The 56802-nt window shown below is 60.7% G+C and carries 55 protein-coding genes, 1 tRNA gene and 1 pseudogene (2 of these 57 running past the window's edge); 33 read left to right on the forward strand and 24 right to left on the reverse strand.

Annotation, left to right across the window (positions count from 1 at the left end; all coding sequences use genetic code 11):
- Window positions 1–1240 carry the 3' portion of an Orn/Lys/Arg decarboxylase N-terminal domain-containing protein gene (locus OO258_RS20245; protein ID WP_266032235.1) on the forward strand. 1010 nt of this gene lie to the left of the window's left edge, so 1240 of the gene's 2250 nt are visible here — the last part of the coding sequence; the start codon falls outside the window, past its left edge; it ends in the stop codon at window positions 1238–1240.
- Here the strand turns inward: OO258_RS20245 and OO258_RS20250 are convergent.
- Entirely contained in the window at window positions 1224–1442 is a 219-nt protein-coding gene (locus tag OO258_RS20250; protein WP_010954911.1) for a hypothetical protein, read from the reverse strand. The genes OO258_RS20245 and OO258_RS20250 overlap by 17 nt on opposite strands.
- A gap of 157 nt (window positions 1443–1599) precedes the next feature.
- Between OO258_RS20250 and chrR the strand changes: the two genes are divergently transcribed.
- Window positions 1600–2160 (forward strand): class I chromate reductase ChrR, encoded by a 561-nt coding sequence (chrR, locus tag OO258_RS20255; protein ID WP_266032190.1) that lies wholly within the window; start codon window positions 1600–1602, stop codon window positions 2158–2160.
- A gap of 41 nt (window positions 2161–2201) precedes the next feature.
- Here the strand turns inward: chrR and OO258_RS20260 are convergent, their stop codons facing one another.
- Entirely contained in the window at window positions 2202–4274 is a 2073-nt protein-coding gene (locus OO258_RS20260) for a TonB-dependent receptor family protein (protein WP_266032191.1), read from the reverse strand.
- Between the two features lie 220 nt (window positions 4275–4494).
- Here OO258_RS20260 and OO258_RS20265 point away from each other — a divergent pair, with 220 nt between their 5' ends.
- The 3 genes from OO258_RS20265 to OO258_RS20275 are packed head-to-tail and all read left to right on the forward strand — an operon-like array spanning window position 4495 to window position 5457.
- Window positions 4495–4743, forward strand: a complete 249-nt coding sequence (locus OO258_RS20265; RefSeq protein ID WP_110744717.1) for a helix-turn-helix domain-containing protein — start codon at window positions 4495–4497, stop codon at window positions 4741–4743.
- An 11-nt stretch (window positions 4744–4754) separates the two neighbouring features.
- Window positions 4755–5102 (forward strand): head completion/stabilization protein, encoded by a 348-nt coding sequence (locus tag OO258_RS20270; RefSeq protein WP_266032192.1) that lies wholly within the window; start codon window positions 4755–4757, stop codon window positions 5100–5102.
- Window positions 5095–5457: a hypothetical protein gene (locus OO258_RS20275; RefSeq protein WP_266032193.1), complete on the forward strand. Its 363-nt coding sequence runs from the start codon at window positions 5095–5097 to the stop codon at window positions 5455–5457. Before OO258_RS20270 ends, OO258_RS20275 begins: the two co-directional genes overlap by 8 nt.
- Here the strand turns inward: OO258_RS20275 and OO258_RS20280 are convergent.
- Window positions 5454–5822 (reverse strand): helix-turn-helix domain-containing protein, encoded by a 369-nt coding sequence (locus OO258_RS20280; protein WP_266032194.1) that lies wholly within the window; start codon window positions 5820–5822, stop codon window positions 5454–5456. The genes OO258_RS20275 and OO258_RS20280 overlap by 4 nt on opposite strands.
- Before the next feature lie 44 nt (window positions 5823–5866).
- Window positions 5867–6175, reverse strand: a complete 309-nt coding sequence (locus OO258_RS20285; protein ID WP_266032241.1) for a hypothetical protein — start codon at window positions 6173–6175, stop codon at window positions 5867–5869.
- Between OO258_RS20285 and OO258_RS20290 the strand changes: the two genes are divergently transcribed.
- On the forward strand, window positions 6101–6286 hold the full coding sequence (locus tag OO258_RS20290; RefSeq protein ID WP_266032236.1) for a transcriptional regulator: 186 nt from the start codon (window positions 6101–6103) through the stop codon (window positions 6284–6286). The genes OO258_RS20285 and OO258_RS20290 overlap by 75 nt on opposite strands.
- Before the next feature lie 63 nt (window positions 6287–6349).
- On the opposite strand, the gene nuoN is transcribed toward OO258_RS20290, so the two are convergent.
- The 15 genes from nuoN to OO258_RS20365 form a co-directional block, all read right to left on the reverse strand.
- Entirely contained in the window at window positions 6350–7819 is a 1470-nt protein-coding gene (gene nuoN, locus OO258_RS20295; protein ID WP_110744712.1) for an NADH-quinone oxidoreductase subunit NuoN, read from the reverse strand.
- Between the two features lie 7 nt (window positions 7820–7826).
- Window positions 7827–9359 carry an NADH-quinone oxidoreductase subunit M gene (gene nuoM / locus OO258_RS20300; protein WP_110744711.1) on the reverse strand — a complete coding sequence of 511 codons (1533 nt, stop codon included), beginning with the start codon at window positions 9357–9359 and terminating at the stop codon, window positions 7827–7829.
- Window positions 9360–9399: 40 nt separating this feature from the next.
- Window positions 9400–11253 carry an NADH-quinone oxidoreductase subunit L gene (gene nuoL, locus OO258_RS20305; protein ID WP_266032195.1) on the reverse strand — a complete coding sequence of 618 codons (1854 nt, stop codon included), beginning with the start codon at window positions 11251–11253 and terminating at the stop codon, window positions 9400–9402.
- Window positions 11250–11558, reverse strand: a complete 309-nt coding sequence (gene nuoK / locus OO258_RS20310) for an NADH-quinone oxidoreductase subunit NuoK (protein ID WP_003251446.1) — start codon at window positions 11556–11558, stop codon at window positions 11250–11252. The genes nuoL and nuoK overlap by 4 nt, the downstream gene beginning before the upstream one ends.
- Window positions 11559–11561: 3 nt before the next feature.
- Entirely contained in the window at window positions 11562–12062 is a 501-nt protein-coding gene (gene nuoJ, locus OO258_RS20315) for an NADH-quinone oxidoreductase subunit J (protein ID WP_085625351.1), read from the reverse strand.
- Between the two features lie 10 nt (window positions 12063–12072).
- On the reverse strand, window positions 12073–12621 hold the full coding sequence (gene nuoI / locus OO258_RS20320; protein ID WP_003251442.1) for an NADH-quinone oxidoreductase subunit NuoI: 549 nt from the start codon (window positions 12619–12621) through the stop codon (window positions 12073–12075).
- Between the two features lie 11 nt (window positions 12622–12632).
- Window positions 12633–13640 carry an NADH-quinone oxidoreductase subunit NuoH gene (gene nuoH / locus OO258_RS20325; protein WP_029886631.1) on the reverse strand — a complete coding sequence of 336 codons (1008 nt, stop codon included), beginning with the start codon at window positions 13638–13640 and terminating at the stop codon, window positions 12633–12635.
- Window positions 13637–16351, reverse strand: a complete 2715-nt coding sequence (nuoG, locus tag OO258_RS20330; protein ID WP_110744709.1) for an NADH-quinone oxidoreductase subunit NuoG — start codon at window positions 16349–16351, stop codon at window positions 13637–13639. Before nuoG ends, nuoH begins: the two co-directional genes overlap by 4 nt.
- A gap of 132 nt (window positions 16352–16483) precedes the next feature.
- Window positions 16484–17845, reverse strand: coding sequence for an NADH-quinone oxidoreductase subunit NuoF (gene nuoF / locus OO258_RS20335; RefSeq protein WP_110744708.1), 1362 nt, complete (start codon window positions 17843–17845; stop codon window positions 16484–16486).
- Window positions 17842–18339: an NADH-quinone oxidoreductase subunit NuoE gene (gene nuoE, locus OO258_RS20340; protein ID WP_003251433.1), complete on the reverse strand. Its 498-nt coding sequence runs from the start codon at window positions 18337–18339 to the stop codon at window positions 17842–17844. The genes nuoF and nuoE overlap by 4 nt, the downstream gene beginning before the upstream one ends.
- A 2-nt stretch (window positions 18340–18341) precedes the next feature.
- Window positions 18342–20123: an NADH-quinone oxidoreductase subunit C/D gene (gene nuoC / locus OO258_RS20345; protein ID WP_110744707.1), complete on the reverse strand. Its 1782-nt coding sequence runs from the start codon at window positions 20121–20123 to the stop codon at window positions 18342–18344.
- A 79-nt stretch (window positions 20124–20202) separates the two neighbouring features.
- Window positions 20203–20880 carry a NuoB/complex I 20 kDa subunit family protein gene (locus OO258_RS20350; RefSeq protein WP_003251429.1) on the reverse strand — a complete coding sequence of 226 codons (678 nt, stop codon included), beginning with the start codon at window positions 20878–20880 and terminating at the stop codon, window positions 20203–20205.
- Between the two features lie 9 nt (window positions 20881–20889).
- On the reverse strand, window positions 20890–21303 hold the full coding sequence (locus tag OO258_RS20355) for an NADH-quinone oxidoreductase subunit A (protein WP_003251427.1): 414 nt from the start codon (window positions 21301–21303) through the stop codon (window positions 20890–20892).
- 896 nt (window positions 21304–22199) lie between these two features.
- Entirely contained in the window at window positions 22200–23525 is a 1326-nt protein-coding gene (gene aceA, locus OO258_RS20360; protein ID WP_110744706.1) for an isocitrate lyase, read from the reverse strand.
- Window positions 23526–24015: 490 nt separating this feature from the next.
- Window positions 24016–24780: a secretin N-terminal domain-containing protein gene (locus tag OO258_RS20365; protein WP_266032237.1), complete on the reverse strand. Its 765-nt coding sequence runs from the start codon at window positions 24778–24780 to the stop codon at window positions 24016–24018.
- Window positions 24781–24904: 124 nt separating this feature from the next.
- Between OO258_RS20365 and OO258_RS20370 the strand changes: the two genes are divergently transcribed.
- From OO258_RS20370 to OO258_RS20380, 3 genes are all read left to right on the forward strand, one after another.
- On the forward strand, window positions 24905–26080 hold the full coding sequence (locus OO258_RS20370) for a hypothetical protein (protein WP_266032196.1): 1176 nt from the start codon (window positions 24905–24907) through the stop codon (window positions 26078–26080).
- Window positions 26081–26133: 53 nt separating this feature from the next.
- A complete protein-coding gene (locus tag OO258_RS20375; RefSeq protein WP_266032197.1) occupies window positions 26134–27843 on the forward strand; it encodes a S8/S53 family peptidase in 1710 nt (569 codons plus the stop codon).
- Window positions 27844–27927: 84 nt separating this feature from the next.
- The gene (locus OO258_RS20380) at window positions 27928–29370 is read left to right on the forward strand and encodes a SulP family inorganic anion transporter (protein ID WP_110744703.1); all 1443 of its coding nucleotides are present in this window, start codon (window positions 27928–27930) and stop codon (window positions 29368–29370) included.
- A gap of 111 nt (window positions 29371–29481) precedes the next feature.
- Here OO258_RS20380 and fusA read toward each other — a convergent pair whose 3' ends face one another.
- Window positions 29482–31593, reverse strand: a complete 2112-nt coding sequence (gene fusA / locus OO258_RS20385; protein ID WP_266032198.1) for an elongation factor G — start codon at window positions 31591–31593, stop codon at window positions 29482–29484.
- 73 nt (window positions 31594–31666) lie between these two features.
- Window positions 31667–32092, reverse strand: coding sequence for a hypothetical protein (locus tag OO258_RS20390; protein ID WP_110744701.1), 426 nt, complete (start codon window positions 32090–32092; stop codon window positions 31667–31669).
- Window positions 32093–32255: 163 nt separating this feature from the next.
- Here OO258_RS20390 and OO258_RS20395 point away from each other — a divergent pair, with 163 nt between their 5' ends.
- Window positions 32256–32558, forward strand: a complete 303-nt coding sequence (locus OO258_RS20395; RefSeq protein ID WP_266032199.1) for a hypothetical protein — start codon at window positions 32256–32258, stop codon at window positions 32556–32558.
- 3 nt (window positions 32559–32561) lie between these two features.
- On the opposite strand, the gene OO258_RS20400 is transcribed toward OO258_RS20395, so the two are convergent.
- Together OO258_RS20400 and gcvA are read right to left on the reverse strand one after the other, a co-directional pair.
- Window positions 32562–33812, reverse strand: coding sequence for an aspartate aminotransferase family protein (locus tag OO258_RS20400; RefSeq protein ID WP_266032200.1), 1251 nt, complete (start codon window positions 33810–33812; stop codon window positions 32562–32564).
- A gap of 121 nt (window positions 33813–33933) precedes the next feature.
- Complete coding sequence (gcvA, locus tag OO258_RS20405) at window positions 33934–34830, reverse strand: transcriptional regulator GcvA (protein ID WP_110744698.1); 897 nt, start codon at window positions 34828–34830, stop codon at window positions 33934–33936.
- A gap of 255 nt (window positions 34831–35085) precedes the next feature.
- Here gcvA and OO258_RS20410 point away from each other — a divergent pair, with 255 nt between their 5' ends.
- The 3 genes from OO258_RS20410 to OO258_RS20420 all read left to right on the forward strand — a co-directional run bounded on the left by OO258_RS20410 (window position 35086) and on the right by OO258_RS20420 (window position 37806).
- Window positions 35086–36468, forward strand: a complete 1383-nt coding sequence (locus tag OO258_RS20410; protein WP_110744697.1) for an amino acid permease — start codon at window positions 35086–35088, stop codon at window positions 36466–36468.
- A 57-nt stretch (window positions 36469–36525) separates the two neighbouring features.
- On the forward strand, window positions 36526–37023 hold the full coding sequence (locus tag OO258_RS20415) for a PaaI family thioesterase (RefSeq protein WP_266032201.1): 498 nt from the start codon (window positions 36526–36528) through the stop codon (window positions 37021–37023).
- Window positions 37024–37110: 87 nt separating this feature from the next.
- The gene (locus OO258_RS20420) at window positions 37111–37806 is read left to right on the forward strand and encodes a glutathione S-transferase N-terminal domain-containing protein (protein WP_110744695.1); all 696 of its coding nucleotides are present in this window, start codon (window positions 37111–37113) and stop codon (window positions 37804–37806) included.
- Between the two features lie 18 nt (window positions 37807–37824).
- Here OO258_RS20420 and OO258_RS20425 read toward each other — a convergent pair whose 3' ends face one another.
- Window positions 37825–39441 (reverse strand): inorganic phosphate transporter, encoded by a 1617-nt coding sequence (locus OO258_RS20425; RefSeq protein ID WP_266032202.1) that lies wholly within the window; start codon window positions 39439–39441, stop codon window positions 37825–37827.
- A 127-nt stretch (window positions 39442–39568) separates the two neighbouring features.
- On the opposite strand from OO258_RS20425, the pseudogene OO258_RS20430 reads away from it, so the two are divergent.
- The 20 genes and pseudogenes from OO258_RS20430 to OO258_RS27755 all read left to right on the forward strand — a co-directional run.
- Window positions 39569–39711 (forward strand): annotated as a pseudogene (locus OO258_RS20430) (DUF488 family protein); the annotation flags it as partial.
- A gap of 26 nt (window positions 39712–39737) precedes the next feature.
- Window positions 39738–40175 carry a GNAT family N-acetyltransferase gene (locus OO258_RS20435; protein WP_266032203.1) on the forward strand — a complete coding sequence of 146 codons (438 nt, stop codon included), beginning with the start codon at window positions 39738–39740 and terminating at the stop codon, window positions 40173–40175.
- Window positions 40176–40286: 111 nt separating this feature from the next.
- Entirely contained in the window at window positions 40287–40676 is a 390-nt protein-coding gene (locus OO258_RS20440; protein WP_266032204.1) for a helix-turn-helix domain-containing protein, read from the forward strand.
- Window positions 40677–40739: 63 nt separating this feature from the next.
- Window positions 40740–41378 carry a UvrY/SirA/GacA family response regulator transcription factor gene (gene uvrY / locus OO258_RS20445; protein ID WP_003251380.1) on the forward strand — a complete coding sequence of 213 codons (639 nt, stop codon included), beginning with the start codon at window positions 40740–40742 and terminating at the stop codon, window positions 41376–41378.
- Window positions 41379–41384: 6 nt separating this feature from the next.
- Window positions 41385–43208 (forward strand): excinuclease ABC subunit UvrC, encoded by a 1824-nt coding sequence (gene uvrC / locus OO258_RS20450; RefSeq protein ID WP_266032205.1) that lies wholly within the window; start codon window positions 41385–41387, stop codon window positions 43206–43208.
- Window positions 43209–43241: 33 nt separating this feature from the next.
- Window positions 43242–43802 carry a CDP-diacylglycerol--glycerol-3-phosphate 3-phosphatidyltransferase gene (gene pgsA / locus OO258_RS20455; protein WP_016488197.1) on the forward strand — a complete coding sequence of 187 codons (561 nt, stop codon included), beginning with the start codon at window positions 43242–43244 and terminating at the stop codon, window positions 43800–43802.
- Between the two features lie 63 nt (window positions 43803–43865).
- Window positions 43866–43941: transfer RNA gene (locus OO258_RS20460), tRNA-Gly, on the forward strand.
- A 229-nt stretch (window positions 43942–44170) separates the two neighbouring features.
- A complete protein-coding gene (locus OO258_RS20465) occupies window positions 44171–44707 on the forward strand; it encodes an Arm DNA-binding domain-containing protein (protein ID WP_266032206.1) in 537 nt (178 codons plus the stop codon).
- Between the two features lie 184 nt (window positions 44708–44891).
- Window positions 44892–46844, forward strand: a complete 1953-nt coding sequence (locus tag OO258_RS20470; protein ID WP_266032207.1) for a type VI secretion system tip protein VgrG — start codon at window positions 44892–44894, stop codon at window positions 46842–46844.
- A gap of 35 nt (window positions 46845–46879) precedes the next feature.
- Window positions 46880–47329, forward strand: coding sequence for a DcrB-related protein (locus OO258_RS20475; protein ID WP_110744687.1), 450 nt, complete (start codon window positions 46880–46882; stop codon window positions 47327–47329).
- A gap of 47 nt (window positions 47330–47376) precedes the next feature.
- The gene (locus OO258_RS20480) at window positions 47377–51567 is read left to right on the forward strand and encodes an RHS repeat-associated core domain-containing protein (protein WP_266032208.1); all 4191 of its coding nucleotides are present in this window, start codon (window positions 47377–47379) and stop codon (window positions 51565–51567) included.
- Window positions 51561–51962 (forward strand): hypothetical protein, encoded by a 402-nt coding sequence (locus OO258_RS20485; protein ID WP_266032209.1) that lies wholly within the window; start codon window positions 51561–51563, stop codon window positions 51960–51962. Before OO258_RS20480 ends, OO258_RS20485 begins: the two co-directional genes overlap by 7 nt.
- Window positions 51959–52168, forward strand: coding sequence for a hypothetical protein (locus OO258_RS20490; RefSeq protein ID WP_266032210.1), 210 nt, complete (start codon window positions 51959–51961; stop codon window positions 52166–52168). The genes OO258_RS20485 and OO258_RS20490 overlap by 4 nt, the downstream gene beginning before the upstream one ends.
- 186 nt (window positions 52169–52354) lie before the next feature.
- Window positions 52355–53197 (forward strand): RHS repeat domain-containing protein, encoded by an 843-nt coding sequence (locus OO258_RS20500; RefSeq protein ID WP_266032211.1) that lies wholly within the window; start codon window positions 52355–52357, stop codon window positions 53195–53197.
- Between the two features lie 9 nt (window positions 53198–53206).
- Window positions 53207–53482 carry a hypothetical protein gene (locus OO258_RS20505; RefSeq protein ID WP_266032212.1) on the forward strand — a complete coding sequence of 92 codons (276 nt, stop codon included), beginning with the start codon at window positions 53207–53209 and terminating at the stop codon, window positions 53480–53482.
- 142 nt (window positions 53483–53624) lie between these two features.
- Window positions 53625–54161: an RHS repeat domain-containing protein gene (locus OO258_RS20510; protein ID WP_416309224.1), complete on the forward strand. Its 537-nt coding sequence runs from the start codon at window positions 53625–53627 to the stop codon at window positions 54159–54161.
- Entirely contained in the window at window positions 54059–54520 is a 462-nt protein-coding gene (locus OO258_RS27750; RefSeq protein WP_416309225.1) for an RHS repeat-associated core domain-containing protein, read from the forward strand. Before OO258_RS20510 ends, OO258_RS27750 begins: the two co-directional genes overlap by 103 nt.
- 3 nt (window positions 54521–54523) lie before the next feature.
- The gene (locus OO258_RS20515; RefSeq protein ID WP_266032213.1) at window positions 54524–54940 is read left to right on the forward strand and encodes a hypothetical protein; all 417 of its coding nucleotides are present in this window, start codon (window positions 54524–54526) and stop codon (window positions 54938–54940) included.
- 662 nt (window positions 54941–55602) lie between these two features.
- Window positions 55603–55788, forward strand: coding sequence for a hypothetical protein (locus tag OO258_RS20520; RefSeq protein ID WP_266032214.1), 186 nt, complete (start codon window positions 55603–55605; stop codon window positions 55786–55788).
- Between the two features lie 819 nt (window positions 55789–56607).
- Window positions 56608–56802, forward strand: partial view of a MafI family immunity protein gene (locus tag OO258_RS27755; protein WP_416309226.1) — the 5' portion only. Its footprint extends 72 nt past the window's final position; only the first 195 of its 267 coding nucleotides appear in the window; its start codon is at window positions 56608–56610; its stop codon lies beyond the right edge, outside the window.

Raw genomic sequence — 56802 nt, forward strand, 5'->3', positions numbered from 1 at the left:
CGCGGGAATGATCAAGCAAGCCTTGGGTAGCAGTGTCGAGGTCCTGCACTTTGACGAGGCCTGGTTTGCCTATGCGGCGTTCCATGACTTTTTTGCCGGGCGTTACGCCATGGGCACCACCTGCTTGGCAGAAAGCCCGCTGGTGTTCAGCACCCATTCCACCCACAAGCTGCTGGCCGCATTCAGCCAGGCTTCGATGATTCACGTGCAGGACGGCGCCAGGCGTCAGCTGGACCGGGACCGTTTCAACGAAGCGTTCATGATGCACATCTCGACTTCGCCACAGTACAGCATCCTCGCGTCGCTGGACGTGGCCTCGACCATGATGGAGGGGCCGGCCGGGCGCTCGCTGCTGCAGGAAATGTTCGACGAGGCGCTGAGCTTTCGGCGTGCCTTGGCCAACCTGCGCGAGCACATCGCGGCTGACGACTGGTGGTTCAGTATCTGGCAACCGCCGACTGCCGAAGGCATCCAGCGGCTGGCGGCACAGGACTGGCTGCTGCAGCCCGGAGCTGACTGGCATGGGTTTGGTGAGGTGGCAGACGACTACGTGCTGCTCGACCCGCTGAAGGTCACCCTGGTAATGCCTGGCCTGAATGCCGGCGGGGCGCTGGGCGCGCATGGGATCCCGGCCGCCGTGGTCAGCAAGTTCCTCTGGGAGCGCGGATTGGTAGTGGAAAAAACCGGTCTGTACAGCTTTCTGGTGCTGTTTTCCATGGGGATTACCAAAGGCAAGTGGAGCACCTTGCTCACCGAGTTGCTGGACTTCAAGCGGCACTATGACGGCAACACTCCGCTGAGCAGCTGCCTGCCGAGCGTGATGGCTGCTGATACGTCACGCTACCAGGGCATGGGCCTGCGTGACCTGTGCGACCAACTGCATGACTGTTACCGCGGCAACGCCACGGCCAAGCAGCTGAAGCGCCTGTTCACGCGCTTGCCGGAAGTCGCCGTGAGCCCGGGCCGGGCGTATGACCAGATGGTCCGCGGCGAAGTGGAGGCGGTGCCGATCGAGGCACTGCCAGGGCGTGTGGCGGCGGTGATGCTGGTACCGTACCCACCCGGCATTCCATTGATCATGCCGGGAGAGCGGTTTACCGAGGCAACCCGTTCGATCCTTGATTACCTTGCGTTCGCCCGGGCGTTCAACCAGGGCTTCCCCGGTTTTGTCGCCGACGTGCACGGCCTGCAGAATGAAAACGGCTGCTACACGGTAGATTGCATCACGGAATGCGGGTGATTTCGACGCCGCTGCGGGCCAGTTCGAAACGGTTTTCACCCAGGTGGTTGACCTTGTCGCCGATGGCCAGGCGGTAGGTGGTGATGGGGGCGCCCAGCGTGCTGCCGTCAAGTTGCAGGGTCGACTCCTGGAACTCGTGCACGGGGTAGATACGGCCTTCGGCGTCACGGGCGTGGAATTGGCCGACCATTACTGCTGCCATTTGGGTGGAAACCTCTGAAATACGTAGGAAATGTCTGCAGGCATAGACCGTGGAACAGCGCCGGAAGTTTTCGGTTTTGTGAAAAAAAACCAAAGCGGCGAGAAACGGTCATCTATAACTACAACGTCCTTTTACCCCGCAAAGGTTGGAAATTGCCATGAGCCAGGTGTATTCGGTAGCGGTTGTCGTCGGTAGCTTGCGCAAGGAGTCCTACAACCGCAAGGTAGCCCGCGCACTTTCGGAGCTGGCACCGTCCAGCCTTGCCCTGAAGATCGTCGAGATTGGCGATTTGCCGTTGTACAACGAAGATGTCGAAGCCGAAGGTGCGCCAGAAGCCTGGAAGCGCTTTCGCGAGGAGATCCGCCGCAGTGATGCGGTGCTTTTCGTCACCCCGGAATACAACCGTTCGGTGCCGGGCTGCCTGAAGAATGCCATTGATGTGGGCTCACGGCCTTATGGCCAGAGTGCCTGGGGCGGCAAGCCGACAGCGGTGGTGAGCGTGTCGCCGGGGGCTATTGGCGGGTTTGGAGCCAACCATGCCGTGCGTCAGTCGCTGGTGTTTCTGGACATGCCCTGCATGCAAATGCCCGAGGCCTACATAGGTGGCGCAGCGAGTCTGTTCGACGACGCCGGCAAGCTCAACGACAAGACCCGGCCGTTCTTGCAGGCGTTTGTCGACAAGTTCGCTTCGTGGGTGAAGTTGAACCGGGCGGTTTGAGGCCTGTTCGTTTATGGGGGCCGCACAGCGGCCCCGTCTGTTTAGCGGAAGCTGTAGGAAACCCCGGCATACACACCAAAGCCTTCGCCCGGTGTAGAGCGAGCGTTGTCGTTGCCGGCATCGTTGTAGGCCGGTGTCACCGTCGCTGCATAGCGCTTGTTGGTCAGGTTGCGCAGGTCCAGCCAGGTCTGCCAGTCCTGTTTCGGCGAATCCCAGCCAACGCGTGCCCCAAGCAGGGCGTATTCGTCCGCGTGGTAGCTGTTGGCATAATCCACCTGCACCTTCGAGGCCATCTGCGTATTCACCCCTGCATAAAAACCGCTCGGCCAGTCGTAGCGCAGTTCAGCCTGGTAGTAATGCATGGGGATACCGGGCAGGCGGTTGTCGCCGAACGTGTCGTCATCCCGGTAATGGAAGTCGCTGAAGGTGTAGGCCTGGCGCAAGCTCAGCTTGCCCGTGCCGGCGCGCTCCCACAGGGTGCTGTCGAGGCCAGCTTCGACGCCTTGGTGCACGGTGGCGCTGGCGTTGAACTCCGAGGTGAAGTTCGGCACCACCTCCACCGCCAACAGCTCGTGGCGCACCTGCGAGTAGTACCAGGCCAGGTCCCAGCGGCCGACCGCCGAGTCGCCACGGGCGCCAAGTTCCAGGGTGGTGGCAGTCTGGTTCTGCATTTCGATCGGCTGGATCTGCTTGCCGCCAGTGCTTGGCGCGCTCCAGATCAGTGACCATGGGTGGGGCGGTTCGACCGAGCGGCTGAGGTTGCCGTACACCTGCAGATCCGGGCGGATGTCGTAGCGCAGCCCAACCCGTGGCGCGTAGTCCCAGTCATGCATGCTCACTTTGCCCCCTTCGGCGGGGTAGGTGACGTCACTTTCGCGGCGGGTGTAGATCATCGCCAGGCCGGTGGTCAGCCACAGGTTGGGCGCCAGCTCCAGGTCGTTGCCGGCATGCACAACGGTATCTGAACCCTGGTAAGTGAAGTCGCGGGTACGTGCACCGAACACGTCGCCATTGCGCGCGAACTGCGAGGCGCCGCTGTTGGGCAGGTGCTTGGTGGTGCGCCAGCCGATGGTGGTCTTGCTTTCATGGCCGAACACGGTGTCGCGGCGGAAATAGTTCAGCGTGCCGCTGACATCGGTGTAGGCCACTTTCAGGCGCATCGGGCCTTCGCGCAGGTCCATCGGGTAGTCGTGGTAGACCAGGCCAGCCTCAAGGCGCGCATCGTCGTCGAGGTAGAAGGTGGTCTTGTTGCCGACCCAGGTGCTGCCAGGCTGTGGGCGGCTGTCGTCCCGGGCCAGATAGGCTGGGTTGGCCGCACGCGGGTGGTGCTTGATCTGGTCCTTGGTCAGGCGCCCGGCGAGTTCGTTTTCGGTCTCCCGGTAGCGCAGGTAAAAGCGGGTTTCCAGGTTTGGGTTGAAGCGGTAACCGACGTTGGCGGCAACGCCTTTGGCACTGCCGCTGCTGTGGTTCTGGTAGCCGTCATACTCCGAGTCGGTCAGGGCCACGTAATAGTCGAGGTTGCCCAGTACCTGGCCGGAGCTGATGTGGCGGTGCTGGTAGCCGCGGCTGCCGACTTCGTAGCGCACCTGCAGGGGGGCTGCGTCGTAGCCGGTGTGAGTGACATAGTTGATCGCGCCGCCCAAGGCCAGCGAGCCCTGGTCAAAGCCATTGGCGCCGCGCAGTATCTCTGCACGGCTCAGCCACAAGGGTTCGAACAGCTCGTAGGGGGTACCCCCAGGGCCGGTCAGCGGCAGGCCGTCGAACATCGTGTAAACGCCGGAGCCGTGAGCGCCTGGTGCACGGTTGATGCCCGAGCCGCGGATCGACAGCTTGATGCCGTCATTGCCTGCCGATTGCGCGAATACCCCGGGCTGATAGGCCAGCACGTCCTGATTGCTGGCCACCCGGCCTTGCCCGACGCGCTGCATGTCCACCAGGTTACTGGCGCCTGGCACTTCACGCAGGCGCTCACTGGCTGCCGTCAGCTCGTCCTGCTCTTCATCGGTGATCAACACCTGGCCCAGCTCGACCGACGGTGCCGCCACGGCGGGCTGCGTGGCGCCAAAGGCAGCCAGCAGGCCAAGGCAGGAAGACAGGGGAAAAACGCAACGCATTGTACGACTCCAGGCGAAAGGCGAATGGACAACGGCGTTGAGACGAGCGAAATGCCGCTTGAAGCACGAAGGAATTCAGCAAATTTCGTGCAGCCTTCGTCAGACGGTTTTGTACGAAACTTCTTTACAAGCGGCTGCGCTGGAAGGCCCTGGCCTGTGCTTCGTAAGGTGACTGCAGATCGGCAGCGATGCCTCGCTCAACCACCTGCGGAGTTCAATCATGACTGACAATGCTCGACACTCGCTGCAACACCCGGCGGACGCTCCGGTTCGCTTGACGCCACGTGAACAGCAGGTGCTGTTGTGGTGTGCCTATGGCAAAAGCTCGTGGGAGATAGGCCAGATCCTGGCGTGCAAGGAGTCGACCGTGAACTTTCATGTGTCCAACATCCTGCGCAAGTTCGATGTGCCTACGCGGGTGGCGGCAGTGATCAAGGCCATCCGCTACGGCATGCTGGCAGAGCAGTGAGGGGGTGATGCATGGGTAACGATCCTCGGCTGCCACGCTTTGCCGATAGCCACGACCCGTTCTGGCCGCGGGTGGACCTCGGCAGGCTACGTGAACGCCTGCAACTGCAAGAGTCTGTCAGTGAGGTTGCACTGGAAGTAGCGGCCCGCTGTGCGGCCATCGACGCAGCTCGCGAATTCGCTCGCTGGCGGTCAGTCTTGCGAGACCGGGGCTACAAGCGCCTCGAAGATGTCGCCGGGCACGACCATGGGCGTGCCTTGCGGGTGTGCTACATCCGGTTCGTCGAAGCAGCGGTGATGTACAGCCTGCGTTCGGCGGCCTGCCAGCCGGTTCCAAGAGGAGGAAAGCCCAATGCCTGAGCAGTCGCTTCTGGATGAACTGGCCGCGGCCGTGATGGCGCTGCTGGGTGAGGACGGCAATGTACTGTTCGCTGCGCTGCTGGGGGCATTGCTGGTCAGCGCGGCGCGCGATCGATTGATCACCAATACAGACAAGCGCCTGACACTGAGCAAGAAATTGCTGTTGGTGTTCGTCACCGTGGGTGTGGGGCACCTGTTCGAGCCACTGGTTTCGTCACTGTTGCCACTGTTGACCCGTGGCATGGCGGCATTCGTGGCTGCCGTGGTGGTGATCCCCATCAGCCTGAAGGTCATGGTGCTGGTGGACACGCTCGACCCGCGTGAACTGCTCCAGCGCTGGCGCCGGCGGGGTTAGCCAACAAGCTCACTCAACTGCTGTTCCAGTTGCTGGATACGCTGCTTGTCCTTGATGAACAACAGGATGGCCTGTCGATCACTGGGCGATAGCGTACGCAGGCGCTCAAGCATGTCGCATTCCCAACCTGTTTCATCAGGGCCTGCGGGGTGCTGCTCGGGCTGTCCCAACAACAGCCAGTCCAGGGAGCAATCATGTTGCCTGGCAATATCTATGCAAAGTGAGTACGGAATGCTGTCGCGCACCTTCCAGCTACTCAAGGTTTGCGGGCTCACCGACAGTGCACGGGACAGCTCGGCATCAGACTGCGAGCCGGTCAGCAATTTAAGGCGCGTGAGCACCGCAGCAAGTACGTGAGTACTCATAACAAATATCCATGACTGGTTTATTGATATTCCATGGGCTTAAACTACTCGTTATGAATACAGCCCTGCGTTTTAAGGAGCATATCTGCAATGAGAAACATCAAACTGAAGAATAGACCTAGCTTTGCAGCTAATACTGACACAGCCAAGCGAGCATTCTCACAGAAGATGAAGCTGAACAGTGCTTGCAGGTACTTGCCGTGAGTACTTACAAGCTGGTTTGCCCGCATTGCCATAGCCGGATGCGCATACGCACCAGCGAAGGGCGACATATTTTCCTGCGCATCGCTTATTTGCAATGCACAACCGAGGCATGCGGCTGGTCGGTGCGTGCCGAGTTCGAAATGACCCATGAGCTCTCTCCCAGTGGCATGCCCAACCCAGAAGTCTACCTGCCTTCGGCCAATGGTGATTTGCGCAAGGCCGCGTTGCCGGGAGCAGGGCACGGTAGCCCTGGTGAGTGAGCCAGCAACTGGCGCAAAAAAAAACACCCCGCATAAGCGGGGTGTCTTGTATTGCCGGGGCAATCAGCCGATCAGTTGCAGGCCTGCCTGCTGGACCAGTTCCAGCAGTGGTTGTGGGTAGACACCGAGCACGAAGGCAAGAATGGCGATGGCCAGCAGCATGACACCACCGGTGCGCTGTTCCCACTTCAGTGGAGCGTCGTGGCGACGCAGGTTCGGTTCGACCAGGTACAGGGTGACCATGACGCGCAGGTAGTAGTACACGCCGATGGCGCTGCCGATCACCAGGGCACCGACCAGCCACCACAGGTGCGACTCGACACCGGTGGCGATGATGTAGAACTTGCCGATGAAGCCGGCAGTCAGCGGGATGCCCGCCAGCGACAGCATCATCACGGTCAGTACGGCAGTCAGGTACGGACGGCGCCAGAACAGGCCGCGGTACTCGTACAGCGCATCGGCGTCACGGCCGGCGTAAGGCGAGGACATCAAGGTGATGACACCGAAGGCGCCCAGGCTGGTGATCACGTAGGTGACCAGGTACACGCCCATGGCTTCCAGGGCCAGGCCCTTGCTGGCTACCAGGGCGATGAGCAGGTAGCCAAAGTGGGCGATCGACGAGTAACCGAGCAGGCGCTTGAGGTTGCTCTGGGTCAGCGCCAGCAGGTTACCGACCAGGATCGAGGCGACCGCAATGACTGCCAGTACGGTGCTCAGCACGCCGCTGCTGGCGGCAGGGGAGAGCATGAACAGGCGCACGACCACAGCGAACACCGCGACCTTGCTGGCGGTGGCCAGGAACGCGGCGACCGGTGCCGGAGCGCCTTCGTACACGTCCGGGGTCCACAGGTGGAAGGGTACCAGCGACAGCTTGAAGGCCAGGCCGACCAGCATCATGCCCAGGCCCAGCTGGGCCACCAGGCTTGGCATGCTGGTGGCGGCCAGGGCCTTGCCGATCTGGTCGAAGCTCAGGCTGCCAGCGTCGGCGTACAGCAGGGCCATGCCGAACAGCAGGAAGGCCGAGCCTGCGGCCGACAACACCATGTACTTGATGCCGGCTTCCAGCGAACGCTTGTTGAAGAACGCGTACGCCACCAGGCCGTAGACCGGCACCGACAGCAGCTCCAGGCCGATGAACAGACCAGCCAGGTGGTTGGCGCTGACCAGCACCAGACCACCAAGGGCCGACATCAGCAGCAGCAGGTAGAGTTCTTCACGGTTGCCCGGGAAACCCTTGGAGCCTTCGCCAAGGTAGGCGTGGGCGAGGGTGACGCAGGCCAGCGTTGCCACCAGGACAATCGCCATGTACAGGCAGGCGAACTTGTCGATGGTGAGCAGCGGGGTGACCGCCAGCGGCGCGACCTTCAGCGCCGGCAGGATCGACAGCAGGGCCAGGTTCAGGCCCACGGTGGACAGCAGGAAGGTCTGCGAGTGGTTGCGCTTCCAGGCGATCGCCAGCATCACCACCACCGTGGTGATGGTGGTGATCAGCATCGGCGCCAATGCGATGAAGTGTTGAGTGGTGAATTCCATAGCGCTCTTACCGGGCCGAAGCGAGTTGAGTGAAAGCGGAACCGAGCCACTGCTGCACGCCACTCATGGTGGCGGCAGAGGTGTCGAGGAACGGCTGCGGATACACGCCCAGCAGGATCAGCAATACCGCCAGGCCCAGCACCATGATCAGTTCGCGACCGTCCATGCCGGCCAGCACGGTGTCGGTCTTGGCCGGGCCGAAGTAGGCGCGGTGGATCATGATCAGCGAGTACACCGAACCGAACACCAGGCCGGTGGTGGCAATCACGGTGATCCACGGTACATGCACGAAGCTGCCGAGCAGGATCAGGAACTCGCCGACGAAGTTGCCGGTGCCTGGCAGGCCCAGCGATGCAGCGGCGAAGAACAGGCTGATGGCGGGCAGGTAGGCGATGCGGTGCCACAGGCCACCCATCTGGCGCATGTCACGGGTGTGCAGGCGTTCGTACAACTGGCCGGACAGGATGAACAGCGCGGCAGCCGACAGGCCGTGGGCCAGCATCTGAATCACCGCGCCTTGCAGAGCCTGCTGGCTGCCGGAGTAAATACCGATCAGCACGAAGCCCATGTGCGAGACGCTGGAGAAGGCGATCAGGCGCTTGATATCGGTCTGCGCGAAGGCCAGGAAGGCACCATAGAAGATGCCGATCAGGCCCAGGGTCATGGCAATTGGCGCGAACTCGGCCGAGGCGTTCGGGAACAGCGGCAGGGCGAAGCGCAGCAGGCCGTAGGCTGCAGTCTTCAGCAAGATACCGGCCAGGTCCACGGAGCCTGCGGTGGGTGCCTGGGCATGAGCGTCAGGCAGCCAGGAGTGGAACGGCACTACCGGCAGCTTCACCGCGAAGGCGATGAAGAAGCCCAGCATCAGCACGTATTCCACGCCCGCTGGCAGCTCGGCCTTGAGCAGGTCGCTGTAGTTGAAGGTGAGCACGCCGGTGGTGTTGTAGTTGACCAGTACCAGGCCCAGGATCGCTACCAGCATGATCAGGCCGCTGGCCTGGGTGAAGATGAAGAACTTGGTCGCCGCGTAGATCCGGGTCTTCTTGCCGTCTGCCGAGCTGTGACCCCAGAGCGCGATGAGGAAGTACATCGGCACCAGCATCATTTCCCAGAAGAAGAAGAACAGGAACAGGTCCAGGGCCAGGAACACACCGACCACGCCGCCGAGGATCCACATCAGGTTGAGGTGGAAGAAGCCGACGTGACGCTGGATTTCTTTCCAGGAACACAGTACCGACAGCACACCGAGCAGGCCGGTGAGCAGGATCATCAGCAGCGACAGGCCGTCGAGGGCCAGGTGGATGCTGATGCCGAAGCGCTGGATCCACTGGACTTTGTATTCCACGGCCCAGGCCGGTTCGGCGCCCGGAGCGGGAGCGAGCGTGTAGTCGCCGGTGCCCCAGAGGTACAGGCCAATGCCGAGCAGCAGGGACATGGTCAGCAGCGCGATCCAGCGCGGCAGGGTGGCACCGAAGCGCTCACCCAGCCAGCACAGGAAGCCGCCGATGAAGGGGATCAGGATCAGCCAAGGCAAAATCATGACGGGTTGGTTTCCTTTGGCAAAGTCGCAAGATTCATAGTCATACCGCAGCCACTACCACGGCACCGAGTACCAGCACGGCACCCACGGCGATAGAGGCGGTGTACCAGCGCAGCTGGCCAGTCTCGGTCTTGCTCATGGCGACATGGCCGCCACGCGCCATCCGCGGAATCAGGCCGATGGTGCGGTCAACCGGGTCCTTGCGCAGGATGTGGCTGATCAGCAGGTACGGTTTGACGAAGAGCTTGTCGTAGATCCAGTCGAAGCCCCAGGCAGCGAACCACCAGGCCGACAGGACACGACCGATGCCGCTGTTGGCAACGGCGCTGACGAAGCTGCGCTTGCCCAGGAACAGCAGGGCCGACAGCAGGATACCGGCGATGGCGATGGCACCCGAGGTGATCTCCAGCGCATGTTTGGCTTCGCCACCGGCATGGCCGGCGCTTTCAGGCAACACGCCTGCCAGCGGTGGGGTGATCCAGGCACCGACGAAGGTCGACAGCACGATCAGCACGCCCAGCGGCAGCCAGTGGCTGATGCCGTGGCCGGCATGGGCTTCGGTCTTGGCTTCGCCGTGGAAGGCGATGAAGATCAGGCGGAAGGTGTACAGCGAGGTCATGAACGCACCGACCAGGCCGGCGTACAGCAGGCCGGTGTTGCCACTGGCGAACGCTTCCCAGAGGATCTCGTCCTTGGAGTAGAAGCCCACGGTCACGATCGGCAGGGCGGCCAGGGCGGCACCACCGACCACGAAGCTGGCGTAGGCCAGCGGCAGTTTCTTCCACAGGCCGCCCATCTTGAAGATGTTCTGCTCGTGGTGGCAGGCAACGATCACCGCACCCGACGCGAGGAACAGCAGGGCCTTGAAGAAGGCGTGGGTCATCAGGTGGAAGATCGCCGCGTCCCAGGCACCTACGCCCAGGGCCAGGAACATGTAGCCGATCTGGCTCATGGTCGAGTAGGCGAGGATACGCTTGATGTCGGTCTGCACCAGCGCGGCGAAGCCGGCCAGTACCAGGGTCACGCCACCCACCACGCCTACCAGGTGCAGGATGTCCGGCGCCAGCAGGAACAGGCCGTTGGTACGGGCAATCAGGTACACGCCCGCAGTCACCATGGTGGCGGCGTGGATCAGTGCCGAAACCGGGGTCGGGCCCGCCATCGCGTCGGCCAGCCAGGTTTGCAGTGGCAGCTGCGCCGATTTACCGACGGCACCACCCAGCAGCATCAGTGTGGCCAGGACCATCCAGGTGTCACCCGCCTGGAACTTCTGCGGTGCCAGCACCAGCAGCTCCTGCACGTTCAGGGTACCCAGCTGGGCGAACAGGATGAACAGGCCGATGGCCATGAACACGTCGCCGATACGGGTGACGATGAACGCCTTGAGTGCGGCGTTACCGTTGTTGCGGTTGCTGTAGTAGAAACCGATCAACAGGTACGAGCACAGGCCCACGCCTTCCCAGCCGAAGTAGATGAACAGCAGGTTATCGCCCAGGATCAGGAACAGCATGCTGGCGATGAACAGGTTGGTGTACGAGAAGAAGCGCGAGTAGCCGGCTTCGCCACGCATGTACCAGGAAGCGAACAGGTGGATCAGGAAGCCGACACCGGTCACCACGCCAAGCATGGTCACCGACAGGCCGTCCAGGTACAGGGTGAAGTTCGGCGCGAAGCCGTCTACCGACATCCACTGCCACAGCAGCTGGCTGTACCCGCCGCCTTCAGGCGGGGCGACGTTGAATTGCCAGATGACGTACGCGGCCGTTGCCGCCGACAGGCCTACCGAGCCGACGCCGATCAGGGCGGACAGGTTCTCCGAGAACCGTCCGCGCGAGAACGACAGCAGCAGGAAGCCGATGAGGGGAAAGACGAAAGTCAGGAAGAGAAGGTTCATCCGCGCATCTCACTGGCAGCATCGATGTCGAGAGTGTGGAAGCGGCGATACAGCTGCAGCAGGATGGCCAGGCCAATGCTGGCCTCGGCAGCTGCCAGGCTGATCACCAGAATGAACATCACCTGGCCGTCGGGCTGGACCCAGCGGGCGCCGGCGACGACGAACGCCAGGGCAGAGGCGTTCATCATGACTTCCAGGCTCATGAGCACGAAGAGGATGTTGCGGCGGACCATCAGGCCAACCAGACCTAAGCAGAACAGGATGCCGGCGACTGCCAGACCATGCTCGAGAGGGATAGCACCCATGATTTACTCCTTCGCCTCGTTGCGGCCCAGGTGGAAGGCAGTGACGGCTGCAGCCAGCAGCAGCATCGACGCCAGTTCGACCACCAGCAGGTACGGGCCGAACAGGCTGATACCGACTGCTTTCGGGCCCACGGTGGTACCGCTGATGCCTGCGCCACTCGGGGTGACGAACAGCACGTACAGCAGCTCAGCCAGCAGCAGGGCGCCGAGGATTACCGGCCCGGCCCAGATGCCGGGCTTGAGCCAGCCGCGTTCCTGGGCGACCGAGGCCGGCCCGAGGTTGAGCATCATCACCACGAACACGAACAGCACCATGATGGCGCCGGCGTAGGCGATCACTTCCAGGGCGCCGGCGAACGGCGCACCCAGGGAGAAGAAGATCATGGCCACGGAAATCAGCGAAATGATCAGGTAAAGCAAGGCGTGCACGGGGTTGGTGCCGGTCACCACCCGAAGGGTGGAGACCACGGCGATCCCGGATGCGAAGTAGAAAGCGAATTCCATCTTTCTGTCCTTATGGGAGCAAGCTCTTCACGTTGATCGGCTCGGCTTCGTTCTGTGCAGAGCCCTTTGGCTTGCCAGCGATTGCCATACCCGCAACACGGTAGAAGTTGTAGTCAGGGTTTTTGCCGGGGCCGGAGATCAGCAGATCTTCTTTCTCGTACACCAGGTCCTGACGCTTGAACTCGGCCATTTCGAAATCCGGAGTCAGCTGGATCGCGGTGGTCGGGCACGCTTCTTCACACAGGCCGCAGAAGATGCAGCGCGAGAAGTTGATGCGGAAGAACTCCGGGTACCAGCGCCCGTCCTCGGTCTCGGCCTTCTGCAGCGAGATGCAGCCAACCGGGCAAGCCACCGCGCAGAGGTTGCACGCTACGCAGCGCTCCTCGCCATCGGGGTCGCGGGTGAGGACGATGCGGCCGCGGTAGCGCGGCGGCAGGTACACGGGTTCTTCTGGGTACTGCAGGGTATCGCGCTTGCGGAACCCGTGGGAGAACACCATGGCCAGGCTGCGCAGCTGAGTGCCGGTGCCCTTAACGATGTCGCCGATATACTTGAACATGGGTCAAATCCTCACTGGGCCGCGACGGCTGGCGTGTTGTAGAGCACGAGCGCAGCGGTCACCAGCAAATTGATCAGGGTCAGCGGCAGGCAGAACTTCCAGCTGAAGTCCATCACCTGGTCATAGCGTGGGCGCGGGATCGAGGCGCGCAGCAGGATGAACAGCATGATGAAGAACGCGGTCTTCAGGGCGAACCACAGGAACGGCAGTTGCGGCAGGATGCCGAACGGGCCGTGCCAGCCGCCGAAGAACAAGGTCACCAGCAGCGCCGAGATGAGGATGATGCCGATGTATTCACCGACGAAGAACATGCCCCACTTCATGCCGGCATACTCGATGTGGTAGCCGTCGGCCAGTTCCTGTTCCGCTTCTGGCTGGTCGAACGGGTGACGGTGAGTCACGGCGACGCCAGCGATGAAGAAGGTGCAGAAGCCGAAGAACTGCGGAATGATGAACCACAGGTTCTGGGCCTGGTACTCAACGATGTCGCGCATGTTGAACGAGCCCACCTGTACCACCACGCCCATCAGCGCCAGGCCCAGGAACACTTCGTACGACACAGTCTGTGCCGAAGCACGCAAGCTGCCCAGCAGGGCGTACTTGTTGTTCGACGACCAGCCGGCGAACAGCACCGCGTAGACCGACAGGCCGGCCATGGCGAAGAAGAACAGCAGGCCGATGTTCAGGTCGGCAACGCCCCAGCCCGGTGTGATCGGGATGATCGAGAAGCCGATCAGCAGGGCGCTCATGGCCACGACCGGTGCCAGGGTGAAGATCATCTTGTCGACGAAGGGCGGGTTCCAGTCTTCCTTGAAGAACATCTTCAGCATGTCGGCGGCGATCTGGAACATGCCGAACGGGCCAACACGGTTCGGACCGTAGCGGTCCTGCCACCAGCCCAGCAGGCGGCGCTCGACGAAGCTGAGCAGGGCGCCGCAGACCACCACGGCCAGCAGGACCACGATAGCCTTGACGACCTGGATGATCACGTCGATCACTTCGGGGGTGAACCAGCTCATTGTGCTGCCTCCTGCAGACCTTCGACGGATGCACCGAAGATGGCAGGCGGGATGCCGGCCAGGCCTTTCGGCAACGCGACCAGGCCAGCGCCCAGCTCTTCATTGATACGCAGCGGCAGGCGCAGGGCCACACCGGCGACGTTCAGGCTCAGCAGGGCACCCTCGTTGACGCCCAGTCGGTCGGCTTCGGACTTGGCCAGGGCCACGTAGGCAGCCGGGATGCGCTGTTGCACCGGGGCGGCGCGCGAGGAGCTTTCTTCGCTGCCGAACAGGTGGAAGAACGGCACGGCAGTCCAGGTGCCACGGGCCGGGTTGAAGGCGCCCGGAATGGCGTTGAACCAGTTCAGGCGGTCGCCTTGCGACTCGATCAGGCGCACGCCTGGGTCACCGGCACGCAGGTGGCCACCGACCTCGTCCTGAAACTTGTTCCAGGCTTGTGGCGAGTTCCAGCCCGGCGACCAGGCGAACGGCACCTGCTGGCGCGGTTCGGCCGAGCCCGAGTAGCCTTCCATGGAGAAGGCGAACGCGGTGTCCTTGTCTTGCGGGGTGCGTGGCTCGTGCACGCTGATGTTGGCGCGCATGGCGGTACGGCCGGAGTAGCGCAGCGGCTCACGGGCCAGCTTCATGCCCTTGATGCGGAACGCAGCGCTCGGCGCGGCGTTGACGATGCCGGCCAATTGCGGGGCGGCTTCGGCGCAGGCGCTGGTGACGTGGTCCAGCTGGGTCCAGTCGACCGGCTTGTTCAGCAGGGTGGCACGCAGGGCGTGCATCCAGCGCCAGCCTTCGTGGATCTGGATGCTGCTGTCCAGGTACTGCGGGTCGAACACCTGGAAGAAGCGCTGGGCACGGCCTTCCTGGCTGACCAGGGTGCCGTCGCCTTCGGCGAACGAGGCGGCTGGCAGTACCAGGTGGGCGCGGTCGACCGTCGGGGTTTTCGAGTGGTCGGCAACGATCACTACCTTGGCCGCCGCCAGGGCTGCGTCGACCTTGGCGGCCGGTACGCGGGCGTACAGGTCGTTTTCCAGCACCACGATGGCGTCGGCCTTGCCGCTGATGACGGCGTCCAGCGCGGCATCGACGGACTCGCCGCCGAGCATGGCCAGGCCGATGCTGTTGGCCTCAGGCACTACCAGGCTCAGCGAACCGTCCTTCTCGCGCAGCTTCAGGGCTTTGGCGATGTTGGCGGCGGCTTCGATCAGCGCTGGGTCGGCCAGCGATGTACCGGCAACGACCAGTGGACGCTTGGCGGCGACCAGGGCGTCGGCGATGCGTTGGGCCAGGGCCTTGGCTTCGTCGTCCAGGCCGGCGACCGCTGGTGCGCTCGGGTCGATGGCGTGGGCCACTGCGAAACCGATGCGGGCCAGGTCGGCCGGCGCGGCGTGCACGCATTCTTCGGCAACGTCATCCAGCTTGGTTTCAGCCAGCGAGGCGATGAACAGCGGGTACAGCGCGTGCTGACCGATGTTCTTCACGGCGGCGTCGAGCCATGGCTGCACTTTCATCGCTTCGGCCATGGCCTCGGCCTTGCCCTTGGTGGCCTGGCGGACGGCCAGGGCGACGCGGGCAGCGGTCTGGGTCAGGTCTTCGCCGAGGACGAACACGGCGTCGTGGTCTTCGATGTCGCGCAGGGTCGGTACTGGCAGCGGGCTGTTGTTCAGCACGTTCAGGGCCAGGCGTACGCGCGCCAGTTCGCCAGCTTCCATGCCCGAGTAGAAGTACTCGGCACCGACCAGCTCACGCAGGCCGTAGTTGCTTTCGAGGCTGGCGCGTGGCGAGCCGATACCGACGATGGTACGACCGCGCAGCAGGTCGGCTGCCTTGTCCAGGGCGGCGTCCAGGCCCAGCTTGGTGCCGTCGGCCAGCTGTGGCTGGCGTGGGCGGTCCTTGCGGTTGACGTAGCCGTAGCCGAAGCGGCCGCGGTCGCACAGGAAGTACTGGTTGACCGAGCCGTTGAAGCGGTTTTCGATGCGGCGCAGCTCGCCGTAACGCTCACCCGGGCTGATGTTGCAGCCGCTGGAGCAGCCGTGGCAGATGCTTGGGGCGAACTGCATGTCCCACTTGCGGTTGTAGCGCTCGGAGTGGGTCTTGTCGGTGAACACGCCGGTCGGGCAGACCTCGGTCAGGTTGCCGGAGAACTCGCTTTCCAGCACGCCGTCTTCGACGCGGCCGAAGTACACGTTGTCGTGGGCGCCGTAGACGCCCAGGTCGGTACCACCGGCGTAGTCCTTGTAGTAGCGCACGCAACGGTAGCAGGCGATGCAGCGGTTCATCTCATGGGCGATGAACGGGCCGAGGTCCTGGTTCTGGTGGGTACGCTTGGTGAAACGGTAGCGGCGCTCGTTGTGGCCGGTCATTACCGTCATGTCCTGCAGGTGGCAGTGACCGCCTTCCTCGCAGACCGGGCAGTCGTGCGGGTGGTTGGTCATCAGCCATTCGACGACGCTGGCGCGGAACGCCTTGGACTCGTCATCGTCGATGGAGATCCAGGTGCCGTCGGAGGCGGGGGTCATGCAGGACATGACGATACGACCACGGGTGTCGTTCTCGTCGGTGTACTGCTTGACCGCACATTGCCGGCAGGCGCCGACGCTACCGAGCGCCGGGTGCCAGCAGAAATAAGGGATATCGAGGCCGAGCGACAGACACGCCTGTAACAGGTTGTCCGCACCGTTGACTTCGAGCGCTTTGCCGTCTACGTGGATAGTGGCCATTGTTCAAAGTTCTTCGTTGGCCCGCGTGAGCGGGCGTGGCTAATGGAAATCTGTGAGCCTGCGGCACGCCACACTTCATGCGGGCCGGCCGACAGGCTGGCGGGTGGCACGGACCACCCGCGTTCTATCTTGTTATGCGCCTACCACAATGGGCTTCGCCAGGTTCGGGCGCAGGGTGCCAGCGCTTTCCGGTGCTACACCGGCCTCGAACTCCGAGCGGAAGTATTTGATGGCACTGCCCAACGGCTCCACCGCCCCCGGTGCGTGAGCACAGAAGGTACGGCCCGGGCCGAGGAAGTTGACCAGCCCCAGCAGCGTCTCGATGTCTTCGGCGCGGCCTTGGCCGTTTTCCAGTGCGCGCAGCATCTTCACGCTCCACGGCAGGCCGTCACGGCATGGGGTGCACCAGCCGCACGATTCGCGGGCAAAGAACTCTTCCATGTTGCGCAGCAGCGACACCATGTTGACGCTGTCGTCGACCGCCATGGCCAGGCCGGTGCCCATACGGGTGCCGACCTTGGCGATGCCACCGGCGTACATTTGTGCATCAAGGTGCTCGGGCAGCAGGAAGCCGGTACCGGCGCCGCCTGGCTGCCAGCACTTGAGCTTGAAGCCATCACGCATGCCACCGGCATAGTCTTCGAACAGCTCGCGGGCGGTAACGCCAAATGGTAGTTCCCACAGGCCTGGGTTCTTCACCTTGCCGGAGAAGCCCATCAGTTTGGTGCCGTGGTCCTCGCTGCCTTCACGGGCCAGCGACTTGTACCAGTCGTTGCCGTTGGCGACGATGGCCGGCACGTTGCACAGGGTTTCGACGTTGTTCACGCACGTCGGCTTGCCCCACACGCCAACTGCGGCAGGGAAGGGCGGCTTGGAGCGCGGGTTGGCGCGGCGGCCTTCCAGGGAATTGATCAGTGCGGTTTCTTCACCGCAGATGTAGCGGCCGGCACCGGTATGCACGAACAGCTCGAAATCGAAACCGCTGCCGAGAATGTTCTTGCCCAGCAGGCCAGCGGCCTTGGCTTCATCGATGGCACGGTTGAGGTTTTTCGCCGCGGTGGTGTATTCGCCACGCAAGAAGATGTAGCCACGGTAGGCCTTCAGGGCGCGGGCGCTGATCAGCATGCCCTCGACCAGCAGATGGGGCTGTTGCTCCATCAGCATGCGGTCCTTCCAGGTGTTCGGCTCCATTTCGTCCGCGTTGCACAGCAGGTAGCGGATGTTCATGGATTCGTCTTTGGGCATCAGGCCCCACTTCACGCCAGTGGGGAAGCCAGCGCCACCACGGCCCTTGAGGCCCGAGTCCTTGACGCTTTGCACGATGTCGTCGGCGGACATTTGCGCCAGCGCCTTGCGGGCAGCGGCGTAGCCGTTCTTCGATTCGTACTCGGCCAGCCATACTGGCTCGCCGTCGTCGCGCAGGCGCCAGGTCAGCGGGTGGGTTTCGGCCGTGCGCGCAATGCGGTTGGCCGGGCCGAAGGAAGTAATGGTCATACGTAACCCTCCAGCAATTTGGAAACGCCAGCCGGCTGCACGTCACCGAAGGTGTCGTCGTCGATCATCAGCGCCGGGGCCTTGTCGCAGTTGCCCAGGCAGCACACCGGCAGCAGGGTGAAACGGCCGTCGGCGGTGGTCTGGCCGAGGCCGATGCCCAGCTCGCTCTGGATCTGGCTGACCACCGATTCGTGGCCGCCGATGTAGCAGACCATGCTGTCGCACACGCGGATGATGTGGCGGCCGACAGGCTGACGGAAGATCTGGCTGTAGAAGGTGGCCACACCCTCGACATCGCTGGCCGGGATGCCCAGCACTTCGCCGATGGCGTGGATGGCGCCGTCCGGCACCCAGCCACGTTCCTTCTGGACGATCTTCAGGGCTTCGATGGACGCCGCGCGCGGGTCTTCGTAGTGATGCATCTCGTGCTCGATGGCCGAGCGTTCGGTTTCGCTCAGGGCGAAACGGTCTGTCTGGATAAGCGTGCTGTTCATGCTTAGCGGTCCACGTCAGCCATAACGAAGTCGATACTGCCCAGGTACGCAATGAGGTCGGCGACCATGCTGCCTTTGATCACCGAAGGGATCTGCTGCAGGTGCGGGTAGCTCGGGGTACGGATCCGGGTGCGGTAGCTCATGGTGCCGCCATCGCTCGTCAGGTAGTAACTGTTGATGCCCTTGGTCGCCTCGATCATCTGGAACGACTCGTTGGCCGGCATGACCGGGCCCCACGAGACTTGCAGGAAGTGCGTGATCAGGGTTTCGATGTGCTGCAGGGTGCGCTCTTTCGGCGGCGGCGTGGTCAGCGGGTGATCCGCCTTGTACGGGCCTTCCGGCATGTTGCGCAGGCACTGGTCGATGATGCGGATACTCTGGCGCATCTCCTCGACACGGACCATGCAGCGATCGTAGGCATCGCCGTTGTGGGCCAGCGGTACTTCGAACTCGAAGTTCTCGTAGCCGGAGTAGGGGCGCGCCTTGCGCAGGTCGAAGTCGCAACCGGTGGAACGCAGGCCGGCACCGGTGGTACCCCAGGCCAGGGCGTCCTTGGTGTTGTACGCGGCAACGCCGATGGTACGGCCCTTGAGGATACTGTTCTGCAGGGCGGCCTTGGTGTATTCGTCAAGGCGCTTGGGCAGCCATTCGACGAAGTCCTTGACCAGCTTGTCCCAGCCGCGTGGCAGGTCGTGGGCGACGCCACCGATACGGTACCAGGCCGGGTGCAGGCGGAAACCGGTGATGGCCTCGATCACGGTGTAGGCGCGCTGGCGGTCGGTGAAGGTGAAGAACACCGGGGTCATGGCGCCAACGTCCTGGATATACGTACCCAGGAACAGCAGGTGGCTGGTGATGCGGAAGAACTCGGCCAGCATGATGCGGATCACGTCGACCTTCTGCGGCACCTTGATGCCCGCCAGCTTCTCGACCGCGAGCACGTACGGCAGGTTGTTCATTACCCCGCCGAGGTAGTCGATACGGTCGGTGTAGGGGATGAAGCTGTGCCAGGACTGGCGCTCGGCCATTTTCTCGGCACCACGGTGGTGGTAGCCGATGTCCGGTACGCAGTCGACGATCTCTTCACCGTCCAACTGCAGGACGATCCGGAACGCACCGTGCGCCGACGGGTGGTTGGGGCCGAGGTTGAGGAACATGTAGTCCTCGTTCGCGCCCTGGCGTTTCATGCCCCAGGCTTCCGGGTTGAACCGCGCCGACTCTTCTTCAAGCTGCTGCTTGGCCAGGGTCAGGCTGTAGGGGTCGAACTCGGTGGCACGGGCCGGGTAGTCCTTACGCAGCGGGTGACCTTCCCAGGTCGGCGGCATCATGATGCGGCTGAGGTGCGGGTGGCCGGCAAAGTCGATGCCGAACATGTCCCAGACTTCGCGCTCGTACCAGTTGGCGTTCGGCCAGATACCGGTCACCGATGGCAGGTTCAGGTCGCCTTCGCTGAGGGAGACCTTGATCATCACGTCACTGTTACGCTCGACCGACAGCAGGTGGTAGAACACGCTGAAGTCGGCGGCAGGCAGGCCGCGGCGCTGGGTGCGCAGGCGTTCGTCGACGCCGTGCAGGTCGTACAGCATGCTGTATGGCTTGGCCACACCGCGCAGGAAGCTGAGCACCTCTTTGAGCTGGGCGCGCTTGACCCACAGCACGGGCATGCCGGTGCGGGTTTCCTGGGCGACGAATGCTTCGGCGCCAAAACGGTTATGCAGTTCGACGACCACATCCTGGTCGTCAGCCTTGTAGGGCGGAATGAAAATAGCGTTGTCCGCTGTCATGGTCTCGGTCGCTTTGGGTCAACGTTAAGAATGAAGCCAGGCCGCCAGCTCCCAGGGGAGCGGGCGGCAGGTCGCTGGATCAGACTTCGTCGGGGCTGCGCAGGTTGGTTACGGCAATGCGCTGCTCACGACGCAGGTCTTTCTGGGCTGGCATCTCGGCACGGTAAATACCTTGATCACCAACAACCCAGGAAAGCGGGCGTCGTTCTTGGCCGATCGACTCCTGCAGCAGCATCAAGCCTTGCAGGAAAGCCTCAGGGCGTGGCGGGCAGCCAGGCACATAGACGTCCACGGGGAGGAACTTGTCGACCCCCTGAACGACCGAGTAGATGTCGTACATGCCACCGGAGTTGGCGCACGAACCCATGGAGATGACCCATTTTGGTTCGAGCATCTGCTCGTACAGGCGCTGGATGATCGGCGCCATTTTCACGAAGCAGGTACCGGCAATGACCATGAAGTCGGCCTGACGCGGCGAGGCCCGGATGACTTCGGCGCCGAAGCGGGCGATGTCGTGGGGTGCCGTGAATGCCGTGGTCATTTCCACGTAGCAGCAGGACAGGCCGAAGTTGTACGGCCAGAGGGAGTTCTTGCGACCCCAGTTGACCGCGCCACGCAGCACATCTTCGAGCTTGCCCATGAAGATGTTCTTGTGGACTTGGTCCTCTAGCAGCTGATCGGTGACGGTTTCCCGTTCACCGACCGGGTACTGCTCGTTGGGCGCATCCGGATCGATTCTGGTGAGATTGTATTGCATGCCAAAGCCTCATTGTTTCAGCTTCGCTTGCCGCTTGCGGCGACCTTCGGGAGCCCAATCAAGTGCCCCGACGCGCCATAGGTAGACAAGACCTGCCAACAGAATTGCTATGAAAACGAGTGCTTCGACGAATCCGGTCCAGCCGCTTTCGCGGACGGACACAGACCATGCAAAGAGAAAGAGGGCTTCGATATCGAAGATCACGAACAGCATCGCGACCAGATAGAATTTGGCGGACAGGCGCAGGCGGGCGCTGCCGACGGGCAGCATGCCGGATTCGAAGGGTTCGTTCTTGGCGCGGCCCCAGGCCTTGCTACCGAGCAGGCTGGACAGGCCGAGCATGAAGGCACACAGGCCGACGACACCCAGGAGGAAGATGGCAAAGCCCCAGTTGTGGGCGATGAGTCCTGCCGAATCGGACATGCTAGAAATCCTTATACAGAGACCCAGCTCTGCAGTCTGAAATAAGTGTAGAGCGGCGACGTGGTGTCGCAGGTGCAGTGACCAAATGTCGCAGCTGAATCAATCGCGCTGATTTTATGGGTAAACCTGGTGCAAGTAAAATTTCTGTAGCAAATTTATTCGTAGGATTAAGTACAAAAGCCGCTTCTAACTGCCTGAAAGCCTTGATATTCGGGCATTGCGTGCGCTTTTGTTAATTATGTTTCTTGCAAGTGGTAACGAATCATAGTTGTCGTAATGATAATTAATATCATTTGACCTTGTGTCTATTAATCGGGCTGTTCTGCGACTTGTAAAGTTCATCTGGCGATTCCCCCTACTTGCAAATGCGAAAGGCTCGTGTTCTAGCAGCTTTCAGCGCCGCTTGCACCGCTCTGGATCAATACTTTGAAGCATGGGCGGTGCTAGCGGCTGTGGCCTCAAGCATAGACGTGATTGAGGGTTTTGCTGGTGATGCCGGTGGACAGCGTGAGGGGTGGCATGGGCATGGCGAAAGGAATGCAGCGCCTATGAGATCGAGCGCCGCCCGCGCGGCGCATCGCGAGCTGCGCTCGCTCCTACGTTTGTTTTTGGCCAGTAACGCCTGTGGCAGGCGCACGCGACCGTCTTGTTTGTACGGCACGATATCGAGTCATGCCCCAAGGCGTTCGCGCGCAAATCCCATAGGAATAATTGGCCCGAAACAAACGTAGGAGCGAGCGCAGCTCGCGATGCGCCGCGCGGGCGGCGCTCGGTCTCACGGGCGCTGAAGATGCTGTGGCGAACACCTCTCAGCCCAGGCGCATTTCAAAGGCACGTCAAAAAGAAAGCCCGGAGCTTTCACAAGCCCCAGGCCTTCGTTCAACAAGAACCCACTATCAGTGGAACTGCTCTTCTTCAGTCGAGCCGGTCAGTGCAGTCACCGACGAAGCCCCACCCTGGATCACAGTGGTCATGTCGTCGAAGTAACCGGTACCCACTTCCTGCTGGTGCGCGACGAAGGTGTAGCCCTTGTTCGCGTCAGCGAACTCCTGCTCTTGCAGCTTCACGTAGGCAGTCATGTCGTTGCGGGCATAGTCGTGTGCCAGGTTGAACATGCCGTGCCACATGTTGTGAATACCGGCCAGGGTGATGAACTGGTGCTTGTAGCCCATGGCCGACAGTTCGCGCTGGAACTTGGCGATGGTGGCGTCGTCCAGGTTCTTCTTCCAGTTGAAGGAAGGCGAGCAGTTGTACGACAGGATCTGGTCCGGGTACTCCTTCTTGATCGCTTCGGCAAAGCGGCGGGCTTCGTCCAGGTCCGGCTTGGCGGTTTCGCACCAGATCAGGTCGGCGTAAGGGGCGTACGCCAGGCCGCGGGCAATGGCCTGGTCGAGGCCGGCGCGTACCTTGTAGAAGCCTTCACGGGTGCGCTCGCCAATCACGAATGGTTGGTCGTACGGGTCGCAGTCGCTGGTCAGCAGGTCGGCGGCGTTGGCATCGGTACGGGCCAGAATGATGGTCGGTACACCCGACACGTCAGCTGCCAGGCGCGCTGCTACCAGCTTCTGTACGGCTTCCTGAGTCGGCACCAGCACCTTGCCGCCCATGTGGCCGCATTTTTTCACCGAGGCCAGCTGGTCTTCGAAGTGCACGCCAGCGGCGCCCGCCTCGATCATGTTCTTCATCAGCTCGTAGGCGTTCAGCACGCCGCCGAAACCGGCCTCGGCGTCAGCCACGATGGGCGCGAAGTAGTCGATGTAGCCGTCGTCGCCCGGGTTCTTGCCGGCTTTCCACTGGATCTGGTCGGCGCGGCGGAAGGCGTTGTTGATGCGTTTGACCACGGTGGGTACCGAGTCGACCGGGTACAGCGACTGGTCAGGGTACATGGACTCGGCCGAGTTGTTGTCGGCGGCAACCTGCCAGCCGGACAGGTAAATGGCCTGGATGCCCGCTTTTACCTGCTGCACTGCCTGGCCGCCGGTCAGGGCGCCCATGCAGTTGACGAAATCTTTTTCTGGGCGGAAGGATGGGTGGGCACCCTCGGTGACCAGCTTCCACAGTTTCTCTGCACCCTGGCGGGCAAAGGTGTGCTCAGGTTGCACGGAGCCACGCAGGCGAACGACATCAGCGGCGGTGTAGGTACGGGTCACGCCTTTCCAGCGCGGGTTTTCGGCCCAGTCTTTCTCGAGGGCTGCAATTTGCTGTTCGCGTGTCAGTGCCATGGAAATAAACCTCGTCGCATCGATCTTGGGTTAATTGTGCTGATGCTCGGAGCAGATCAGGGTGCCTGGCGGCTGTCCTGTTCGCAGGAATGCGGCGGCGAACGCGAAGGCTCGAAGGGGAAGGGGGGCAGGCCAGGCGAAGGTGTGCTCCGGCAGGTCGGCTCGTGGTTGCCTTGCTGCGGTGCTACGCGATTGCCAGTGCTGCGGTGATGCGCTTCCGTCCCTCGGGACAACTTCTTCGTTGCAGTCGCAATCCCGTCGAACCGCCTTGTGGGCCGTATAGACACGAGGCGCCTCCAGGGGTGGGAGGAGTACGCCTCGAAGGCCCTTGCCAGGGCCCCTGATTAGCGGGAGCGAGGCCATCATGCCCTTGGGAAAAAGACCCTGTCAAATGTTTTGTAGTGGATTTTTGTGCTTACTACATCTTTGGTCTAATGCGACCTGTCAGTCAGTTTCAAGGCCTTTGGTCGAGGCCTTGAATTGCCTGGGATCAGTCGAGGAGGTCGACTTTTACACGCAAAGTCATGTTTTCACCGCGCTGGGTGCTGTAAGTACGGCTTGACGTGCTGCCGTCGGCTTGGCTCTGCTGGTTGTGGCCTGCCAAAGTGATCCATTCGCCGAGCTTGCCGGTGACTGTCGTGTCGGTGCTTTGCACTTTCACTACATCCGCACGTTCCTGGCTGATACGGTCATTATTGGTGCTGATTTGCAGACGAACCCTGTCACCGCTCAAGCTTGGCGTGACATAGAAACCCTGGGTGACATTGCGGTATTCGGTGTTGCTCTGTATGCGCCCATAGCCGTCGGTACTGGTGCTGGTAATCGGGATGCTCTGGCCAACCTGAATGAGCGCAGGCTGGCCCTCGCTGGCCTGAACCTGCTGCATGCCGCCCTCACGGTTGCTGGTGCCGTAGCGGATGACGCGTGCGTTGCCGCGGTTGTCCTGGAAGTTGCTGTCGTTGTTGTCAACGCTGATCAGCAGGCGCTTGGGTGCGGTGTCCAGCTGTTGCAGCAAGGCGCGCAGGTCGCCGATGCGTTCGGGGCTGGCGTTGACGATCAGTTTGTTCTCGAAGGCGCTGACCGTGCCGTCCTTGCCGATGAAGGCCTGTGCGGCGGGCAGTAATTCGGCACTGGTGCGGTGCTGCAGCGGCACCACTTCGGTAGCGGCCTGGGCGGCGAGGCTGGCAACCAGCAGCAAAGAAGCGAAAAGGGGGCGTAGCGGCATGTCCATGATCTCCGCAGGTGGAATGAACATGATGGCAAATTTGCCGGCTTCCTGCCGGGTCTGGATCACGCCGGCGGTGTTCAGAGGGTCGTATTATCCTAATTTATCCTTTAGGCTATAAATTATAGTATGCAGGATAATTCAGGATAATAAGATGGCTCCCGTTCGCCCGCTTCTTCGCCGTGATCAACTGGCCAACGCGCTAGCCCAGGACCTGGCAGGCGAGTCGCTGATCGATTACAGCGCTGGCATGTTCCTGGCCGCGCCCCGGCGCACGGGCAAGAGCACCTTCCTCAACAACGACTTGATACCGGAATGCATACGGCGCGGCTGGCGACCGGTTTACGTGGATCTGTGGTCGGACCGCGACGCCGCCCCGGCGCAGCTCATCAGCGGCGCCATCGGCACTGCGCTGGCCAGTTTCGAAGGTGCGCTGGCCAGGACTGCGAAAAAAGCCGGTATCGAAAAAATAAACCTGCTGCGCACCCTGAGCTGGGATTTCACCCGCCCGCAACTGCCCGCGGGTACTACCTTGGCGCAGGCACTTTCCGTGTTGCATCAAGTGTCAGGGCAGATGGTAGTGCTGATCATCGACGAGGCTCAGCACGCCCTTAACAGCGAAGATGGCCTCAATGCGATGTTCGCGCTGAAAGCAGCGCGTGACCATCTCAACCGTGGCGACCGTCCGGACGGCTTGCGCCTGGTGTTCACAGGCTCCAGCCGCGACAAGCTGGCCAACCTGGTACTCAAGAGCAAGCAGCCGTTTTTTGGGGCCACCATCACGCCATTCCCGTTACTGGGGCGTGAATATGTCGAATTTATCACGGGCTTGTGGAACCAGCGCCTGGCCGATAGCAATCAGTTCAAGGTAGAGGACCTGGCGTATGCTTTCGATCTGGTCGGCCGTCGCCCGGAAATGCTCAACAAGCTGTTGGCCGAAGTCAGCGTCGGCCTGGGTGAGGCGGGCAACTTGGGCGATCTGCTGCGCACTGGCGCACTCAACCATCAGGCTGGTGTGTGGAGTGACTACGAAAGTGCCTGGAACGAGCTTTCGCCGTTGCAGCAGGCGGTGCTTGAGGTAATGGCCGAGCGCACGCTGGGCCGACATCCGTTTTCGCCGTTCACAGAGCAGACCTTGATCGACATCAGACGCAAGCTGGAGCAGGCCCAGGCAGAAGTCAACGCCAATACGCCTAACGTGCAGAAGGCCCTCGATGCCCTGCGCGACAAGGAGCTGGTATGGAAGGCCAATCGTGGTGAGTACGCGCTGGAGGATGCTTCCATGGCTGAATGGCTTGCCCGCGACAAGGCAGTTGCTGGCCGTAGATGAACCTTTGAGTTGTCCCGCCAGTCGCACTCACAGGGAACGCGTGGGGTGATTGCATGAAGGGTGGTCTGATCCTGCTGTTGTGGCTTTGCAGCCTTGGTGCACAGGCTGCAGCGGACGCGCTGCGCATCAAGCAACTGCAGCGTTGTGGCGACCTGCTCGGCGAAGGTGGGCAGCAATGGTGCCTGCGTGCCGAGGGGCTGGGGGCAGGTGTGCCAAAGGTCTGGCTGGGCGGTGCGCAGCTGCCAACAGGCGATATCGAGCGTCAGGGTGACCGCCTCACGCTGAAACTGGCGAAGCAAGCCCAGCGCAGCGCGCCGCTTTGGCTGGAATATGGCGGGAGTACCAGCAACCCTGTATGGCTGACCCACCAGGGCAGTCATGTGGTCGCCGCAAGGCCTGATGAAGTGGCGAAGAACATGGATGGCCTGACCACCTACGTCGACCTGGTCAGCGTGTTGATCGAAGAGAAATACGACGGCCGTGGCGAGGCCCGGCGCATCGCCGATAAATACGGCGCCAAGGTTGTTGGTGCCATACCGCCGCTGAATGTCTACCAGCTGCGCCTGCCGGTAGCCGACCTGGTGCAGCGTGACGCGATGATCCTGCGCATGGGCAGTGAAGTCAGCGTGGATGCCGTGGTTGTCGAGGAGTCCGCCCCGGAGCGTGGGGAGGAGGGCAGTGGCCGCGACACCGGGGCGATCGACCAGGCGGACGAATGGGCCGCCAATCGTTTCATGGACGCGCTGTATTTCTACCAGCGACGGATTGCCGCTTCGCACTTGCCGGTGCAGCCGGTTCGGGTTGGGGTAATCGAGCGTGAAGTGGACTTCGATGCCCCAGGGCTCAGCCAATACCGAGGCGGCTGCGAGGCGGGCCAGACGTGCCTGTACGCTCGCGACGGCGATCGCCCGTCCAGCCACGGGAGCCATGTCGCCGGCATTCTCGCGGCGCAGGGTGAGGGATTTTTACCGGGGCTGGGCAAGCATAGCCCTGGCTTCGATGTGATTGTGGAGCGCAACTCGGATGCGGGTATCACCGCCAACATCGCTGCATCGGTGAACCTGGTCGAGGATGGCGTGCGGGTGCTGAACTGGAGCTGGGGCATCCACCGGGTCGGCGCGCGCGATGTCAACGGTGATGAGGTCGATTCGCTGGTGCGTTCCGGGCTGGCGATGAGTGGCTACGAGGAGTTGCTCGAGGAGTTCTTCCTCTGGCTGCGCCAAGAGCACCCTGATGTGGTGGTGGTGAATTCGGCGGGTAACGGTGCATCCTGGTCAGGCACCGATGAATATCGCCTGCCGTCGTCGTTCATTACCGAGCAACTGCTGGTGGTGGGCGGGCACCAGCGCAGCGACAAGGTGACGGCGGTCGAAGCCCCCGATCATGTGCGCAAGCGCCACAGTTCGAACATCGACATGCGGGTTGATGTGAGTGCCGCTGCCTGCATACGCCCAGCGGCTGCCGCTGCTGCGCATTGTGGTACATCGTACGCCACCCCCCTGGTGGCCGCCACCGTGGCAGCGATGCTGTCGATCAACCCGGCCCTTACCCCGGAACAGGTGCGCATGCTGTTGCGGCGCAGTGCCTTGACCATGGGCACCGAGCAGGATTTCGAGGCGATGGATGCCGAAGACCTGACGGCGCCGATCCTGCCATCGGAGCGTGGTGGGCGCCTTGACCACCCCGACCTGGGGCGCTCGGCGCGCCTGGACATGCAGCGCGCGCTGGACCTGGCAGTGCAAAGCCGGGAGCGGGTGCGCTGAACGGTGGCCGCTGCCAGACAAATTCCGTAACATCGCGCCCCTCGTTTTTTGTAACGTCCGTCCGGACTGCACCACAGGAAGCCCATGAAGCCCGCCCGACTACGCGCCGACCTGCTCGCCGGCCTGACCACCTCGTTCGCCCTGGTGCCCGAGTGCATCGCCTTTGCCCTGGTGGCTCACCTCAACCCGCTGATGGGCCTGTATGGCGCTTTCATCATTTGTACCCTTACCGCACTGTTTGGCGGTCGGCCGGGGATGATTTCCGGCGCTGCCGGCTCGATGGCAGTGGTGATCGTCGCGCTGGTGGTACAGCACGGCGCGCAGTATCTGCTGGCCACGGTGCTGCTGGGTGGCGTGGTCATGATCCTGTTCGGCCTGTTGCGCCTGGGCAAGCTGGTGCGCCTGGTGCCGTACCCGGTCATGCTCGGCTTCGTCAACGGCCTGGCTATCGTCATCGCCATGGCGCAGCTCGAGCACTTCAAGGCGGGTGAGCAATGGCTCAGCGGTGCGCCGCTGTACCTGATGATCGGCTTGGTGGCACTGACCATGGCGGTGGTCTATGTGCTGCCGAAACTGACCCGTGCGGTTCCGCCGGCGCTGGTGGCGATCCTGGGCGTTGGCCTGCTGGTGTACCTGCTCGGCCTGCCCACTCGCACCTTGGGCGACATGGCGCACATCGCCGGCGGCCTGCCGGTGCTGGCGCTGCCGGATGTACCCTGGAACCTGGAAACCCTGAAGATCATTGCCCCCTACGCGGTGCTGATGGCCATGGTCGGCCTGCTGGAAACCTTGCTCACCCTCAACCTGACCGATGAAGTCACCGAGAGCCGGGGCTTCCCGGACCGCGAGTGCGTGGCGCTGGGTGCGGCGAACATGGTGTCGGGCCTGTGTGGGGGGATGGGCGGTTGCGCGATGATCGGCCAGACAGTGATCAACCTCAGCTCCAATGGCCGCGGCCGGCTGTCCGGGGTGGTCGCCGGGGTAATGATTTTGCTGTTCGTGTTGTTCCTGTCGCCGCTGATCGAACGGATACCGCTGGCGGCGCTGGTCGGGGTGATGTTCGTGGTGGCCCAGCAGACCTTCGCCTGGGCGTCGCTGCGGGTGCTGCACAAGGTGCCGGTGAACGATGTGCTGGCGATCATTGCGGTGACCGTTGTAACGGTGTTTACCGACCTGGCCATGGCGGTGCTGTTCGGCATCATCATCGCGGCGCTCAACTTTGCCTGGCAGCATGCGCGGGAGCTGTATGCCGACAGCCAGGAGGACGCCGGAGGCGGCAAGCGTTACCAGGTTCATGGCACGCTGTTCTTTGCCTCGACCGCCTCGTTCCTCAATCAGTTCGACCCGGCCCACGACCCGGCAGAGGTCACGCTGGATTGCCAGCATTTGAGCTTTGTGGATTATTCGGCAATTGCAGCGCTCAAGACCCTGCGCGAGCGGTATGCCAAGGCGGGCAAGCATTTGCGCGTGGTGCATTTGTCAGAACGGTGCAAGAAACTGTTGAAGCGGGCAGGCGAGCAACATTGAACATTGTGGCGGCCTGTACCGGCCGCTTCGCGGCTACAGCCGCTCCCACAGGGGTATGCGATCCCTTGTGGGAATGGCTGTAGCCGGGAAGGGCTGGTACGAGTCAGGCGCTTACTCTCCCCGGTTCTTCTTGACGATGCCATCGGCAATGCTCGCCGGGGCCTCGGCATAGCGGGTGAACTCCATCGAGAAGCTGGCCCGGCCCTGGGTCATCGACCGCATCGAGGTGGCGTAGCCGAACATTTCGCCCAGCGGCACTTCGGCACGGATCACCTTGCCGGCGGGTGTTTCGTCACCGTCCTGGATCATCCCGCGGCGCCGGCTGAGGTCGCCCAGAATGTCACCCTGATATTCCTCCGGCGTCACCACCTCTACCTTCATCACCGGTTCCAGCAACACTGCACCGCCTTTCTGCGACAGCTGCTTGGTGGCCATTGAAGCCGCGATCTTGTAGGCCATCTCGTTGGAGTCGACATCGTGGTACGAACCGTCGAACACGGCGGCCTTGAGGTTGATCAGCGGGTAGCCGGCAAGCACGCCGTTCTTCATCTGCTCTTCGATACCCTTCTGGATCGCCGGGATGTACTCGCGGGGTACCACGCCGCCAACGATCTCGTTGATGAACTCCAGGCCTTCCTTGCCTTCGTCGCCGGGGGCGAAACGGATCCAGCAATGGCCGTATTGGCCACGGCCGCCGGACTGGCGTACGAAACGCCCCTCGATCTCGCAGGTATTGCGGATTTTTTCCCGGTAGGCCACCTGCGGCTTGCCAATGTTGGCCTCGACGTTGAACTCGCGGCGCATGCGGTCGACGATGATGTCCAGGTGCAACTCGCCCATGCCCGAGATGATGGTCTGGCCGGTCTCTTCGTCGGTACGCACGCGGAATGACGGATCCTCCTGGGCCAGCTTGCCAAGGGCGATGCCCATTTTTTCCTGGTCGGCTTTGGTCTTCGGCTCCACGGCCACGGAAATCACCGGGTCAGGGAAGTCCATGCGTTCGAGGATGATCGGTTTGTCCATGTCGCACAGGGTATCGCCGGTGGTCACGTCCTTCATGCCGATCAGTGCGGCGATGTCGCCTGCGCACACGTCCTTGATTTCGGCACGCTGGTTGGCATGCATCTGCACCATGCGGCCGATGCGTTCCTTCTTGCCTTTGACCGAGTTGAGTACCGCATTGCCTGAACTGAGCACGCCGGAATAAACGCGGGCGAAGGTGAGGGTGCCGACGAACGGGTCGGTGGCGATCTTGAACGCCAGTGCCGAGAACGGCTCTTTGTCGTCGGCGTGCCGTTCCAGGTGCTTGTCTTCATCGTCCGGGTCGGTGCCGCGGATGGCAGGAATTTCCGAGGGGGCGGGCAGGTAATCGATTACCGCATCGAGCATCAGCGGTACGCCCTTGTTCTTGAAAGAGGAGCCGAGGATGGTCGGCACGATTTCGTTAGCGATAGTGCGTTTGCGCAGTCCGGCCTTGATCTCTTCGATGCTCAGCTCTTCGCCTTCGAGAAACTTGTTGAGCAGTTCGTCATTGGCCTCGGCGGCTGCTTCTATCATGTGCGCGCGCCATTCGTCGGCAAGCTCCTGCAGCTCGGCGGGAATGTCTTCTTCGCGGTAGCTGGTGCCTTGGTCGGCGTCGTTCCAATAGATGGCCTTCATCTTCACCAGATCGATCTGGCCGATGAAGTGCTCTTCGCTGCCGATGGCCAGCTGAATCGGCACCGGGTGGTGCCCCAGGCGCTGGTCGATCTGCTTGACCACACGCAGGAAGTCGGCACCCTGGCGGTCCATCTTGTTGATGTAGGCCAGGCGTGGCACATGGTACTTGTTGGCCTGGCGCCAGACCGTCTCGGACTGCGGTTCTACCCCGTCAGCACCGCTGAACACCACCACCGCGCCATCGAGCACGCGCAGCGAACGCTCCACCTCGATGGTGAAATCGACGTGGCCCGGGGTGTCGATGATGTTGAAGCGGTATTTGTGCGCGAACTGTTTGGTCGAGCCTTGCCAGAATGCCGTGGTCGCCGCCGACGTAATGGTAATGCCGCGTTCCTGCTCCTGGGCCATCCAGTCCATGGTCGCGGCGCCGTCGTGAACCTCGCCCATCTTGTGATTGACCCCGGTGTAGAACAGGATCCGCTCGGTAGTGGTCGTCTTGCCGGCGTCCACGTGGGCGACGATGCCGATATTGCGGTATAGCTCGATGGGGGTTGTACGGGCCATGGCGGACTACCTGCGGATGGACGGATTCCACCACGTTAGCAGACCGGTAGAATCCTGCCCTGCCGCCGGGCCGTCAGTCGGCCTGGGCTTGCAGCATCCATTGGCCATCCACTTCACGGGCCAGACCACTGGCCGCCAGCAGGGCCAGCAGGCGCGGGTGCAGGTCGGCTTCGGTGAAGGTCTTGGCGGTGGCCAGGTCCAGTGCGCCGATCAGGTTCAGGTCGGCCTTGGTGTACGACAGCCACGCTTTCTTCAGCACCTGTGCGACATCGCTGCCGGCGGTGCTGGCGAAGCGGCGGTGCCACTCGCGGCCCTCGAAGGTGAAATTGTGTGCGTGGCTGTAGCTGCTTTGCTCGGCGCCTTCGGCACAGCGGTGGCAGCGGCACGGGCCTTCGCCGAAGGCGTTGCGCAGGTAGCTGTTGAAGTCCACGACGGGCTTGAGGGACAGGCGTTTGTCGACATCGAACAGGTCGGCGATCAGGGGTTCTTCGGCGCTCACTCGGGATCCTCGTGTGGTGTGGCGTGCATCGGCGGGCACCCTAACAGATCGGGGCATTCAGATCACCTGTTGCAGGCCCGCGCAGCGGCCAGTAGAGACAACTGAGACGGCCTGCCGTACTCTACGCGCCCGTACGCCCACACACCCACCGAGGTAACCCCGTTTGAGCACCAAGTACCCGTACACCGCCACCGTGACCATCAGCGCAGAAGACCGCGGCGGAGATACCGAGGCTTCGGAAAACCCCAGCATGCGCGTGGGTCTGGAAGCGGTGACCGAAACCCTGAAGAAGGTGCATTTCGTCGGTACGCTCGCGGCGCCTGAAAAACCGGCCACGCACATTTGCGTGACCCTGGAGAACGGCCTGACCTATTACGGCCCGATCGTCAACGGCCATGCCGAACTGGAAGGCGGCTGGATCGCCTTCGAGTCCGACATGCTTACCCCGGAAGAACTCGGCCTGTAAGCCTCAGTTCAGTTCAGCCAGGCACTGCTCGAGGATATCCAGCCCTTCCTCGAGCACCTCGGCCTCGATGGTCAACGGAGCCAGCAGGCGAATGATGTGCCGCGCCTTGCCACTGGGCATCAGCAGCAACCCCTTGGCCCGTGCCGTCTCCATCACCTTGGCCAACTGCGCCGGTGCCGGGCTGCCGTCGTCATTGACGAATTCGATCCCGCGCATGGCACCCACGCCAGTCAGGCGGCCGATGTACGGGCTCAGGCCAGAAGCCTTCCAGCGCTCGTAGCGGCTGACGATTGCCTGTTCCTGGCGCTCCCCCCAGGTGGCGACGTTGTGGTCGGTCATCTGCGCCAGGCTGGCCAAAGCCGCCGCACAGGCAATCGGGTTGCCTGAATAGGTGCCACCCAAGCCGCCCTTGGGCAGCGCTGCCATCAATGCCTTGCGCCCTACCACCGCCCCCAGCGGCATGCCGCCAGCGATGCTCTTGGCCAGCAGCAGCAGGTCGGGCTCGATGCCAAGGCGCGGGAAAGCAAAGCGCTGGCCCGTACGGCCGAAGCCGGACTGGATCTCGTCGATGATGATCAGGATCCCGTGTTCGTCGCAGAAGCGGCGCAGGGCTTGGGCGAAAACCGGGTCGAGGGCAAGGAAGCCGCCTTCGCCCTGCACCGGTTCAAGGATGAACGCCGCCACATCTTCCACGGCCAGTTCCACGCTGAACAGGCGCTCCATGGCCTTGAGCGCCTGCTCGCAGGTAACCCCGGTATCCACGCTAGGGTAGGGCAGGTGATACACCGGCCCGGGCAACTCGCCGACCCGTTGCTTGTAAGGGGCCACTTTGCCGTTCAGGTTCAGGGTGGCCAGCGTGCGGCCGTGGAAGGCCCCATCGAAGGCGATGATGGCGCGCTTGCCTGTCGCACCGCGGGCTACTTTAAGGGCGTTTTCTGCCGCTTCTGCGCCGCTGTTGGTGAGCATGCCGGCCAACGGGTAGCTGACCGGTACGAACTGGCTCAACTGGTCCATCAACGCCATGTACGGGCCGTGGGGCGCGGCGTTGAAGGCATAGTGGGTCAAACGGGTGGCTTGAGCCTGTATCGCTTCGACCACGGCGGGGTTGCAGTGGCCCAGGTTGAGCACGCCGATACCGCCGACAAAGTCGATGTAACGTTTGCCGTCGGTGTCCCAGACTTCGGCATTACGGCCATGGGAAAGTGTGATCGGGTGAACGATGGCAATGGATTGGCTGATACTTTCCTGGTTCATGGGCACGCGGGACCTTGTTCAAGTTTCTTATTATCCAAGCGTGTTGGGGGGTTATTCCGCAAACGAATTATTCGATTGCGATCATTCCCTGAATTCGCGATCTTGGCCGGTACAGGTCAAATCAGTCCCCCTCAGCCACCCGCTCCCGAATCCACTGCACGAAGGCCCTGATCTTGGGTACTTCGGCCGCATGCTCGGCATGCGCAATGAAGTGCTTGCCATTGCTCGCCACCGGGTGGTCCCAGGCCACCACCAGCTTGCCTTCGCTCAGCTCCTCGGCCACCAGGTAGCGCGGAATCAGGGCAATACCGCAGCCGGCGATGGCTGCTCGAATGCACAGGTAGAACGTGTCGAAACGCGGCCCGTGGTAGCTGTTCTGGCTGTGCAGCCCCAGCCCCAGGAACCATTCATGCCAGGCCTCCGGCCGCGACACGCACTGCAGCAGGCGGTGCTCGGTCAGCGCCTGGGCGCTGTGGAAAGGGTGGTTGGCCAGCAACTGCGGGCTGCACACCGGTACCACTTCTTCGCTGAACAGCTCGATGCAGGTTGCCCCAGGCCATGTGCCCTGGCCGAAGAAAAAGGCCACGTCGGCCTTGGCCTGCACCAGGTCGAATGGCTCCAGTTCGTTGCGCACGTCCAGGTGAATGCGTGGGTAACGGTCGCCGAAACCCTTGAGTTTCGGCACTAGCCAGCGCGCGCCGAAGGTCGGCTGGGTGGCGATGCGCAGCACTTCGGTTTCGTCGCCGTAACTGAGGATGTAGCGGCTGGAAATGTCGATCTGGGTAAGGATCTTGTTCACTTCGGTGAGGTACAGCGCGCCGGCCGGGGTCAGGTGCAGGCGCCGACGAATACGCTGGAACAGCGAGTGCGAAAGCATGTCTTCGAGCTGCGCCACCTGCTTGCTGACGGCGCTCTGGGTCAGGTGCAGTTCCTGTGCCGCGCGGGTGAAGCTGAGGTGGCGGGCGGCCGCTTCGAAGCACTGAAGGGCGGTGGTCGAAGGCATCAGGCGTTTGGACATGACGGGCGAATACCGAGCAAAAAAAGATGAAGTTCATTCCAAAGTGGAATCATGTGGTTCGAAAAGGTCGTTTGTTGACCCCCGCCTATAGATTAATACTGACCTGGATCAACGATTACAACCGGTCATGTGAAGAGGAGGTCAGTAGCCGCTTCCAGCATCTGCAAAACAACAACAACGACTATCAGAAATTTACAAGAATTCTGCTCCGACCTTCAGCCGCCTCAAAGCGGCCGACCCATTCGAGGGTTATTCATGGCTTCCCAAGACAACAAGAAACAGCGTTCCCTGCAGCACGGCCTGACCTCCCGTCAGGTTTCGATGATCTCCATTGCCGGCATCATAGGCGCGGGCTTGTTCATCGGTTCGTCAAACGCCATCGCCACCGCCGGTCCGGCCATTCTCATTTCCTACGCCATGACCGGCCTGCTGGTATTGCTGGTGATGCGCATGCTGGGCGAAATGGCCATCGCCAACCCTAACAGCGGCTCGTTCTCCACCTATGCCTCGGAGGCCATCGGCCCGTGGGCGGGCTTCACCATCGGCTGGTTGTACTGGTGGTTCTGGGTGCTGATCATTCCGGTCGAGGCCATCGCTGGCGCCGACATCCTGCATGCTTACTTCCCTGGGATACCGTCCTGGTTGTTCGCCTTCCTGATCATGCTGGTGCTGTCGGGTACCAACCTGATCAGCGTGAAGAACTTTGGCGCCTTCGAGTACTGGTTCGCACTGGTCAAGGTGGTGGCGATCATTGCCTTCATCGTGGTCTGCAGCCTGGCGGTATTCGGCTTCTGGCCGCTGGCCGAAGTGTCCGGGGTCACCCGGCTGTGGGACAGCGGCGGCTTCATGCCCAACGGTTTTGGCACTGTGCTCGGTGGCGTGCTGATCACGATCTTCTCGTTCTTCGGCGCCGAAATCGTCACCATTGCCGCTGACGAAACTGCAAACCCGAAAGACAAGATTCGCCGTGCGACCAACCTGGTGGTGTACCGCATCGCCATCTTCTACCTGGCGTCGATCTTCCTGGTGGTATCGCTGGTGGCCTGGAACGACCCCGGGCTGAAAGCCGTCGGTTCGTTCCAGCGCGTGCTGGAAGTACTGAACGTGCCAGGCGCCAAGTTGCTGGTCGACCTGGTGGTACTGGTGGCAGTGACCAGTTGCATGAACTCGGGCCTGTATACGGCGTCGCGCATGCTCTACTCGCTGGGCGCTCGCGGCCAGGCCCTCAGCGTGACCAAGCGTATCTCCGGCTCGGGTGTGCCGACCGTGGCGGTCATTTTCTCGACGCTTGCCGGTTTTGCCGGGTGTCTGGTCAACTATGCGTTCCCGGGCAAGGTCTTCGGCTTCTTGCTGTCTACCACCGGCGCCATTGCTTTGCTGGTGTATCTGGTGATCGCCGTGTCCCAGCTGCGCATGCGGGCCCGCGCCGAACGTGAAGGGCGGCCGTTGGAACTGAAGATGTGGCTGTTCCCGTGGCTCACCTGGCTGGTCATCGGCACCATCGTCATGGTCCTGGGCTACATGCTGTTCAGCGATGCCTACCGCTATGAAACCCTTATGACCGCTGGGGTGACCACGTTCATCCTGCTGGTTTCGCTGACCCAGCGCCGTGCCAAGGCAGTTGCCCAGCCGGCCTGACGTATCTGCTTTAATGGGGGCGTTGCGCGCCCCCATTTCAACAAGTACAGGAAGCGTATGACTGATCACCCACTTTCGCTTCAGGCCCTGGCGGCGCCTGAAGGCACCTGCTACGGCTGCGGCTGCTCCCACCCCAGTGGCCTGCACCTGCAAAGTCACTGGGACACCGACGGCATCCACCTGGTATGCCGGCACGCCCCCGACGCCACCTTCATCGGCTGGCCGGGCCTGGTCTACGGCGGCCTGCTGGCGATGTTGGTGGATTGCCATTCCAATTGGACGGCCATGGCCTACCACTATCGCAACGAAGGACGCGAGCCGGGCAGCCTGCCGCGTATCGATTGCGTGACCGGCACACTCAACTTGACCTACCTCAAGCCTACGCCAATGGGTGTCGAGCTTTTGCTCAAAGCCCGCGTGGAAGGGGAAGTGGGGCGCAAGAGCCGGGTGATTTGCGAAGTCTGGGCCGAGGATGTGCTGACCGTGACCGCCGACTCCGTGTTCGTCCGTGTCGATACCGAAAAGCTCAAGCTCAAGGCCCACGGCCAGGCTTGAGTTGCCAGCGCTGATAAGTGGTCGGTGATGGTCAGCGGCCGGGGATGTCTCTAGAGTGACAGGTTCATTCCCCAGGCAAGGTTGATCATGACCGATCTCAGCGCTTTCCCTGTTACCCGCAAGTGGCCCGCCAAACACCCCGAACGCCTGCAACTGTATTCGTTGCCGACGCCCAACGGCGTCAAGGTGTCGATCATGCTCGAAGAAATCGGCCTGGCCTACGAGGCACACAAGGTCAGCTTCGACAACGATGACCAGTTGAGCCCCGAGTTCATTTCGCTCAGCGCCAACAACAAGATCCCCGCAATCCTCGACCCAGACGGCCCGGGCGGCCAGCCGTTGCCGCTGTTCGAATCAGGGGCGATCTTGCAGTACCTGGCCGAAAAAAGTGGACAGCTGCTCAGCCAGGACCCTGCCCAGCGTTACCAGACGCTGCAGTGGCTGATGTTCCAGATGGGCGGCATCGGGCCGATGTTCGGCCAGGTCGGGTTTTTCCATTTCTTTGCTGGCAAGGAATATGAAGACAAGCGCCCGCGCGACCGCTATGTCAACGAGTCCAAACGGCTGCTGGGTGTGCTGGATCGGCATTTGAAAGGTCGGCAGTGGATGGCAGAGGAATACAGCATCGCCGACATCGCCATCTTCCCGTGGGTGCGTAACCTGGTCGAGCGCTACAACGCCCGTGAACTGGTGGGCTTCGACCAGTTCAAGGAAGTGCAGCGGGTTTTGGCGAATTTCCTCGAGCGGCCAGCCGTGCAGCGTGGCCTGAAAATCCCGGGCTGATCAAGACGGGGTACGGGTTCAGAAGATGTGGTTCAGCAACCAGTACAGGCTGCCGGCCAACAGCATCGCTGCCGGCAAGGTCAGCACCCAGGCCATCAGCAGGTTGAACAAAGTACGCGTCTGAATACCCGAGCCATTGGCCACCATGGTCCCGGCCACCCCCGAGCTCAGCACGTGGGTGGTCGAGACCGGCAGCCCGAACATATCCGCCGCGCCGATGGTGCACATCGCCACCACTTCGGCTGATGCGCCCTGTGCATAGCTGAGGTGGGTCTTGCCGATCTTCTCGCCAACGGTGACCACAATACGCCGCCAGCCAACCATGGTCCCCAGCCCGAGCGCGATGGCTACCGCCACCTTCACCCACAGCGGAATATAGCGGGTGGCGTCGTCCAGCTGAGCCTTGAACAGCTGCACATGGCTGCGGGTGTCGGCATCGAATGCCACCAAGCGGTACTTCTCGATCAGGCGAATGGCTTCGCTGGTCAGGTACATGTCATTGCGCACGTTGGCCATGGCTTCTGCCGGTATGCGCTTGAGCGAGCCGTAGCCTTTGACCTCTGCACCGATCATCCCGGTCAGCGCCGCCAGCGCCGGTACCAATTGCGGGCCGGCCTTGGGCTCGCCAATGAACGCAGTCAGGGTCTGGCGCGGATCGCCCAGGGCCGCTTGCGGGTCGCTGCGCACCAGTGCCTGGCGGGTCACTTCGGCGACGGCGGAAAACTGCAAAGCTTGCTCGTTGGGCATGGTCTTGTTCAGCGCATACGCCATTGGCAGGGTGCCGACCAGAATCAACATGATCAGGCCCATGCCTTTCTGGCCATCGTTGGAGCCGTGGGCGAACGACACCCCGGTACACGTGAGGATCAGTACGCCACGAATCCACCAAGGCGGCGGTGTCTGGCCTTGTGGCGCCTGATACAAAGCCTGACGCTTGACCAGCGCACGCAAGGCGAGCAGCAACAGGGCGGCGCAGGCAAAGCCGATCAGCGGGGAGAGCAACAGGGCGTAACCCACCTTGCTGGCCTGGGCCCAGTCCACGCCGCTGGTGCCGTCACGGCCATGCATCAGGGCATTGGCCACACCCACACCGATGATCGAACCGATCAGGGTGTGCGAGGATGACGCCGGCAGCCCCAGCCACCAGGTGCCGAGGTTCCAGATGATCGCCGCCAACAGCAGGGCAAAAACCATCGCGAAGCCGGCCGAGGAACCTACCTGTAGAATCAGTTCCACCGGCAGCAGGGCGATGATGCCGAAAGCCACTGCGCCACTGGAAAGCAGCACACCCAGGAAGTTGCACAGCCCGGACCACACCACCGCGACCGGTGCCGGCAGCGCATGGGTGTAGATCACGGTAGCCACCGCGTTGGCGGTGTCGTGGAAGCCATTGACGAATTCGAAGCCCAAGGCAATCAACAGTGCCAGGCCCAGCAGCAGAAACGGCGTGACCGTGGTGATCACCGTGCCGCTGGCGCTGACATCCTGTTTCAGGCTCCAGGCGGTGTAGGCGATACCCGCCAGCAGCAGGCCGCAGAACAACACGAGGGTGGCCCACCCGGGCTTGTGGGCAAGCTGCGGTCGGGCGTCGCGTTGCGCCAGGTGCGGCTGGCGGGCCAGTAGCGGGGTTGCCATGATGGCTCCGGTGGGCATTGGGCGAGTTGCCGAAGGCCTTGAGCATAGGAACAATTCGGCGCCCGACCGTGACCTCGATCAATGAATTATCTAGGCTCAAGACGGACGGTATATGCAGGAGAAAGCCATGATCCGCTGCAAGCGTGTCTACCTTACGGTCACCGACGATGATGGCCAGCGTGTGCTGGTAGACCGCCTGTGGCCGCACAACTCCACAACGAAAACTCGCAAGGGCAGTGGTTGCGCGAAGTGGCACCCTCGAATGACTTGTGCCGTCTGCAGTGAGTAGCGTGCTGATGCCCCTGCAACTGATTGCCGCCAACGACAGCCACCGTACGTTTGCCCGCGACCTTACCCGGCGCGCCATGCTGCCGTACTACCGGGAATATGATCTGCTCTGGATCGAAGAGGCATTCGACCAGGCCTGGGCGTGGCGCGAGCAGTGGTTGATCTGCGAAGGCGATAGCCTGCTGGGTTTCTGCAGCCTCAGCCAGGATCGTGAGGCGCTGTTTATCCGCGAGTTGCACCTGTTGCCCGAGCATCGCGGGCGCGGTGTCGGCAGCTGGGTATTGGAAACGTTGGCGCTGTGGGCGGGGCAGCGGCGGTTGCCGTTGCTGAGGCTGATGGTATTTCGCAGCAACCCGGCACGCCTGCTGTATCAGCGCCACAGCTTCGTCGAAATGGGCGAAGACGATTGCTTTGTGCGGATGCAGCGCGTGATCAATAATGGCTAAATAGTGGCTTGCCCCGGCTTTTGCGCATGGGCATAGTGGATCCATATGCTCCGGCTGGCGGCAAGGTGCCAACCCGTGCCTGAGGGATATCAGGGTAGAGGAGAAGCCCCCATGAATGGAATCGGTCCGCGGCTGCGGGAAGAGCGTGAGCGGCTGGGCATGACTCAGCGTGTGTTTGGCGATATCGGTGGTGTAGAACCCAACGCACAAGGTAAATACGAAAGTGGCGAGCGCACGCCGCGGGCTGATTACCTGGCAGCCCTGGCGGCCAAGGGCGTAGATGCGCTGTACGTGCTCAGCGGTATCCGCACCCCGGTACCGGTCGAAGGCTCGAATACGGATGAGTCCGGTTTGCTTGGGGCATTCCGGCAATTGTCGCCTGACGACCAGGCGGCGCTCTGGCACTTGCTGCGGCGCCTGGCTGGCCGTGATAACCACCGGCAAACAGTGCGGCCCCTCGCCGTGGAGCGTAAGACCTTTCTTACGGAAGTAATGCGTTAGGCCCACTGTGAAAAATTTTGTTAAGGTGGCGGGATCCAATCGCCCTGCTGACGAGGTGTGTGCTTGATTAGGGTCTTAGTGGTCGACGATCACGATCTGGTACGAACCGGTATTACCCGCATGCTGGCCGACATTGATGGCCTGCAGGTGGTGGGTGAGGGTGATTCAGGCGAGTCGGCACTGAAGCTGGCCCGCGAGCTGAAGCCGGATGTGGTGCTGATGGACGTGAAAATGCCCGGCATCGGCGGCCTGGAGGCCACCCGCAAACTGCTGCGCAGCCATCCGGACATCAAGGTGGTCGCCGTGACTGTGTGCGAGGAAGACCCATTCCCCACCCGCTTGTTGCAGGCCGGCGCTGCCGGCTACCTGACCAAGGGCGCAGGCCTCGATGAAATGGTCCAGGCCATCCGCCTGGCGTTTGCCGGCCAGCGCTACATCAGCCCGCAGATTGCCCAGCAGCTGGCGCTGAAACCGTTCCAGCCACAGGGCTCGCCGTTCGACGCGCTGTCCGAGCGGGAAATCCAGATTGCCCTGATGATTGTCGGCTGCCAGAAAGTGCAGATCATCTCCGACAAGTTGTGCCTCTCGCCCAAGACCGTCAATACTTACCGTTATCGGATCTTTGAAAAACTCTCGGTCACCAGCGACGTTGAACTGACGTTGCTGGCCGTTCGCCACGGTATGGTTGACGCAAGCCTGTAAAACCTCATGTCCCAAGTCTTTGATGCCAGCGCATTCCTGGCGACCTGCAGCGGTCGCCCGGGCGTTTACCGGATGTTCGACGCCGAAGCCCGGCTGCTTTATGTGGGCAAGGCCAAGAACCTGAAGAAACGCCTGGCCAGTTATTTCCGCAAGACTGGCCTGGCGCCCAAGACCGCTGCGTTGGTAGCGCGTATCGCCCAGGTCGAAACCACCATCACCGCCAACGAAACCGAGGCGTTGCTGCTGGAGCAGAACCTGATCAAGGAATGGCGGCCACCCTACAACATCCTGCTGCGCGACGATAAATCTTACCCCTATGTGTTCCTGTCCGATGGCGAGTTCCCGCGGCTGGGCATTCACCGTGGGGCGAAGAAGGCCAAGGGCCGCTACTTTGGCCCTTACCCCAGCGCCGGGGCCATCCGCGAAAGCCTCAGCTTGCTGCAAAAGGCCTTCTCGGTGCGCCAGTGCGAAGACAGCTACTACGCCAACCGCACCCGGCCGTGCCTGCAGTACCAGATCAAACGCTGCAAAGGGCCGTGCACCGACCTGGTCACCGCCGAAGAATACGCCGACGACGTGCGCCACTCGGTCATGTTCCTCGAAGGCCGCAGCCAGCAATTGGGCAACGAGTTGAACGCCGAAATGGAGAAGGCCGCCATGGCCCTCAACTTCGAAAAGGCAGCCGAGTTGCGCGACCAGATCGCCTTGTTGCGCCGCGTGCAGGACCAGCAGTACATCGAGGGCGGCAGTGGTGAGGTCGATGTCATCGCCGCCTTCGTCAACCCGGGTGGTGCCTGCGTGCACCTGATCAGCGTGCGCGGCGGCCGGGTGCTGGGCAGCAAGAACTTCTTCCCGCAGGTGGGCATCGAGGAGGAGGTGGCCGAGGTGATGGCCGCATTCCTTTCCCAGTACTACCTGGGTAACGCAGAACGCGAACTGCCCGGCGAGTTGATCGTCAACGTCGTTCACGAAGACTTCGATGCCATTACCGAAGCGCTGCACACGCTGCGTGGCCGTGAGCTGACCATCAGCCACCGGGTACGTGGTACACGCGCCCGCTGGCAGCAGTTGGCAGTGACCAATGCCGAGCAGGCGTTGAATGCGCGCCTGGCCAACCGCCAGCACATGGCCGCGCGTTTCGAGGCTTTGGCCGAAGTGCTGGGCCTGGACGAGGTGCCGCAGCGGCTTGAATGCTATGACATCAGTCATTCCAGTGGCGAAGCCACCGTGGCCAGTTGCGTGGTATTCGGCCCTGAAGGCGCGCTGAAGTCCGACTATCGCCGCTTCAACATCGAAGGTGTCACAGCCGGCGATGACTACGCCGCCATGCACCAGGCCCTGACCCGCCGGTACGGGCGTATCAAGGACGGTGAGGGCAAGCTGCCCGACGTGTTGCTGGTGGACGGCGGCAAGGGGCAGCTGAACATGGCCCGCGATGTGATGCAGGAACTGGGCTTCACCGACCTGACCCTGCTTGGCGTGGCCAAGGGTGTGACCCGCAAGGCCGGCTTTGAAACCCTGTACCTGAATGACGTGCACCACGAGTTCACACTGAAAGGTGATTCACCGGCCCTGCACCTGATTCAGCAGATCCGCGACGAAGCCCACCGATTTGCCATTACCGGGCACCGCGCTCGTCGCGGCAAGGCCCGCCGGGTGTCCAGCCTGGAGGATGTGGCCGGGGTCGGGCCCAAGCGTCGGCGCGACCTGCTGAAACATTTCGGCGGCCTGCAGGAGCTCAACCGCGCCAGTATCGATGAAATCGCCAAAGCCCCCGGCATCAGTAAAAAGCTTGCCGAGTCGATTTATGCCAGCCTGCATAGCGAGTAGAATGCCGGGCTCAACTTGCAGCCAGTCGTACCGATGAATATTCCAAACCTGCTCACCGTTCTACGCGTCCTGCTCATTCCGTGCTTCATTCTGCTGTTCTATATGCCCTATCAGTGGAGCTACATGGCCGCCAGCAGCGTGTTTGCCGTTGCCGCCGCCACCGACTGGCTGGACGGCTACCTGGCGCGACGCCTGCAGCAGAGCACGCCGTTCGGCGCCTTCCTGGACCCGGTGGCCGACAAGCTGATGGTGGCGGTCGCCCTGGTGCTGCTGGTGCAGACCCACGCCAATTTCTGGCTGACCCTGCCGGCGGCGGTCATCATCGGCCGCGAAATCGTGGTGTCGGCGTTGCGCGAGTGGATGGCCGAGCTGGGCGCGCGGGCGCATGTGGCGGTGTCCAACCTCGGTAAGTGGAAGACTGCGGCGCAGATGCTGGCGCTGGTGATCCTGCTGGGCAACCCGCCGGCGGTGACCTTCTGGGTAATCCTGGGCTACGGGCTGCTGCTGGTGGCTGCGGGGCTGACGCTGTGGTCGATGGTGCACTACCTGTTGGCCGCCTGGCCGCACCTGCGCGAAGGCTCTGAACAGAAATAAACTTTTTTTGAATCAAGGGGTTGACGCTGTTTTAGAAATCGCTAGAATGGCACCCATCACGACGCGGGAATAGCTCAGTTGGTAGAGCACGACCTTGCCAAGGTCGGGGTCGCGAGTTCGAGTCTCGTTTCCCGCTCCAAATAAAGATCTACAGGTTTAACTCGAACTCTGTAAATCGTTGAAAAAAGGCCCTTCGGGGCCTTTTTTCGTTCCAGCGCAGTCTGCCTGAATCCACCAGCAGCCACGAAATTCCAGTACATTTTTAAGTACAGCGATTCCGGGTAGTTGGCGTGGCGGGTTGATGGCTGAGCTGGGGCTTGGGCATCGATATACATCTCCTCGACCTTACGAGACCGGGAGATGTACACATGCCCTTGTCCGACACTGCCGTCCGCCAAGCAAAGCCGACCGGCAAGAACTTCACCCTCAAAGACACTGCTGGCCGTGCACTGTTCGTCGGTGCCATAGGTGCCAAGCAGTGGCACTTCCGTTTCTATTGGTCGGGCAAGCAAGCCCGGATATCAATGGGCGTCTATCCAGCCTTCAGCCTCAAGGAGGCGAGGGAGGCGCAGGACCAAGCGCGTGCGCTGGTTTCCCCGGGTGTCGATCCTCGCGCCGACCCCGTGAGGCTCGCCTGGCTGCCTGTTCGGCGTCCGAGAACTCCTTTCGTTCTGTTTTCAACGACTGGGAGCCTTGAGGGCATTGAGCCTCAAACGGGGGCGGCAAAGCACGCTGGAGCCGATCGAACGGCTCTTGAACTCATCGGTGTAGTTGCGGCGAGTGGTCGGGTACATGGCAACCTGCAAGATAGCGATGTAAGTATCGCTTCTTGGCGTCCCTTGTCACGGGACAGGCCCAGTGAGTCAGACATGCGCAAAGGCCGCGCAGCGCCCAGACGTAACTGATCTTAAACAGTGGCAAAAGGTGTGTTTTCAATCAAACTGACGGCGCCGGCGGCTTCGAGATAAATTCTTACAATATGGCTTCACCCCTTACGGCGTAAGGCCTGTAGGTCGAGTGAGCAAATTTTTGCGCAGTAGAAATCGGGTTAGAGTCCGCGACCTCAAAGCTTCCGTTCGAGGACAGTGGATGTTCAAGCCTGCCAACGCCGCTCAGTTCACCTTGACTATTCCTGCTGCCAGCCATGACCTGCAGGTGCTGGCCTTCACCGGTGAGGAGGCAATCAGTACGCCGTACAGTTTCCACGTCGATTGCGTCAGCCGACGTGCAGATCTGGATTTGGAGGCCCTGCTCGATCAGCCGGCTTTCCTGAGCTTCGGGTTCGCTGGTGAAGGGATTCACGGATTGATTCATCAGGTAGGCCAGGGTGAATCCGGTAAGCGGCTGACGCGCTATTCATTGACCCTAGTGCCCTGTATTGCCTATCTGGATTTGCGCACTAATCACCGGATTTTCCAGGCGATGACGGTGCAGCAGATCATTGTGCAGGTGCTGAAGGAGCATGGCATTCTCGCTGATGTTTGCCATTTCCACTTTGGGCCGACCCCTTACCCTGAGCGGAATTACTGTGTGCAGTACGGAGAGTCCGATCTGCACTTCCTGCATCGCCTCTGCGAAGAGGAAGGCATCCATTACCATTTCCAGCACCATGCAGATGGCCATCATCTGATTTTCGGCGATGACCAGACCGTCTTCACCAAGCTCGGCCGGCCAACGGCTTACGCCCAGGACACCGGGTTGGTAGCCGACGAGCCAGTCATCAAACGCTTCGGCAAGCGCATAGCAGCACGCATCAGCCATGTGGCTCACAGGGATTACAACTTCGAGAAGCCGCGTTTACAGATGCAAGCGCAGACCGGCAGCGAAGCAGCTGCAGTTCTGGAGCGTTATGAGTACCCAGGACGGTTCGCTGATCGACTTCGCGGCAAGCACCTGTCCAAGCGCATCCTGGAACGAGACCGAGCCGATTACGCCTTGGCAGAAGGCGATGGCGATCAGCCGACCTTGCGCAGCGGCTATTTCTTGGAGCTGTCCGATCACCCTCGGCAGGAGTGGAACGATCTGTGGCTGCTTGGCAGCGTTCGCCATGAAGGGCGGCAGCCGCAAGTGCTCGAAGAGTCCATCAGCAGCCAGGTCGAGGTGGGTGACGGCTTCCAGCAGGGTTACCGCAACTGGTTCACTGCCACACCCTGGGATGTGTTCTATCGACCACCGGCTTGTCATCGCAAACCCTTGGCCCTGGCAACACAGACCGCCGTGGTCACTGGCCCGCCAGGGGAAGAAATCTATTGCGACCAGTATGGGCGGGTGAAGGTGCAGTTCTTCTGGGATCGCAGTGACCAGTACAACGACAACAGCAGTTGTTGGGTCCGTGTTGCCTCCTCCTGGGCTGGTAGCCGCTATGGGGCTATCGCTGTCCCCCGAGTGGGAATGGAAGTGGTCGTCAGCTTTCTCGAGGGCGATCCAGACCAGCCCATCATTAGCGGCTGCCTGCATCATGCCGAGCACCTCGTGCCCTATGACCTGCCTGCCAACAAGACCCGCACGGTGTTCAAGACCAGCAGCACGCCAGGCGGGGGCGGTTTCAACGAACTGCGCATCGAGGATCGCGCCGGCCAGGAGCAAATCTACATCCATGCCCAGCGCGATCAGGACTGTGTGGTCGAGAACAACGAGACTCACTGCGTTGGCGTGAACCGCCTGCACAACATAGGCCAGGACGAAACCATCATGATCGGCCAGAACCGCGCATGTGCGGTGAAGGTAGATGACACCTTGCGTGTTGGTGGCGCCAAGCTCGATAGCGTTGGTACCGGCTATCTCATGGAAGCCGGCGAGCAGATTAGGCTGGTTTGCGGGCAGAGCGTTCTGGAAATGCATGCTGACGGCCGCATCAATCTCTCTGGCGTTCAGTTCAACCTCACCGTCAGCGGCGATGGCGAGATCAATACCGGCGGTGATCTGAATCTCAACATGCCCGGCGGTGCCGCAGCCACCGCGCCGGGAGCAGACGGCATCAAGGGCACCATAGAGTCCAACGTCAACGCCATCTTCACCGATCCGCCCAAGCCGGCAACCTGACTAGAAACGTAAACACCCCAGGAAATTCATTTGTTATGGACTACCTACTCCAGGAAGGCCGGGTCACCCTGCCGGCCACTTTTCAAGACCGCAGCGTCAATATGTTCATCCCTGGTAGCACCGTGCCTGCCTCATTCAGCCTGACCGTTGCGCGTGACACGACCCTGCCAGGTGAAGTGCTGTCTGACTACATCGACCGCCAGGTCGGTCTGATCGCCGCCAAGTTGCGCAAGTTCAAGCGGCAAAGTACCCGCGACGCCCTGTTGGGTGCGCAATCAGCACTGCCCGGTCTGCAGGTTGATGCCCACTACCAGAGCGATGGCCAGACCATCTACCAACGCCAGGCAGTGTTCCTGATATCGACGGATCGGGCCCTGGTGTTTTCCGGTACCAGCAAAAGCCCGTTTGACGATCAACTGAACCAGCTTTGGGCAGATGTGTTGGCCAGCTTTCAGCCGCACTCGTCGGCACCGACCACACCCTAAAGGAAACTCAACTGTCCCGCGTGGCAGACGCACAGGGAGGCGTTCGCATGTTCGAAGCGGCGCGGCTGCACGATGAAATTGCTCACACCAGCGCCTTGGCAGGCTTTCTGGTAGGCGCGGCACTTGGGTTGGCACTGATCGTCGCGGTGGCATTCGCCACGGCCACCTGTGGCTTGGGCGTGGCGTTGATCGCAGGGCTGTTGGCCGGGGTAGGGGGGATGGTACTGACCTCCTTCGGCGAAGCCGCAGGCAAGATGTTCAGCACGCCCGCCGGTGGTATCGAGACAGGCTCACCCAACGTCTTCATCAATGGTTTTAAAGCCGCACAAGTCGAGGGCAGCGAGGCTGATTGCAAAAAGCACCCGAACCCCAGGCCGCTGGTGGCCGAAGGTTCGGCAAAGGTGTTCTATAACGGTCTGCCGGCTGCCCGTAAGGGCGACAAGCTGACCTGTGGCGGGGTCATCGACAGCGGTTCGGCAAACACCTTCATTGGCGCAGAGCGCGAGCAATATCTCGAGATCCAGGACGAGGTGCCGGAATGGCTGCGCACCACGGTGGACATCCTCATGGCGCTGGCGGGATCTGCCGTGGGAATAGCCAAGCTGGCATTGATGGCTGGTAAGTCCGGCCTCAAGGTGTTCACGCCCTGTGCCTTGAAGTTCGCTGCCGGGTTTGCCGCTGGCGAAGTGGCGGGTCGCTTTGTCGTCGGCCCAGCAATCAGTCGTGCCTTTGGCGGCTTGTTCGGCAACCCGGTCGATGCGGTGAGCGGGCGCAAGCTGCTGCTGGAAGAAAACGAAACCGACTTCACCCTGCCGGGGCTGATGCCGGTGGTGTGGTCGCGTTTCTACGCCAGCGACCTGAACCACGAAGGCCTACTCGGTCGCGGTTGGGTCTTGCCTTGGGAGCAAAGCCTGCGCCTGGAGGGTGAGCAACTGCTGCTGCGCGACAACCAGGGCCGCGAACTGCCGCTGCCAACCCTTGCGCCGGGCGAGCGCCTGTACCTCACCGATCAGCAGTTCTTCCTGGTGTGCACGGAGGGTGGCCATTTCCTGCTGCAAACCCTGGACAACCATTTCTTCTACTTTGGCGAAGTGCCTGTAGACGGCGACCCTGCGCCGTTGCGTCGGGTGGAAAACGCTCTAGGCCACTACCTCAATTTTTGTTACGACCGCCAACAGCGCTTGAATGACATCTGCGCCACGGGCGGCATTCGCCTGCACCTGTGCTACGACCACCGCGACGACCGTCTGAGCCGTGTCGAACGGGTGGTGGCCAACTCCCCGGTGGAGACCTTGGTGCATTATCGGTACGACGGCCATGGCCAACTGGCGCAGGTTACCGACCGCAATGGCGCACACATCCGGCGCTTCACCTACCAACAGGGGGTGATGACCGCTCATGAGAACGCCTTGGGCCTAACCTGCGAGTACCGCTGGGCGACGTTATCCGACGGTGTTCTGCGTGTGGCTGAGCACTGGACCAGCGACGGCGAGCGCTACCGCTTTTTCTATGATCTCGAAAAGCGCGAAACCACCATCGTCGATGCCCTCGGCCGGCGCGCGAAGGTTCACTACAACGACCAGCGTCGCGTTATCGCCAGTCAAGACTTCGGTGGCGAGCACTATCGGACCGAACTGGACGACGCGGGGAACACGACCGGGGTGACGTTGCCCGATGGCAATACACTCAAGCTGGTCTATGACGACCTGTCCCGCCTGGTGGAAGAAACCGATCCGTTGGGCCGTTCCACACGCTACGCCTATCACCTTGATACCAGCCTGTTGACCGCCATCGAGCGCCCGGACGGCAGCCGCGAGCAATGGATCTACGACCGTAGCGGCATTTTATTGGAAAGCATCGATCCGCTGGGCCAGACCACCCGCTACCTCAATACCGACGACGGCCTGCCGCACACCCGTTACGACCCCCAAGGCAACATCACGCACCTGACCTGGAGCGCGTTGGGCCAGGTGCTACAGCATCAGGATTGTTCCGGACAGCGCACGCGCTACGACTACGATGAGCGCCTGCATCTGGTCGGCATCACCGATGCCCTGGAGCAGACCCTGCGCCTGATTCGCCAGCCCGGCGGTGAGATTCTGCGCATCGAACAGCCCGATGGCAGCTGCGATGTCTATGGCTACAATGCCCTGGGCCAGGTCACCAGCCATACCAATGGCGATGGCCGCACCACATACCTGGAGCGTACCGCCCGCGGCCTGCCGAAACGGCGCAAGGATGCACGCGGGCAGCAGGTGCACTACCAGTATGACGACGCCCAGCGCCTGATACGGCTGGTCAACGAGAACCAGGCTGCCTATCGCTTCAGCTACGACGCCAGTGACCGCTTGCAGGAAGAAGTGCGCGTCGATGGCCTGCGCCTTCGTTACCGCTATAGCGTCAGCGGTACCCTGGCCGAACTGGAGGAAACTGCCGAGCAGGGCCTGCAAGCGCTCAGTCGAACCCAGCAGTTCGAGCATGACGCGGTCGGTCGCCTGGTGAGCCGCACCACGGCGGACAGCCATCTGGCGTATCACTACGACGAAGCCGATCGCCTCACGGCCATCGAGCGCCGGCCCAGCACGGCCGGCAAAGCTTTGGGCATCGAGCCCGAGCGCCTGGCGTTTGCTTATGACGCAAGCGGTCGCCTGACCGAAGAGCACAGTGCGCAAGGCATACTCGGCTACCAGTACGACGCGTTGGGCAACCTGACCACCCTGACCTTGCCCGACGGCCGCCAGCTCAATCACCTGTACTACGGCAGCGGTCACCTGCACCAGATCAACCTGGATGGCCTGCTGGTCAGCGACTTCGAACGCGACGCGTTGCACCGGGAAACCCTGCGCAGCCAAGGTGCGCTCACCAGCCGCTTCGGTTATGACGCCATCGGTCGCAAGCAGTGGCAAGGGGCGGTCCGCTTGCCACACGAGGCGTTGGCTGAGTTGCAGGAGCAGGGCAGCCGGCTGCTGGGTTCGCCGGAGCATCCGTCCACCCTGATCCATCGGCGCTATCAGTACAGCCCCGGTGGTGAGCTCAAGCTCACCGCTGATAATCACCGGGGTATGACTGACTACGGTTACGACGCCGTGGGTCAGTTGCACAGCCGTGAGCCCCGCCATCCCCAGCTACAGGCCGAGGACTTCCGCTACGACGCTGCCGGCAACCTGTGCGGCACCGGCGCCTGGCAGTTCGAGGCGCAGCCCAGCAACCGCCTGAAAGCTTGGGGTGACCTGCGGTTCAGCTATGACGCTTGGGGTAACCTGAGTGAGAAGAGCCGCAGTAACGGCGCCTATCAGCGTTTTCACTACGACAGCGAGAACCGCCTGGTCCGTGCAGAAACCTGGCATGGCATAAAGTTGCAAAGTGAAGCGCGTTACCGCTACGACTGCCTGGGTCGGCGTATTGGCAAAGAGGTCACCCGCAACGGTCAGACCGGCCGTATTACGTTCCTGTGGCAAGGGTTGCGCCTGCTGCAAGAGCAGCAACCGCAATTGCGCAGCCTGTACATCTACGAGCCGGACAGCTACGCCCCGCTGGCGCGCATCGACAGCGATCCCGAGCAGCCGGAACGACCCGGCAAGTGCTACTGGTTCCACACGGATCAGATCGGTACGCCGCAAGAGCTGACCGATGCCGAAGGGCAGGTGGTGTGGCGGGCGTACTACAAGGCCTGGGGCGAGCTGGAGGCGCTGTCGCCGAACGGGGTGGAGCAGAACCTGCGGTTTCAGGGGCAGTACCACGACCGGGAAACGGGGCTGCACTACAATACGTTTCGGTATTACGATCCGGGGGTGGGGCGGTTTACGACGCAGGATCCGATTGGGTTGGTGGGTGGGATTAATCTTTACCAGTATGCGGTGAATCCGCTGGGATGGATTGATCCACTTGGACTAAGTGGTAGTGGGCTTGTTAATGGGATTCCTAAAAATCCCGGAATTGCTCGACGCTTCATGTCAAAGGCTGAATATAAGAATTTCCTGAAGGCTGGCTTTAGATTTGATCCGACAGATCCAAGAGGAGGTATAAGCGTCACCTCTGTTAAGGTAGACCCTAGAAATCCTAATGCAATAAGAAGGAGTACTGGTGCCTTGGGTGCTGATTACTATGTGGATATTGATACAAGAGGTAAAAATGTTGAGCTAAAAGGAAAGACGAAGGGTAATGTAATGGATTGGAAAATCAAGGATGACGTGCTGCCGGAAAATATCGTGAAAAAAGGGAGGGTTGGGACGTGCTGAGTGATACGCTAAAGCAGTTTGATGAAGTGTATGATAAGTTGTGGCGGGAAATAAGGGAGGAAGACGGCTCGGATAGCTGCTTTTCTCCTGAGGACATTTCAGTTTTAGAGCGCTTGATATATGCAAAAATATTTCATTTGAAAGCTTTTGAAATATTGTTAAAGTGCGCCCCTAGTAATGCGCTAGATATACTGAAAATGCGTTATTTATCGCTTGATCTTGCTAACAACTCTAAAGATCATGTTGCTGATCTTGAGGTTATGTTATCTGACGTAAATGAAATTCTCGGTAGGGATGCTTTGGAAGAATTATTAAGCTGTTCTGAATTTTTGCTGGATAACATGAAAAACCAACGGGTTGTTGATGCCATTGAATTTTCCAGAAATGCAGATTGAAAGATTTGTCGCCGGAGCATCCGTCCACCCTGATCCATCGGCGCTATCAGTACAGCCCCGGTGGTGAGCTCAAGCTCACCGCTGATAATCACCGGGGTATGACTGACTACGGTTACGACGCCGTGGGTCAGTTGCACAGCCGTGAGCCCCGCCATCCCCAGCTACAGGCCGAGGACTTCCGCTACGACGCTGCCGGCAACCTGTGAGGCACCGGCGCCTGGCAGTTCGAGGCGCAGCCCAGCAACCGCCTGAAAGCTTGGGGTGACCTGCGGTTCAGCTATGACGCTTGGGGTAACCTGAGTGAGAAGAGCCGCAGTAACGGCGCCTATCAGCGTTTTCACTACGACAGCGAGAACCGCCTGGTCCGTGCAGAAACCTGGCATGGCACACAGTTGCAAAGTGAAGCGCGTTACCGCTACGACTGCCTGGGTCGGCGTATTGGCAAAGAGGTCACCCGCAACGGTCAGACCGAGCGCATTACGTTCCTGTGGCAAGGGTTGCACCTGTTGCAAGAGCAGCAAGCGCAATTGCGCAGCCTGTATATCTACGAGCCGGACAGCTACGCCCCGCTGGCGCGCATCGACAGCGATCCCGAGCAGCCGGAACGACCCGGCAAGTGCTACTGGTTCCACACGGACCAGATCGGCACGCCGCAAGAGCTGACCGATGCCGAAGGGCAGGTGGTGTGGCGGGCGTACTACAAGGCGTGGGGCGAGCTGGAGGCGCTGTCGCCGAAGGGGGTGGAGCAGAACCTGCGGTTTCAGGGGCAGTACCACGACCGGGAAACGGGGCTGCACTACAATACGTTTCGGTATTACGATCCGGGGGTGGGGCGGTTTACGACGCAGGATCCGATTGGGTTGGCGGGTGGGATTAATCTTTACCAGTATGCGGTGAATCCGCTAGGGTGGATTGATCCCTGGGGACTTAGCGGTGATTGTTTTTCCACTAAAAGCAATGGTAAATATACTGAGCCTGACTTGCCCCCTAAGGTTGTTGCTAAGAACGGCGAAGTTCAGATCGTGCACTACACGAGAAGTGGAGATCATGGTCCTGCTCATCTCCATGTTAAAGGTGGCGGCCCTGAAGCAAAGATAGGGCAAGCAGGAAAGCCAATAAAAGGCTCGCCTCAACTAACATCCAAGCAACAAATGCTGGTTGATGCCAACCGCTCCGTGATTCGCAAAGTGGTTGGGAAGATTCAGAAGTGGTACAAATATCAGTCTATGGAGTGAGGTGCTAAAGTGGATAACAAAGAAATATGGCTATTCAATGGGTCCATGGCTCGATTCCCTTCTGGTGTTTTTTTTTCCTTGGAGGGCGCAAGGGAATGGATAAGGCGGCATAAATTGAGCGGAGTGCTTACAAGATACCCCGCTAATACGGGGGTGTACGATTGGGCTATTGAAAATGGTCTTTTTTCTGCAACAGAAGATAAGCATAAGACGCCATCATTTATAGGCGGTTTCACTTGTGCGTCTATGGAGCATTTTCATTTTGAAGATGGTGAAGAAGACTAATCTTTCGAGACAGGGACGCACAAAAGCGCTCAGCCCGCAAGCCTAGGTCCGCTTGCAAGGGCAGCATTAACGGCGTGTATCAGCGTTTCACTACGACAGCGAGAACCGCCTGGTCCGTGCAGAAACCTGGCATGGCACACAGTTGCAAAGTGAAGCGCGTTACCGCTACGACTGCCTGGGTCGGCGTATTGGCAAAGAGGTCACCCGCAACGGTCAGACCGAGCGCATTACGTTCCTGTGGCAAGGGTTGCGCCTGCTGCAAGAGCAGCAACCGCAGCTGCGCAGCCTGTACAACTACGAGCCGGACAGCTACGCCCCGCTGGCGTCCATCGACAGCGATCCCGAGCAGCCGGAACGACCCGGCAAGTGCTACTGGTTCCACACGGACCAGATCGGCACACCGCAAGAGCTGACCGATGCCGAAGGGCAGGTGGTGTGGCGGGCGTACTACAAGGCGTGGGGCGGGCTGGAGGCGCTGTCGCCGAACGGGGTGGAGCAGAACCTGCGGTTTCAGGGGCAGTACCACGACCGGGAAACGGGCTGCACTACAATACGTTTCGGTATTACGATCCGGGGGTGGGGCGGTTTACGACGCAGGATCCGATTGGGTTGGTGGGGGGGCTCAATCTATACCAGTATGCGCCAAACCCTTTGGGTTGGATCGATCCGCTTGGATTAACCTGTGCCCCAACTAAGGCATCTTCATTGCCTGTAACCCGTCCTGGAACTAAGATGTGGAGTGCGGCAGTTGAAAAATTAAGGGCGGCGACAGGGCACGCCACCAATAGCGTTGGTGGAAATGTTCATAATATACGAGTTCCAAACCAGCGAGATGCAAAAAGGCTAATAGAAGAAGCCTTTGGCTCCGGCTTCCCGAGGAATAAACCGCAATCTAGAACTGGTAATTATGGTTACGAATATCATCGACCTCCAGAGTCAACAGCGCCCTTCAATAATGATCTTCAGCATATCAAGTGGTATAACTGGCGGACGAAGCAGGGGGCTGATGGGCATGTATTTTTCGATGTTTGGAGTTAATTTTTGAATAATCTAATTCCGGAATTTGTGAAGTGCTTTGGCCCTGTGGTTTTGCATGACGAGACTGTGAGGGTCAGGAACATTATTTTTGCTGCTTTCAGGAGGCCTTACGTAAAAGGCGATATAAATACCCATGGACCTTTATGGGCTCAATATGCATCTCCTCAGGGGGTGCTAGTCATGTCTGAGCTGGATATAGATAAAGATACGCGTGGTTATATTTTCGTGGAAGGCAGGGGTAATGGCTTCAAAGTTTTTTGTTCGAGCTTAGGCAGGTTCCTTGATTTTCTTGTTGATAGAGAGGACGGAGTGTTTCCGGCCATGTACTTTGTTGATGAAAATTTTGTTTTCTGTCTTTGCGAAAACGGGGAGAGGGGATCAATGAGGCCGATATATTTTTACAGGGGCGCGAAAGCTTAATTTATGAACGCAGCTGCGCCCAGAGAATGGCTATGAGATTCTGGATGATTGATGATCCGGGGAGGATAATAAGTGGCCACTCAACAATTTAATAATAAGTCGTTAGTTTTTGCCATAACGGATAGTGACTTTGGTGAGATAGAAAGTGCCGTTCAGAGAGGTTTAAACTGGACGAGAGATCCAGTGATTAAGCGAAAGGCCGTTAAGGAAGTCGAGTTATCCATCCAGCGGGGCGGAGCATTGCCTTGCGAAGGCGTCTTCTATTAATCTAGCGTAAATGAGCATAAGCTAATTTTTTTGACGGACTCATCGGATGGCTGGGGTTCTTTGCTCTATAGTTTGTCGATTAGTGGTAAGTCAAGTTATTTATTGTTCAGTCTGCTGGGCGGTGAGTACCCTTTGATGGAGATGAGTCTTATCGACTCAGGGGATGTGGTTCGCTTAGTTAGAGTGTCGAGGGAGGATAAATGGATCTTTTATGAGAGCGGAAGGCTCTTGTGGTTTGAGGAAGAGTGCAGTTATTAAAAAAGGAAGATTGCGGATAGGCTTACGTATGGAAATTTGTTGGCATATTCCATAAAAAATGGAGTAAATTTTGAATCTTCTTTATTTTTTAAAGTTGCGACAGAGTCGCTATGGCTAAGTGAGGCGCGATAGACTGAATGCACCTGGTCGGCATCACCGATGCCCTGGAGCAGACCCTGCGCCTGATTCGCCAGCCCGGCGGTGAGATTCTGCGCACCGAACAGCCCGATGGCAGCTGCGATGTCTATGGCTACAATGCCCTCGGCCAGGTCACCAGCCATACCAATGGCGAAGGCCGCACCACATACCTGAAGCGTACCTAATCGCTCTCACAAAGCCGTCTATGGGTTGAGCGGGAATAAAATTGATAATGCGAAGAAGGGGCGGTACTGTGGATAGTTTGCGCGAAACGGAGGAGTTTGTTTTATTGGAGGCCTTGACAAGAAGTGAGGGATCTTTCATATATGAGCTTGATACTAATCATTTCTTTTGCCGGGAAAGGCTGGATCGATTGCTTCGTGAGTGCAGAGATCTAGCGAGGCTTTATAAGGCTAATGGAAAGTCAGAGATTTATCCGGAGGTGTTAAGAGGGGTGCTGTCTACATTTCAGCATGCATTGTTCTTGGTATCATGTAATTTTATGGAGGATGATAGCTTTGAGATACAAAATTATGAAGCTGGATTGTCATCGGAGATTCTGTCTGACTATTATATTGAGTTCAGGGTTATCTTGAATGATCTTATTATGTAGGTTTTGTCTGGGGCTGCGAGAGCCCAGCTTTCCCCTTTGAATTTGGAGGCGTTGTTTGGCAACCCGGTCGATGCGGTGAGCGGGCGCAAGCTGCTGCTGGAAGAAAACGAAACCGACTTCACCAAGAAGGAGTACTGGTGCCTTGGGTGCTGAAAGAGGTAAAAATGTTGAGCTAAAAGGAAAAACGAAGGGTAATCTAATGGGTTGGAAAATCAAGGATGACGCGCTGCCGGAAAATATCGTGAAAAAAGGGAGGGTTGGCACGTGCGGAGTGATACGCTAAAGCAGTTTGATTAGTGCAAATCAGAGTAGTGTATCAGCCAGCAAGGGGACGGATAGTAACTGCGTTCCCAGATAACGGACCCGTTCCACACTTGCCGGGGGCAAAATAATGGCTACAGTTGCTGGCACCAAATTGAAAAGCCTTGGTGAGACATTCAATGATAGAGTCTCCGCCGAGGAGTTGAATTATGCATTGAGCTATATAGATTTTGGAGAGGAGCCACTGGCACTTGAAATGCTTTGTGATTGTATTTGTGAGCACGAAATTATCATGACTAAAAATGAATATGAAAACATCTGCAAA

This window comes from Pseudomonas sp. DCB_BI (genome assembly GCF_026240995.1).
In the GTDB taxonomy this organism is placed as follows: domain Bacteria; phylum Pseudomonadota; class Gammaproteobacteria; order Pseudomonadales; family Pseudomonadaceae; genus Aquipseudomonas.

Bases quoted from the DNA above. Each gene is read 5' to 3' on its own strand.
- OO258_RS20250 (WP_010954911.1), bottom strand. From the start codon at position 1,442: ATGGCAGCAGTAATGGTCGGCCAATTCCACGCCCGTGACGCCGAAGGC.
- chrR (WP_266032190.1), top strand. From the start codon at position 1,600: ATGAGCCAGGTGTATTCGGTAGCGGTTGTCGTCGGTAGCTTGCGCAAG.
- OO258_RS20260 (WP_266032191.1), bottom strand. From the start codon at position 4,274: ATGCGTTGCGTTTTTCCCCTGTCTTCCTGCCTTGGCCTGCTGGCTGCC.
- OO258_RS20265 (WP_110744717.1), top strand. From the start codon at position 4,495: ATGACTGACAATGCTCGACACTCGCTGCAACACCCGGCGGACGCTCCG.
- OO258_RS20270 (WP_266032192.1), top strand. From the start codon at position 4,755: ATGGGTAACGATCCTCGGCTGCCACGCTTTGCCGATAGCCACGACCCG.
- OO258_RS20275 (WP_266032193.1), top strand. From the start codon at position 5,095: ATGCCTGAGCAGTCGCTTCTGGATGAACTGGCCGCGGCCGTGATGGCG.
- OO258_RS20280 (WP_266032194.1), bottom strand. From the start codon at position 5,822: ATGAGTACTCACGTACTTGCTGCGGTGCTCACGCGCCTTAAATTGCTG.
- OO258_RS20285 (WP_266032241.1), bottom strand. From the start codon at position 6,175: ATGGGTCATTTCGAACTCGGCACGCACCGACCAGCCGCATGCCTCGGT.
- nuoN (WP_110744712.1), bottom strand. From the start codon at position 7,819: ATGGAATTCACCACTCAACACTTCATCGCATTGGCGCCGATGCTGATC.
- nuoM (WP_110744711.1), bottom strand. From the start codon at position 9,359: ATGATTTTGCCTTGGCTGATCCTGATCCCCTTCATCGGCGGCTTCCTG.
- nuoL (WP_266032195.1), bottom strand. From the start codon at position 11,253: ATGAACCTTCTCTTCCTGACTTTCGTCTTTCCCCTCATCGGCTTCCTG.
- nuoK (WP_003251446.1), bottom strand. From the start codon at position 11,558: ATGGGTGCTATCCCTCTCGAGCATGGTCTGGCAGTCGCCGGCATCCTG.
- nuoJ (WP_085625351.1), bottom strand. From the start codon at position 12,062: ATGGAATTCGCTTTCTACTTCGCATCCGGGATCGCCGTGGTCTCCACC.
- nuoI (WP_003251442.1), bottom strand. From the start codon at position 12,621: ATGTTCAAGTATATCGGCGACATCGTTAAGGGCACCGGCACTCAGCTG.
- nuoH (WP_029886631.1), bottom strand. From the start codon at position 13,640: ATGAGCTGGTTCACCCCCGAAGTGATCGACGTGATCATCCAGGTCGTC.
- nuoG (WP_110744709.1), bottom strand. From the start codon at position 16,351: ATGGCCACTATCCACGTAGACGGCAAAGCGCTCGAAGTCAACGGTGCG.
- nuoF (WP_110744708.1), bottom strand. From the start codon at position 17,845: ATGACCATTACTTCCTTCGGCCCGGCCAACCGCATTGCGCGCACGGCC.
- nuoE (WP_003251433.1), bottom strand. From the start codon at position 18,339: ATGAACAGCACGCTTATCCAGACAGACCGTTTCGCCCTGAGCGAAACC.
- nuoC (WP_110744707.1), bottom strand. From the start codon at position 20,123: ATGACAGCGGACAACGCTATTTTCATTCCGCCCTACAAGGCTGACGAC.
- OO258_RS20350 (WP_003251429.1), bottom strand. From the start codon at position 20,880: ATGCAATACAATCTCACCAGAATCGATCCGGATGCGCCCAACGAGCAG.
- OO258_RS20355 (WP_003251427.1), bottom strand. From the start codon at position 21,303: ATGTCCGATTCGGCAGGACTCATCGCCCACAACTGGGGCTTTGCCATC.
- aceA (WP_110744706.1), bottom strand. From the start codon at position 23,525: ATGGCACTGACACGCGAACAGCAAATTGCAGCCCTCGAGAAAGACTGG.
- OO258_RS20365 (WP_266032237.1), bottom strand. From the start codon at position 24,780: ATGTTCATTCCACCTGCGGAGATCATGGACATGCCGCTACGCCCCCTT.
- OO258_RS20370 (WP_266032196.1), top strand. From the start codon at position 24,905: ATGGCTCCCGTTCGCCCGCTTCTTCGCCGTGATCAACTGGCCAACGCG.
- OO258_RS20375 (WP_266032197.1), top strand. From the start codon at position 26,134: ATGAAGGGTGGTCTGATCCTGCTGTTGTGGCTTTGCAGCCTTGGTGCA.
- OO258_RS20380 (WP_110744703.1), top strand. From the start codon at position 27,928: ATGAAGCCCGCCCGACTACGCGCCGACCTGCTCGCCGGCCTGACCACC.
- fusA (WP_266032198.1), bottom strand. From the start codon at position 31,593: ATGGCCCGTACAACCCCCATCGAGCTATACCGCAATATCGGCATCGTC.
- OO258_RS20400 (WP_266032200.1), bottom strand. From the start codon at position 33,812: ATGAACCAGGAAAGTATCAGCCAATCCATTGCCATCGTTCACCCGATC.
- gcvA (WP_110744698.1), bottom strand. From the start codon at position 34,830: ATGTCCAAACGCCTGATGCCTTCGACCACCGCCCTTCAGTGCTTCGAA.
- OO258_RS20410 (WP_110744697.1), top strand. From the start codon at position 35,086: ATGGCTTCCCAAGACAACAAGAAACAGCGTTCCCTGCAGCACGGCCTG.
- OO258_RS20415 (WP_266032201.1), top strand. From the start codon at position 36,526: ATGACTGATCACCCACTTTCGCTTCAGGCCCTGGCGGCGCCTGAAGGC.
- OO258_RS20420 (WP_110744695.1), top strand. From the start codon at position 37,111: ATGACCGATCTCAGCGCTTTCCCTGTTACCCGCAAGTGGCCCGCCAAA.
- OO258_RS20425 (WP_266032202.1), bottom strand. From the start codon at position 39,441: ATGGCAACCCCGCTACTGGCCCGCCAGCCGCACCTGGCGCAACGCGAC.
- OO258_RS20435 (WP_266032203.1), top strand. From the start codon at position 39,738: ATGCCCCTGCAACTGATTGCCGCCAACGACAGCCACCGTACGTTTGCC.
- OO258_RS20440 (WP_266032204.1), top strand. From the start codon at position 40,287: ATGAATGGAATCGGTCCGCGGCTGCGGGAAGAGCGTGAGCGGCTGGGC.
- uvrC (WP_266032205.1), top strand. From the start codon at position 41,385: ATGTCCCAAGTCTTTGATGCCAGCGCATTCCTGGCGACCTGCAGCGGT.
- pgsA (WP_016488197.1), top strand. From the start codon at position 43,242: ATGAATATTCCAAACCTGCTCACCGTTCTACGCGTCCTGCTCATTCCG.
- OO258_RS20465 (WP_266032206.1), top strand. From the start codon at position 44,171: ATGCCCTTGTCCGACACTGCCGTCCGCCAAGCAAAGCCGACCGGCAAG.
- OO258_RS20470 (WP_266032207.1), top strand. From the start codon at position 44,892: ATGTTCAAGCCTGCCAACGCCGCTCAGTTCACCTTGACTATTCCTGCT.
- OO258_RS20475 (WP_110744687.1), top strand. From the start codon at position 46,880: ATGGACTACCTACTCCAGGAAGGCCGGGTCACCCTGCCGGCCACTTTT.
- OO258_RS20480 (WP_266032208.1), top strand. From the start codon at position 47,377: ATGTTCGAAGCGGCGCGGCTGCACGATGAAATTGCTCACACCAGCGCC.
- OO258_RS20520 (WP_266032214.1), top strand. From the start codon at position 55,603: ATGCACCTGGTCGGCATCACCGATGCCCTGGAGCAGACCCTGCGCCTG.